Annotated in this window: 43 protein-coding genes and 1 pseudogene (1 of these 44 running past the window's edge); 19 read left to right on the top strand and 25 right to left on the bottom strand. The window is 64.8% G+C overall.

The window, feature by feature from the left end; all coding sequences use genetic code 11:
* Window positions 1-344, top strand: the 3' end of a protein-coding gene (locus tag J5M58_RS14360) for a response regulator (RefSeq protein ID WP_112252481.1). It extends 1,273 nt beyond the left edge of the window; only the last 344 of its 1,617 coding nucleotides appear in the window; its start codon lies beyond the left edge, outside the window; its stop codon occupies window positions 342-344.
* Window positions 345-350: 6 nt separating this feature from the next.
* On the opposite strand, the gene J5M58_RS14355 is transcribed toward J5M58_RS14360, so the two are convergent.
* Window positions 351-2,417 (bottom strand): PAS domain-containing sensor histidine kinase, encoded by a 2,067-nt coding sequence (locus J5M58_RS14355; RefSeq protein WP_252379180.1) that lies wholly within the window; start codon window positions 2,415-2,417, stop codon window positions 351-353.
* 174 nt (window positions 2,418-2,591) lie between these two features.
* On the opposite strand from J5M58_RS14355, the gene J5M58_RS14350 reads away from it, so the two are divergent.
* A complete protein-coding gene (locus tag J5M58_RS14350) occupies window positions 2,592-3,278 on the top strand; it encodes a type 1 glutamine amidotransferase domain-containing protein (protein WP_112252483.1) in 687 nt (228 codons plus the stop codon).
* A gap of 126 nt (window positions 3,279-3,404) precedes the next feature.
* On the top strand, window positions 3,405-4,190 hold the full coding sequence (locus J5M58_RS14345; protein ID WP_243432346.1) for a CSS-motif domain-containing protein: 786 nt from the start codon (window positions 3,405-3,407) through the stop codon (window positions 4,188-4,190).
* Window positions 4,191-4,227: 37 nt separating this feature from the next.
* Here the strand turns inward: J5M58_RS14345 and hppD are convergent, their stop codons facing one another.
* Window positions 4,228-5,304, bottom strand: a complete 1,077-nt coding sequence (hppD, locus tag J5M58_RS14340) for a 4-hydroxyphenylpyruvate dioxygenase (protein WP_112252484.1) — start codon at window positions 5,302-5,304, stop codon at window positions 4,228-4,230.
* A 298-nt stretch (window positions 5,305-5,602) separates the two neighbouring features.
* Here hppD and J5M58_RS14335 point away from each other — a divergent pair, with 298 nt between their 5' ends.
* On the top strand, window positions 5,603-7,189 hold the full coding sequence (locus J5M58_RS14335) for an EAL domain-containing protein (RefSeq protein WP_112252485.1): 1,587 nt from the start codon (window positions 5,603-5,605) through the stop codon (window positions 7,187-7,189).
* Between the two features lie 32 nt (window positions 7,190-7,221).
* The gene (gene rarD, locus J5M58_RS14330) at window positions 7,222-8,109 is read left to right on the top strand and encodes an EamA family transporter RarD (protein ID WP_207878524.1); all 888 of its coding nucleotides are present in this window, start codon (window positions 7,222-7,224) and stop codon (window positions 8,107-8,109) included.
* Here rarD and J5M58_RS14325 read toward each other — a convergent pair.
* Window positions 8,072-9,643: a TerC family protein gene (locus tag J5M58_RS14325; RefSeq protein ID WP_207878521.1), complete on the bottom strand. Its 1,572-nt coding sequence runs from the start codon at window positions 9,641-9,643 to the stop codon at window positions 8,072-8,074. The genes rarD and J5M58_RS14325 overlap by 38 nt on opposite strands.
* A 412-nt stretch (window positions 9,644-10,055) precedes the next feature.
* Between J5M58_RS14325 and J5M58_RS14320 the strand changes: the two genes are divergently transcribed.
* Entirely contained in the window at window positions 10,056-10,643 is a 588-nt protein-coding gene (locus J5M58_RS14320; RefSeq protein WP_207878518.1) for a LysE family translocator, read from the top strand.
* Window positions 10,644-10,759: 116 nt separating this feature from the next.
* Here the strand turns inward: J5M58_RS14320 and J5M58_RS14315 are convergent, their stop codons facing one another.
* Complete coding sequence (locus tag J5M58_RS14315) at window positions 10,760-11,542, bottom strand: AraC family transcriptional regulator (protein WP_207878515.1); 783 nt, start codon at window positions 11,540-11,542, stop codon at window positions 10,760-10,762.
* Window positions 11,543-11,693: 151 nt separating this feature from the next.
* On the opposite strand from J5M58_RS14315, the gene J5M58_RS14310 reads away from it, so the two are divergent.
* The 4 genes from J5M58_RS14310 (at window position 11,694) to J5M58_RS14295 (ending at window position 19,109) form a co-directional block, all read left to right on the top strand.
* Window positions 11,694-15,521 carry a leucine-rich repeat domain-containing protein gene (locus J5M58_RS14310; protein ID WP_207878512.1) on the top strand — a complete coding sequence of 1,276 codons (3,828 nt, stop codon included), beginning with the start codon at window positions 11,694-11,696 and terminating at the stop codon, window positions 15,519-15,521.
* Between the two features lie 147 nt (window positions 15,522-15,668).
* The gene (locus J5M58_RS14305) at window positions 15,669-17,288 is read left to right on the top strand and encodes an NADP-dependent glyceraldehyde-3-phosphate dehydrogenase (RefSeq protein ID WP_112252492.1); all 1,620 of its coding nucleotides are present in this window, start codon (window positions 15,669-15,671) and stop codon (window positions 17,286-17,288) included.
* Between the two features lie 109 nt (window positions 17,289-17,397).
* A complete protein-coding gene (locus J5M58_RS14300) occupies window positions 17,398-17,871 on the top strand; it encodes a VOC family protein (RefSeq protein ID WP_112252493.1) in 474 nt (157 codons plus the stop codon).
* A 56-nt stretch (window positions 17,872-17,927) separates the two neighbouring features.
* The gene (locus J5M58_RS14295) at window positions 17,928-19,109 is read left to right on the top strand and encodes a hypothetical protein (protein ID WP_112252494.1); all 1,182 of its coding nucleotides are present in this window, start codon (window positions 17,928-17,930) and stop codon (window positions 19,107-19,109) included.
* A gap of 179 nt (window positions 19,110-19,288) precedes the next feature.
* On the opposite strand, the gene ilvA is transcribed toward J5M58_RS14295, so the two are convergent.
* Window positions 19,289-20,848 (bottom strand): threonine ammonia-lyase, biosynthetic, encoded by a 1,560-nt coding sequence (ilvA, locus tag J5M58_RS14290; protein ID WP_112252495.1) that lies wholly within the window; start codon window positions 20,846-20,848, stop codon window positions 19,289-19,291.
* Window positions 20,849-21,028: 180 nt separating this feature from the next.
* Complete coding sequence (locus J5M58_RS14285) at window positions 21,029-21,460, bottom strand: PACE efflux transporter (protein WP_003259966.1); 432 nt, start codon at window positions 21,458-21,460, stop codon at window positions 21,029-21,031.
* Between the two features lie 193 nt (window positions 21,461-21,653).
* Between J5M58_RS14285 and nrfB the strand changes: the two genes are divergently transcribed.
* The 4 genes from nrfB (at window position 21,654) to J5M58_RS14265 (ending at window position 28,902) form a co-directional block, all read left to right on the top strand.
* Complete coding sequence (gene nrfB, locus J5M58_RS14280) at window positions 21,654-23,828, top strand: cyclic di-3',5'-guanylate-activated glycosyltransferase NrfB (RefSeq protein WP_207878509.1); 2,175 nt, start codon at window positions 21,654-21,656, stop codon at window positions 23,826-23,828.
* Entirely contained in the window at window positions 23,825-26,830 is a 3,006-nt protein-coding gene (locus tag J5M58_RS14275) for a phage receptor (RefSeq protein ID WP_207878506.1), read from the top strand. Before nrfB ends, J5M58_RS14275 begins: the two co-directional genes overlap by 4 nt.
* Window positions 26,830-27,669 carry a DUF4434 family protein gene (locus tag J5M58_RS14270; protein WP_207878503.1) on the top strand — a complete coding sequence of 280 codons (840 nt, stop codon included), beginning with the start codon at window positions 26,830-26,832 and terminating at the stop codon, window positions 27,667-27,669. Before J5M58_RS14275 ends, J5M58_RS14270 begins: the two co-directional genes overlap by 1 nt.
* Window positions 27,670-27,810: 141 nt before the next feature.
* Complete coding sequence (locus J5M58_RS14265) at window positions 27,811-28,902, top strand: diguanylate cyclase (protein WP_207878500.1); 1,092 nt, start codon at window positions 27,811-27,813, stop codon at window positions 28,900-28,902.
* A gap of 116 nt (window positions 28,903-29,018) precedes the next feature.
* Here the strand turns inward: J5M58_RS14265 and J5M58_RS14260 are convergent, their stop codons facing one another.
* Window positions 29,019-30,317, bottom strand: coding sequence for an ATP-binding protein (locus J5M58_RS14260; RefSeq protein ID WP_112252500.1), 1,299 nt, complete (start codon window positions 30,315-30,317; stop codon window positions 29,019-29,021).
* 6 nt (window positions 30,318-30,323) lie between these two features.
* Entirely contained in the window at window positions 30,324-31,025 is a 702-nt protein-coding gene (locus J5M58_RS14255) for a response regulator transcription factor (protein WP_112252501.1), read from the bottom strand.
* A 271-nt stretch (window positions 31,026-31,296) separates the two neighbouring features.
* On the opposite strand from J5M58_RS14255, the gene J5M58_RS14250 reads away from it, so the two are divergent.
* The 3 genes from J5M58_RS14250 (at window position 31,297) to mobA (ending at window position 36,249) form a co-directional block, all read left to right on the top strand.
* The gene (locus J5M58_RS14250; protein ID WP_112252502.1) at window positions 31,297-32,472 is read left to right on the top strand and encodes an efflux RND transporter periplasmic adaptor subunit; all 1,176 of its coding nucleotides are present in this window, start codon (window positions 31,297-31,299) and stop codon (window positions 32,470-32,472) included.
* A gap of 11 nt (window positions 32,473-32,483) precedes the next feature.
* Entirely contained in the window at window positions 32,484-35,612 is a 3,129-nt protein-coding gene (locus J5M58_RS14245; RefSeq protein WP_207878497.1) for an efflux RND transporter permease subunit, read from the top strand.
* 61 nt (window positions 35,613-35,673) lie between these two features.
* Window positions 35,674-36,249, top strand: coding sequence for a molybdenum cofactor guanylyltransferase MobA (gene mobA / locus J5M58_RS14240; RefSeq protein ID WP_112252504.1), 576 nt, complete (start codon window positions 35,674-35,676; stop codon window positions 36,247-36,249).
* Window positions 36,250-36,378: 129 nt separating this feature from the next.
* Here mobA and J5M58_RS14235 read toward each other — a convergent pair whose 3' ends face one another.
* The 5 genes from J5M58_RS14235 to peaA form a co-directional block, all read right to left on the bottom strand.
* Window positions 36,379-38,052: a fatty acid CoA ligase family protein gene (locus J5M58_RS14235; protein WP_112252505.1), complete on the bottom strand. Its 1,674-nt coding sequence runs from the start codon at window positions 38,050-38,052 to the stop codon at window positions 36,379-36,381.
* Window positions 38,053-38,191: 139 nt separating this feature from the next.
* Window positions 38,192-39,313: a quinohemoprotein amine dehydrogenase subunit beta gene (gene peaD, locus J5M58_RS14230; protein ID WP_207878494.1), complete on the bottom strand. Its 1,122-nt coding sequence runs from the start codon at window positions 39,311-39,313 to the stop codon at window positions 38,192-38,194.
* A 32-nt stretch (window positions 39,314-39,345) separates the two neighbouring features.
* Window positions 39,346-39,669, bottom strand: a complete 324-nt coding sequence (gene qhpC / locus J5M58_RS14225) for a quinohemoprotein amine dehydrogenase subunit gamma (RefSeq protein WP_004375838.1) — start codon at window positions 39,667-39,669, stop codon at window positions 39,346-39,348.
* A 1-nt stretch (window position 39,670) separates the two neighbouring features.
* Window positions 39,671-41,101, bottom strand: coding sequence for a quinohemoprotein amine dehydrogenase maturation protein (gene peaB / locus J5M58_RS14220; protein WP_112252507.1), 1,431 nt, complete (start codon window positions 41,099-41,101; stop codon window positions 39,671-39,673).
* 49 nt (window positions 41,102-41,150) lie between these two features.
* On the bottom strand, window positions 41,151-42,716 hold the full coding sequence (gene peaA / locus J5M58_RS14215; RefSeq protein ID WP_112252508.1) for a quinohemoprotein amine dehydrogenase subunit alpha: 1,566 nt from the start codon (window positions 42,714-42,716) through the stop codon (window positions 41,151-41,153).
* Between the two features lie 493 nt (window positions 42,717-43,209).
* On the opposite strand from peaA, the gene J5M58_RS14210 reads away from it, so the two are divergent.
* Both J5M58_RS14210 and J5M58_RS14205 read left to right on the top strand, forming a co-directional pair.
* Entirely contained in the window at window positions 43,210-44,703 is a 1,494-nt protein-coding gene (locus J5M58_RS14210; protein WP_112252509.1) for an aldehyde dehydrogenase, read from the top strand.
* Between the two features lie 152 nt (window positions 44,704-44,855).
* Window positions 44,856-46,169, top strand: a complete 1,314-nt coding sequence (locus tag J5M58_RS14205; RefSeq protein ID WP_112252511.1) for a hypothetical protein — start codon at window positions 44,856-44,858, stop codon at window positions 46,167-46,169.
* 137 nt (window positions 46,170-46,306) lie between these two features.
* Here J5M58_RS14205 and J5M58_RS14200 read toward each other — a convergent pair whose 3' ends face one another.
* The 12 genes and pseudogenes from J5M58_RS14200 to J5M58_RS14145 form a co-directional block, all read right to left on the bottom strand.
* Complete coding sequence (locus J5M58_RS14200) at window positions 46,307-47,599, bottom strand: NAD(P)/FAD-dependent oxidoreductase (RefSeq protein WP_112252512.1); 1,293 nt, start codon at window positions 47,597-47,599, stop codon at window positions 46,307-46,309.
* Window positions 47,592-48,269: a hypothetical protein gene (locus tag J5M58_RS14195; RefSeq protein ID WP_061552597.1), complete on the bottom strand. Its 678-nt coding sequence runs from the start codon at window positions 48,267-48,269 to the stop codon at window positions 47,592-47,594. The genes J5M58_RS14200 and J5M58_RS14195 overlap by 8 nt, the downstream gene beginning before the upstream one ends.
* A complete protein-coding gene (locus tag J5M58_RS14190) occupies window positions 48,259-49,992 on the bottom strand; it encodes an ABC transporter ATP-binding protein (protein ID WP_207878492.1) in 1,734 nt (577 codons plus the stop codon). Before J5M58_RS14190 ends, J5M58_RS14195 begins: the two co-directional genes overlap by 11 nt.
* A gap of 1 nt (window position 49,993) precedes the next feature.
* Entirely contained in the window at window positions 49,994-51,904 is a 1,911-nt protein-coding gene (locus J5M58_RS14185) for a sigma-54-dependent Fis family transcriptional regulator (protein WP_207878490.1), read from the bottom strand.
* Window positions 51,905-52,521: 617 nt separating this feature from the next.
* Window positions 52,522-53,370 (bottom strand): CsgG/HfaB family protein, encoded by an 849-nt coding sequence (locus tag J5M58_RS14180; RefSeq protein ID WP_133972124.1) that lies wholly within the window; start codon window positions 53,368-53,370, stop codon window positions 52,522-52,524.
* Window positions 53,371-53,403: 33 nt separating this feature from the next.
* Window positions 53,404-53,817, bottom strand: a complete 414-nt coding sequence (locus J5M58_RS14175) for a curli assembly protein CsgF (protein WP_038409720.1) — start codon at window positions 53,815-53,817, stop codon at window positions 53,404-53,406.
* Window positions 53,814-54,215 (bottom strand): curli production assembly/transport protein CsgE, encoded by a 402-nt coding sequence (gene csgE, locus J5M58_RS14170; RefSeq protein WP_013972855.1) that lies wholly within the window; start codon window positions 54,213-54,215, stop codon window positions 53,814-53,816. Before csgE ends, J5M58_RS14175 begins: the two co-directional genes overlap by 4 nt.
* Window positions 54,212-54,739: a type II secretion system protein gene (locus J5M58_RS14165; protein ID WP_013972856.1), complete on the bottom strand. Its 528-nt coding sequence runs from the start codon at window positions 54,737-54,739 to the stop codon at window positions 54,212-54,214. The genes csgE and J5M58_RS14165 overlap by 4 nt, the downstream gene beginning before the upstream one ends.
* On the bottom strand, window positions 54,714-55,088 hold the full coding sequence (locus J5M58_RS14160) for a type II secretion system protein (protein WP_013972857.1): 375 nt from the start codon (window positions 55,086-55,088) through the stop codon (window positions 54,714-54,716). The genes J5M58_RS14165 and J5M58_RS14160 overlap by 26 nt, the downstream gene beginning before the upstream one ends.
* A 5-nt stretch (window positions 55,089-55,093) precedes the next feature.
* Entirely contained in the window at window positions 55,094-55,573 is a 480-nt protein-coding gene (locus J5M58_RS14155; RefSeq protein WP_015270589.1) for a type II secretion system protein, read from the bottom strand.
* Window positions 55,570-57,435: a secretin N-terminal domain-containing protein gene (locus J5M58_RS14150; RefSeq protein WP_112254031.1), complete on the bottom strand. Its 1,866-nt coding sequence runs from the start codon at window positions 57,433-57,435 to the stop codon at window positions 55,570-55,572. The genes J5M58_RS14155 and J5M58_RS14150 overlap by 4 nt, the downstream gene beginning before the upstream one ends.
* Window positions 57,432-57,671 (bottom strand): annotated as a pseudogene (locus J5M58_RS14145) (hypothetical protein); the annotation flags it as partial. The gene J5M58_RS14150 and the pseudogene J5M58_RS14145, both read right to left, overlap by 4 nt.

Here is a 57,671-nt window from a genome sequence, read left to right as displayed (position 1 = left end):
AGGACGACCCGCATGTACGCCAATTGCTGTGCCAGGCTCTGCGCGAGGATGGCTTCGCCTGCCACAGTGCCGCCGATGCCAATGAGGGCCTGAAGGTACTGCGCTCGACCCAACCGGTGGATCTGTTGGTCAGCGATGTCGGTTTGCCCGGCATGAATGGCCGCCAGTTGGCCGAAATCGCACGCAGCCTGCGCCCACGCCTGCCGGTCTTGTTCATCACCGGCTATGCGGAAACGGCCATGGCCCGCGAGGGTTTCCTGGAGGCGGGGATGCATTTGATCTGCAAGCCCTTCGAGCTGAAGCAGCTGCAGGCCCAGGTGACCCAGATACTGGGCAAGCACTGAACCACATCACGCCTCGAGCAAACGTAGCGCCTCATCAAAAAGGTCCGCCAGCGGGAACGGCTTGTTCATCAATGCCGTGCCCGGCTGTTCGAGCAGCTGCGCATCGATCGGCTGGCCCGCGTAACCGGTGATGAACAGGATCTTCTGCAGCGGCGACTGCATGCGCATGGCCTTGGCCATCTGATGGCCACTGAAACCACCCGGCAAGCCGACATCGGTAACCACCAGGTCGTACCGGCCGTCATGGTGAAAGCGCTCCAGTGCACTATTGGCGTCGCCCACATCAATGACTTCGAAACCACGCTCGGTCAGGTATTCGCGCATTACCGCACGCAAACCGAGTTCGTCATCCACCAGCAACAGGCGCTGCCCGCCGGCCATGCGCTGCGAGCGCTGCACCACCGCGGGCGCCTCAGGTACCGAATCAAGGCACCTTGGAAAAAGCATGCAGACCTTGGTGCCCTGGTTCGGCGCCGACTCGATCCAGGCGTAGCCCCCCGACTGGCCGACAAAACCATACACCATCGACAAGCCAAGGCCTGAGCCATGCCCGATCGGCTTGGTGGTGAAGAACGGTTCGAAGGCCCTGGCAATGTCCACCGGCGACATGCCATGGCCATCATCCTCCACATGCAAGGCAACGTAGTCGCCTGGCGGCAGGCCACCCTCATCCGGGAACCACGTCGTCAGCCGCTGGTTGAAGCTGCGCAGCGTGACATTACCGCGTTCCAGGCACGCTTCGCGGGCATTGGCGCAAAGATTGATCAAGGCATTTTCAAGCTGGCAAACATCAAGGTTCACCGCCCACGGCGTGACATCCAGCTGCCAGTGCAAACGCATCTCCGCGCCCAGCGTGCTCCGCAGCAGTGGTTCGCTCAGGCGCAATTGCCGGTTGAAGTCCAACGGCCTGGGCGCCAAAGGTTGATGACGTGAAAACGCCAGCAAGCGATGGGTCAGCTCCATGGCACGCTGCACCGAATCATGCGCCACCTCGACATAGGCCTCTACCCGCTCCAGCCGGCCTTCCTGCAGGCGCAGTTGCAGCAACTCGAGGCTGCCGCCGATGCCGGACAACAAGTTGTTCAGCTCATGTCCCATGCCCCCGGCCAACTGGCCGACCAACTCCAGGCGTTCGTTGTTGCGCATCAGGGCTTCGGATTGACGAGCGGCCTCCTCACGTTCCTCGGTAATGTCCCGGCCTACGGCAGTCAGCAGGCTGCCATCGAACCGTGCACTCCAGCGAAAACAATGGTAATGGCCATCGAGGTGGCGCAGGCGCGTCTCTATCTGCTCGGCATTGCGGTATTGCAGGCACCCGGAAATCGCCACCTGAACCTCGGCGCGATCCGCCGGATGTACCAAGTCCAGCACCGGTATGCCCCGTATCTGCTCCTCGGCCCAGCCCAGAGTACGGTACAAGGCGGGGTTGGCGGCATGCACCTTAAGCTCGGGTGTAACCGTGATCATCGCATCACGCGACAACTGCCAGAACTGCTCGCGCTCTAGCTGGTGTCGCTCGACCTGCCGCTCGAAGCCTTGCGCCTGCTCCCGCCAGCGGCGGTGCGCCTCGACGCTGGCCGTGGTCTCGATCACCGCGTGCAGAAACCCTGCCACGTTGCCCAACTCATCGTGCAACGGTGTGAAGCCGAACGCACACCACAACGGCTCCCCGCCCTCGCCGCTGACAATACGCAGTGGTGGGTCCTCGACAAAGCTGGAGTGCCCATCGAGTGCCTTGAAAACCCAGGGGCCCATCGCCGGCCATACATCGCTCCACAGCGCATCGAAGGCCATGCCCAATGCGTCCGGGGCAACCGGCCGCAATGCCCGGTAGCCTTCATTGTGGACCACGCACAGGTCTGGCCCCCAGACCACGGCGCACGGTAACGGCGACAAGTGCATCACGTCGACGGCAATGCGCAGCGAGGCCGACCAGCGCGGCAGCGGCCCGAGCGATGTGCTGCCCCAATCGAACCGAACGATCCGTTCGCCCATGAGGTCGACGGGTGCCGGCACAGGCGGCTGCAGGATGACCTTCGACGCAGGCTCGGGCGGCGTACCATTTGCGACCACTATCGTGACTCCAGCATGGTTCAGGGAAAGTACGGGCGCCCCGTGGATGTGATTCACGTTAGCACAACACACGCCGCGCAATATGGCGTACTGGCACCTGAGAGCTATGCTCATTAGGTTTTCCCTCGGGCCACGGAGCAACGGCCCATTCAGGTTGCCGACGGGAGCATGGTCATGAGCAAGAAGATGCTGGTGGTGCTGACCAATACAGCCAAGTATCCGGCCCTCAAGCGGGCGACCGGGTTATGGCTGGGGGAAGCTGCGCATTTTGTCGAACAAGTCGAAAAAGCCGGTTACTCGGTCGATTACGTCAGCCCGCTGGGCGGCTACGTGCCTGTCGACCCGCATAGCCTGCAGATGGCCCCCGACCTGGATTGGCAGTGGTATGACGACAAGCGCTTCATGGCCCGTCTGGGCAACACCTCGAGCCCTGGCCAGGTGAAGGCCGAGGAGTACAGCGTCATCTACTACACCGGTGGGCACGGCGTAATGTATGACTTTCCCGACAACCAGCCGCTGCAAGAGCTGGCCCGTCGGGTCTACGAGCACAAGGGCATAGTCGCAGCGGTCTGCCATGGCGTTGTCGGCCTGCTGAACATCAAGCTCAGCGACAACAGCCTGTTGCTCAAGGGCCGTCAGGTGACCGGCTTCTCCAATACCGAGGAGAAATTGGCCGAGCTGGACAAGGTGGTCCCCTTCCTGACCGAAAACGAGCTGCGCGCCCGCGGCGGTACCTACAGCAAGCATGATGACCCCTGGCAGCCGTTCGTGGTGGCCGATGATCGGCTGATCACCGGGCAGAACCCGGCTTCCACGGCCCTGCTGGCGGAAAAAGTGCTCGATAGATTGAAGCGAGGCTGACAACCAGGTTCTGCTTTTCTGTAAAACCGCAACACTTTTGGCCTACAGCCGAAGCTTCATCAAGTACATAGGATCAGCGCTGACCTGTTCAACCCGAACAGCAAGGTTCAACGGAGCGGCGGTCCTATGGCAGCAATACCGAGTGTCGGCATCAACTGGCGAAAATTACTGTTGATATTGTCCATCGGCGCAATACCGGTGCTATCCGGGTTACTGGTAATGGACTATCAGCTGGACAAAAAACTTGAGGAAAATGCCAAGGTTTCCGTTCAAGAGGCTGTTTTCAGCATCGATCAGGCACTGGGCCGCATGGAAGCCGATCTGGACTCGATCCTGCCATTGGCAGGCAAGCCATGTGAGGAAGTGCTCGCCATCCTGGAGCAGAGAGTTGCCAACAACCCGCATCTTCGCTCATTGATACTCACCCGCGGCCAACAAGCGTATTGTGCGACGGACATGGACCCTTTGGCGCATATCTCGGCTTTTTCCCTGTCCGGACGGCAAACGCAACTGGCATTCGACGCACCATCATCGCCTAACGCGGCGATCATAAAGATCCAGAAACCAGACAGCGACCCCGGAATAATCGCAACAGCGTACGGTCGGCAGTTGCGTGACGAACTGCGTGCCTTCCAGGACGGCCTGACATTGCTGCTGGAATTCAACGACCTGTATATCTGGAGCGAGGGAGACAGCCGCGATGCACAACGCCCCTCCCAGGTCGAATTCACCGAGCAGACGGTATCCGAGAAATATGGCTACGTGGTGATCGGTGGCTACCCCAAAGGGTACGCCGCCCAGGAGTTTCGCGTCTCCCTGCATCAGGTACTGCCTTCGCTGGTACTGGTCGGGGTGGCCAGCATGTTCATCATGTACCTGGGCCTGACCAGTTCGCGCAAGAAGAAGGGTTGATACCGCCGCCATCGAGCGTGACGGCGGTACCCTTGGTTCAGTCGGTGCTCAGCACACCACGGCGTACCTGGTCGCGCTCGATGGACTCGAACAAGGCCTTGAAGTTGCCCTCGCCAAAGCCGTCATCACCCTTGCGCTGGATGAACTCGAAGAACACCGGGCCGAGCAGGGTCTCGGAGAAGATCTGCAGCAGCAGGCGCTTGTCGTCAGACTGGGAGGCGCCATCGAGGAGGATGCCACGTGCCTGCAACTGGTCTACCGGCTCGCCGTGACCCGGCAGGCGCTCTTCGAGCATCTCGTAGTAGGTTTGCGGCGGTGCAGTCATGAAGCGCATGCCGAAGCCCTTGAGGGCGTCCCAGGTCTTGAGCAGGTCATCGGTCAGGAAGGCGACATGCTGGATGCCTTCACCGTTGAACTGCATCAGGAACTCTTCGATCTGCCCGGAGCCCTTGGACGATTCTTCGTTCAGCGGAATGCGGATCATGCCATCCGGTGCGGTCATGGCACGCGAAGTCAGCCCGGTGTACTCACCTTTGATATCGAAATAGCGGATTTCACGGAAGTTGAACAGTTTCTCGTAGAAGCCGGCCCAGTACGACATGCGCCCGCGATAGACGTTGTGGGTGAGGTGGTCGATAATTTTCAGGCCGGCACCCACCGGGTTGCGGTCCACACCTTCGATGAACTTGAAGTCGATATCGTAGATCGAGCTGCCTTCCTCGAAACGGTCGATCAGGTACAGCGGCGCACCGCCGATGCCCTTGATCGCCGGCAGGCGCAGCTCCATCGGGCCGGTCTCGATTTCCACCGGCTGGGCGCCCAGTTCCAGGGCGCGGGCATAGGCCTCATGGGCGTTTCGCACACGGAACGCCATGCCGCATACCGACGGGCCGTGTTCGGCGGCGAAGTACGAGGCGATGCTCTTGGGTTCGTTGTTCAGGATCAGGTTGATGCCACCCTGCCGATACAGGTGCACATCCTTGGAACGGTGGGTTGCCACCTTGGTGAAGCCCAGCATCTGGAATACCGGCTCGAGTACGCCAGGGGTAGGCGAAGCCAGTTCGATGAACTCGAAGCCCATCAGGCCCATTGGATTGTCGAATATATCAGCCATGTTCGTGTCCTCATCTGCAGCGAAAAATTATTGATTGCGCGGGATGTGGCACGGAAACGGTGGTGAGCAAGGGATACCCCGCACGCTGCGGGCGAGGAAATCACCTATTAACAGCTTGAACCCATGGTATGTCATATGGACCCATTCTCGGCGGGCTTGATCCTCCGGTATCGAAGGACCTTATTGTTGTATTCGTAAATCGATTCTACATTGCGTAAAATGGTTTGTCGCGCTTTAGTTGCTCACGGGTTCCGACAAGCGGCTATCCTCTCGTAATCCTCCTACAGATCAGGTCAGCATGCCCCTTTCCGTAAAACGCCGCGCTCGCCTCAGCTGGCGCACCCTGTTGCCTTGGGTCGTCGGCGTGCTGCCGGTGGCGTGCGGCCTGGCCGTGATGAACTGGCAGATCGAGCGCGAAATGCAGGCCAGCAGCCAGGCCACCGCGCGCCAAGTGGTGGAGCATGTCGAGCGCATTCTCGACAACCTGTCCAGCGCTGCCAATGCCCTGCTGCCGCTTGCCGACAGCCCGTGCGACGAGGCCCAGCTCATGCTGCGCGCCCAGGTCACGCGCAACGCCTTCGTCCGCTCGACCAACCTGTTCCGGCACAACGCCCTTTATTGCACCTCGCTGTTCGGCGCGTTCGACGAGCCGGTCAACCCCGGCGACTATATTGACGGCAAGCTGTGGCTGATGGACGGCAACTCGGTCACCCCCGGCCACCCGCTGCTGGTGTATCGAGCCAGCGACGGCGACCGCGGCGCAATCAGTACGGTGGATGGCGACCACCTGCTGACGGCGCTGCGCCTGATCGGCCCCGATGAAGATCTGCACATCCGCGTGGGCGATGCCTGGCTGGGCAAGGATGGCATCGTGCACAAAGGCTTGCCGCCGGCCGCGGCCAGCGCAAATGTACTGCTGGGCTCGACCCGTTACCCGTTCAGCGTGCAGGGCGGCTATGGCGCCGACAGGCAGGGCCAGCTGTGGCGCAGCCACTACCCCGCCCTGTTCGCCTTGCTGCTGGTACTGGGCGCGGTAGCCGCCCTGGTGTGCCGCTGGCAGGTTCGCCGCGCCAACTCGCCGCGTGCCGAACTGCGCCGGGCGCTGGAGGCCGACGAGTTCCTGCCGTACTTCCAGCCGGTGGTGCGCAAGGGCGATTACCGCTGGGCCGGCGCCGAAGTGCTGATGCGCTGGAACCACCCGCGCGAAGGCCTGGTACGCCCCGACCTGTTCATCCCCTACGCCGAACACAGCGGGCAGATCGTTGCCATGACCCGTGCGCTGATGATGCACACTGCCCAGAACCTGGCACCCTATGCCGGGCTGCTGGAGGACGGTTTCCATATCGGCATCAACATCACTGCCGACCACTGTCGCGACTTCAGCCTGCTGGACGACTGCCGCACCTTTCTCCAGCACTTCCCGCCAGGCCGGGTGGTGCTGACCCTGGAGCTGACCGAGCGCAAGCTGATCGAGGCCACGCCGGTGACTCTGGAACTGTTCGAGAAGCTCGACGCCATGGGTGTGAAGATCGCCCTGGACGACTTCGGCACCGGCCAGTCAAGCCTCAACTACCTGCGCCAGTTCAAGGTCGACTACCTGAAGATCGACCAGAGCTTCGTCGCCATGATCGGTGGTGACGCGCTGTCGGTGCACATCCTCGAGACCATCATCGAGCTGTCCGCCAAGCTGGGCCTGGGCATCGTTGCCGAGGGCGTGGAAACAGAAGCCCAGCGCGACTACCTGGCCCGTCACGAGGTGGACTTCCAGCAGGGCTACCTGTTCGCCCGGCCAATGCCGGCTGCCCAGTTCCTCGAAGCACTGGCGGCACGCCCGGCTGCGTCGCGGTTGCCGCAAGCCGCGCCCCCTGAGATCATGCGCGGCTGATCCACCCGCTCAATTTCCTATTCGAGGCATTCGTGTCAAAAGGCATTCTTTCGTCGGTCATGGCGTCCTGTCTGTTCGCCGTGATGTACTTCTATACCTCTCTGCTCACGCCACTCGATGGCGAAGAGATCTTTGGCTGGCGCACCCTGTTGACGCTACCCTGCCTGACCCTGTTCATGCTTGTCTCGAAAGACTGGAAACGAGTGGGCGAACTGCTCACCCGGGTAAAACGCACGCCGCTGCTGTTGCTGGGCATGCTCGGCACATCGTGGCTGATGGGCGTGCAGCTGTGGCTGTTTCTCTGGGCGCCCCTGCACGGGCGCAGCCTGGAAGTGTCGATGGGTTACTTCCTGCTGCCGCTGGCCATGGTCCTGACCGGCCGGCTGGTGTATGGCGAGCGCCTGTCACGCCTGCAGAAGGTGGCCGTGGCCTGCGCCGCGCTGGGCGTGGGCCACGAGCTGTACCAGAATGGCAGTTTCGCCTGGGAAACCCTGTTGGTAACGATCGGCTACCCGATCTATTTCGTGTTGCGCAAGCGCTGCCGCACCGACCACCTGGGCGGCCTGTGGTGCGACATGTGCCTGCTGTTGCCCTGGGCGTTGTACTTCGTGATCCAGGGCCCACTCTCCCCTGCCGACCTACAGGCACACCCCGGGCTGTATGCGTTGATCCCGATCCTGGGGGCGATCAGCGCCTCGGCCTTGATCGCCTACGTGCTTGCCAGCCGCCTGCTGCCGTTCAGCCTGTTCGGCCTGCTCAGCTACGTCGAGCCGGTGCTGCTGGTAGGCGTGGCGCTGCTGCTTGGCGAAACCATCGGCCCGGATCAGTGGCTGACCTACCTGCCGATCTGGGCCGCGGTGCTGGTGCTGGTGATCGAGGGCTTCAAGCACCTGCTGCGTCAACGTCGCCGGTCGGTGTAAGCCGAACCTGGCGCACCCGCCGCTCCTCGACCGCCTCCACGGTCAGCGTCCAGCCATTCCAGGCCAGGCGGTCACCGACCATGGGCAAGCGGTCGAGCAGGCTCATCACCAGGCCCGCGAGGGTCTGGTAGTCCTCGGTGGCGCGGGCGCTGAAGCCGGTACGGGCCTGCACCTGGCTCAGGTTCAATGCACCGCTGACCACAAAACCTTCACCTTCCTGGACGATGCCCGGGCCTTCGACCTCGCTGGCATCCGGCAACTCGCCGGCAATCGACTCGAGGATATCGGTCATGGTCAGCAGGCCGGTGAAGTCACCGAATTCGTTGACCACGAAGGCAATGTGCGTCGACTGGCTTCGCATCTGCTCCAGGGCATTGAGGATGCTGAAGCTTTCCAGCAGGTTCAGCGGTACCCGGGCCATGCCTTCCAGGTCAGGCTGGCTGCCCGACAGCAGCTCCTTGAGCAGCTCCTTCTTGTGCACGAAGCCCAGTGGCTCGTCCACGCGCCCGTCGCGAATCACTGGCAAGCGCGAGTACGGCGAATTGGCCAGGGCCTGTGCAATGGCGTCGGCCGGCTGCGCCAGGTCGATCACATCGACCTCGGTGCGGGCAGTCATCACCGTGCGGATCGGCCGCTCGGCCAGGTTCAGCACGCCACTGATCATCACGCGTTCACGGCGGTCGAACAGCACCTGCTCCTCACCACCTTCGACCAGGTCGGCGATTTCCTCGCCCACCTCGTCGGCCTCGACCCGGCGGCCACCCAGCAGGCGCAGCACGGCATGCGCGGTGCGCTCACGCAGCGGCCGGTGCTGCTGCAGGCTGCGCTTGCGGCGGGCACGGGCCAACTGGTTGAACAGCTCGATCAGGATCGAGAAGCCGATGGCCGCGTACAGGTAACCTTTCGGGATATGGAAGCCCAGGCCTTCGGCGGTGAGGCTGAAGCCGATCATCATCAGGAAGCCCAGGCACAGCATGATCACCGTGGGGTGGGCGTTGACGAAGCGGGTCAGCGGCTTGCTGGCAACGATCATGATACCGATCGAGAAGATCACCGCGATCATCATCACCGACAAATGTTCGACCATGCCCACCGCGGTAATTACCGCGTCTAGCGAGAACACCGCATCGAGCACCACGATCTGCGCGACGATCGGCCAGAACGCAGCATGGCGCACTGCGCCGCTGGCCTGGGCCACGTGGCCTTCCAGCCGTTCGTGCAGCTCCATGGTGGCCTTGAACAGCAGGAACACGCCACCGAACAGCATGATCAGGTCGCGGCCCGAGAAGCTCTTGTCGAACACCTCGAACAACGGCGCGGTCAGGGTGACCATCCACGAGATACTGGCCAACAGGCCCAGGCGCATGATCAACGCCAGGCTCAGGCCAATGACCCGCGCGCGGTCGCGCTGATGCGGTGGCAGCTTGTCGGCGAGAATGGCGATGAACACCAGGTTGTCAATACCCAGCACCAGTTCGAGGACGATAAGCGTCAGCAGGCCCAGCCAGGCCGTGGGGTCGGCTAGCCATTCCATTAGCGGGTACTCACGAGGGCAGCGTCACGAGGACGGAAGAAGGAAGGCCTTGAAGGCTGGGGACTGGGGGGCTCCGCGAAGGTGCTCATATAGACCTTGATTGCAAATTGGGAAAATGATCCTACAAGCACAGCAGCTATTCGTAATAGTGCAAAACTATTACAAAACCTGTAACAACGCCTCTAAAGCCACGCCTCCACCTGTGGGAGCGGCCTTGCGTCGCGAAAGGGCTGCGCAGCAGCCCCTGGGATTGCAGCATCTCTGCAAATCGCTGGGGCCGCTCTGCGGCCCTTTCGCGACGCAAGGCCGCTCCCACAGAAAGGCATAAGGCCGATATGGGTACTTTCCTTCAATACCGCAGGCTGTCACTGGCCGAGCATTGAGGCCACCTTCAACCAAACGGATCATCCTCATGAGCCTGTCTCTATCCATGGCCGCTTTCGCACTGGCGGCTTCGATCTCCCCCGGCCCGGTCAACATCGTCGCGCTGGGCAGCGGTGCCCGCCATGGCTTGCGTGCGAGCCTTGCGCATGTGGCTGGCGCCACGCTGGGTTTCTGCCTGTTGCTGGTGCTGGTCGGGCTGGGCCTGCATCAGTTGTTGCTGCGCTGGCCTTTGCTTGGCCTGCTGTTGCACTGGGGCGGCGTGGCGTTCCTGCTGTACATGGCATGGAAGCTGGCCAGCGATGACGGTCAGCTGGTTGCTGCACATCACTCCCAGGCCCCCTCGGCCTGGCACGGCGCGGCGATGCAATGGCTCAACCCCAAGGCATGGCTGGCAGCGGTGGCCGGGGTGGGTGCCTACACCGGCGGTGAGCAGCAGTTGCTGTGGCTGTTTGCCTGGATCTACGGACCGATCTGCTTCATTTCGGTGGCCAGCTGGGCGTGGGCCGGAAGCGTGGTTCGCCAGTACCTGGGCAACCCACGGCACATGCGCCTGCTGAATCGGAGCTTGGCGCTGCTGCTCGTGGGCAGTGCGGTTTATCTGGTCATTCAAGGCTAGCTGCACCGACCCTGTCGCTGGCCTCAAGACCTGCGCAGTACCTGGGGGGAGCAACTGTCTTGCTCAAATTCTAAAAGTTGGCGCTCCCACAGGTACAGTGACGCCAACATGGCCACTCAGCCAAGTGCATTGCGGTAATGCCCCGGCGTCGTCGCCAGGTGCCGCTTGAAGGCCCGCTGCAGGTGCGCCTGGTCGGCAAACCCGGCCTCCTGCGCCACCTCGGCAATTGCCCGGCCCTGGCGCAGTTGCGCCCTGGCCAGCTGCACGCGCTGGTCGAGCAGGTAGCCATGTGGCGTCAGCCCGAAGCGTTGGCGGAACGCGCGAATCAGGTAGGAACGCGACAGCCCGCATGCCGCGCAGATGTCGTCCAGGCTCAGCGGGTCGCCACGATGGGCGCGTATGAACGCTGCCGCCGCATCCAGCCGCGGGTTGCGATCGTCGTTGACGCTGGCATTACCGCCAAGCAACCCCGGCAAGGCACCAAACAGCGCCGCCAGGCGCCCTTCCCGGTCTGGCACGCTGGCGTCGAACAGGTCGGCACAGGCCTGCAAAAGGCCCTGGTACAACACCGGCGAGCGGCTCCAGGCCTGGGCCGGCAAGGTAAACCCCAGCGCCTGCAACCAGGGCATATCGACGAACAACATCAGGTAAGACCAAGGCTCCCCGTCGATGGGATTGCAAGCATGCACCACACCCGGGTTCATCAGCACCGTGGAACCAGCCGCCACCTCGATGCACCGGTCACCGTACAGGTAGGAGCTGCGCCCACCCGTTATCACCCCGATGGAAAAGCTCTCGTGGGAATGCGCGGCGTAGCACACCTGGCGCCCGTCCCCTACCCGCCGGGCTTCGACGAAAGGCAACGCCGGGTCGCGCCAGAACCGTGATACCTCGATCATCCCTCACCCCGCTCGCCGCTGTCCTGCGCCTGGATAGTACACGTCCTATCGCCGTAACAGGTCCTCAATATCTGCAAGTCGCGTTATCCCATTACCACTTGGCTTCAAAGGAATAGCGTTTGATGCCTCCTTTTCATAAAGGAGCATCGTCATGCCGGCCAACAACCCCCATCAACCCTTGCTCGAGGCGCAGCTGCCATACTGGGCCCGCCAGGCAGCCCCCGACCAGTGGGCCGCGCTGAAGCAAACCCAGACCGCCCCATGGCAGACGCAGGACTGGTTTGCCAATGCAGCTCCCGACCTGCGCCAGGCGGTGCATGCCAGCCAGGCGCGCCTGATACATTCGCAAGCGGCCTTGGCCCGCGCGCTCAAAGGGCTGAAACAGATCGCCGAGTTCGCAGAACCATTGCTGCAGGGCAGTCTTGCCGCACTAGGCTTTCATGCGCCGTTGCGCTCCACCGAGCTGCTGCGGGTCGAACGCGACTGGCACTGGATTGGCCTGCGTTATCTGTACCGCCATCGTCGCGACAACCTGCTACAGGCCGCCCTGCAGAACTTCGCCGACGATGAGGTCTTCACTTCCGAAAGTGCCATTGCCCCAAGCCGCAGCATTCAGGTAACAGCGGTCCAAGTACAAGGCTCGGCCCCACTTGGCATGCAAGTACCGGTAGCGCACTTTGCGCTTACATCCGAGCGCTACCAGGTTGACCGCCTGCCACTTGCCCCGGCCACCTTTGCCACAATGTGCCGCGACCTGGACCTGGGTAGCGCTTACCAGGCCCACCTGGAGCAGCACTTCGCCCGACCCGCTACCCGAGCCTTGGCCATCAGGGTGCAGCAAGACCGCCTGCGCCTGGCGGCCGACCTTGCCTATCTGCGGCACCTGCTTGACGGCAGCACGCGCGATCAGGTCGAACAGTTGCTACAGGGTGGCGCGGTGAGATGCTGGCAACTGGCGCTGTTCGGCACCGAGCTGCAAGAAGTCATGCTGATCGATGCCGGCAGTGCGGGGCTGGCGCTGTACTTGCCCGGCCATGACCCGGCCCTGCGCCAATGCAACAACCTGGACGCGGTACACGACACACTGGCGACCTTGCTGCTGGAGCCCGATGCCCGCCAGGCCTTCATGCCCTACATCAGGCAGGACGAGCGGACGCATTTTCTCGACCTGCTGCGGCAAAACCTTGACGTCACAGGCAACACTGCCTACGACCGCCCTTGGCAGCGCGCAGCGCATGCCGACCTGCGCCCCACGCGCGTGGCCATCACGGCCGAGCCATTCGGCCACTACCAGGACCTGCACCTGGCCCGCCTCAAGCATGAAGCCAGCCTGCTGGCGGTGCCGACAGCGGCGGCCGATGCCAGTGCACGGGCCAGGCGCCTGGAGGAATGGGAAAGCCTTGGCCTGGATGCGCTCAATATCGCCGCGTTCTTCATTCCAGGTGCAGGCACCCTGATGCTGGCCGTCACCGCCTGCCAGCTGCTCGGCGAGGCCTTCGAAGGCTACGAGGCCTGGCATGAAGGCGACCGTCACCTGGCGCTACGCCACCTGGAGGCGGTAGGCCTGAACCTGGCCCTTGTCGGTGCCTTCGTGGCAGCGGGCAAGGTGGTACCCAAGCTGTTCAACAGCCCGTTGATGGAAAACCTTCAGCAAGTACGCCGCAACGACGGCCGCTACCGGCTCTGGAATGAAGACCTCACCCCCTACCGCAGTGCCGTCACACTGCCCGAAAACCTGCAGCCCAATGCACTTGGCCAGTACCTGTACGAGGGCCGGTACTTCATCCGCATGGACGGCCAACTCTTCGAGCAACGCTTCGACAGCCATTTGCAGCAATGGCGGACCATTCACCCCGAGGTGCCCGATGCCTGGCAGCCACCGCTGGCGCACAACAGCCAAGGCGCCTGGCGTGGTCAGCATGAACAGCCCGGCCAGTGGCCATTCGCGAAGCTGGTACGCCGTCTTGGCCAGCCATATGCGGCGTTCACCCCAGAACAGCTGACGCAGGCCGGCCGCCTCTGTGGCGTCGACGCCGCGCGCTTGCGCCGGGTGCACCTGGAAGGCCAGCCAACGCCGCCCCTGTTACTGGATGTTCTGCAACGCATGGCGGCACAGGCCGAGGTAGAGGCGTTGGCCGACGAGGCCTCGCCGGGCCTGTTCCAGCAGCTCTACGACGGCAGTGCGACCATCACCCCGTCATCGCAGAAACTGCTCGATACCTATCCGCGGCTATCCCCTGCCTTGGCCACGCGTTTGCTGGCACCACTGGGCGAGACTGAATCACTGGCATGGCAACAACAGGGTCAGCTGCCCATTCAGGTCCGCCAGACATTGGAGCAGGTGCACAGCGAGCTGCCCCTGGTACGCGCGCTGGAAGGCGTGCTTCAGCCTGCCCGGGCCAGCAGCGATAGCGAACGCCTGCTGTTCAGCGCACTGGATGCGATGCCCGACTGGCCTGGGGACGTACGCCTGGAGCTGCGCGGCGCCAGCCCTGAAGGCCCGCGGCTGGAGCAGGTCGGCAGCGACCAGGCCACCCACCTGCGTCGGGTGATCAAATCGGTCGAAGGCTATGAGGTCGACCTGGGCGAGCGCCCTGCACCTGCGCTGCGTGATCCGGACCTCTGCCGCGCCGTAGAGCAGGCACTGTCACGCTCGCACCGCGACATGCTGGGTATTCCGAGCGCCGATGGCAGTTCGCTACGCCAGCACGTACTGGATTGGGTCGACAAGCACAGGGAGACACTGGCCCAGCGCCTCTGGGGGCACCGAACGGCACTGCGCAAGCCCATGGGGGGCTTGCGCGGCGGGCGGCCGTTGGCCCCCGAACCGCCTCAGCCACGCCTGGCAGGCTCGCTGGCCGGGGCCTATCGCCGCTTGTTCCCGGACGCCACCGATCAGGAGTTCGAAAACTGGCTCGGCAACGATGAGGACAACCTCTACGCCGATGATATTCGCTCACCCACACAGCGGCTGCACGACCTGCAGCAGCGTCTGGATACTTTGCGCCGCGACCTGCATGAATGGGCCAGGCCCGATCCCCAGCATCCTCACCAGCGGCACCTGGCCATCCGCCCCATCATCAACGCCTGGCGGCGGCTGTCGACCATAGCGCTTGAAGGGGGTGGCCGCCTGCACAGCCTGGACCTGTCCGGCCTGGAACTGGACAACCAGGCCCTGGCCAGCCTGGCCTTGCCAGACGACTTCACCCATGTGCAACACCTGTCACTCAGCTACAACCGTTCGCTCAGCCAGTTGCCGGCCGAGTTCTACGAGCGCTTCCCCAACCTCAATCGCTTGCTGCTGGCCGACTGCCGGTTCGACAGCGTGCCTCGCCTTGGCAGACCTGAACACCTCGCCTGGCTGGACCTGGAAGGCAACCGCATTACCTGGAGTACCCAGGCCCAGCAGGCATTGAACCGCTGCTCCGGGCTTGTGGTGCTGGACCTTTCGGGCAATCCGCTGCTGCAGGCCCCGGACCTGCGCGAACTGGCCTACCTGAGGACGTTGTTCCTGAATGACTGTGCGCTAAGCGAATTGCCACAAGGCCTGAGCCAGATGATCGAGCCCAACATCGTGGATATTGGCGACAACCAGTTGCTGCGGCTGCCAGATGGTTTCAACGTACCACGGCCAGTCGCGAACGCCCTGCGCCTGGAAAGCGAGTGGCTGGGCGCACCTGTGCTTGCGCAGATCGAGGCCTACAATACCGTGCATCAGGTTGACCTGTTGGTGTGCGAAGGCGACTACCTGGAATTCTTTGAACAGACCGGCCCGGCCGAAATGGCCCTGTGGCAGCGATTACCGCTGCAGTACCGGCGCGACCTCAGGCCATTGCTGGATCTGGAACCGTTCTTGTCTCACCCGCGGTACGCGCGTGAAGAGTTCTGGCGGCGCCTGGCCCTGATCGATGCAAACCCCGCCCTGCGTCAGCAATGGCTGACGCACCCACCGTACGACCTGTTCAACCTCCCGCTTTGACAGTCCCCAGGTGCCTGCCTGCGCAACAGGCAGGCATTTACGGTCATGTTAAGCCAGACTGGTGTTTTTCCGGCAGCCGGTGCATGCTCCAAGCTGAAGCGATTCACCTGGCTCGAAATCAGCCCAGCAATGTGAGGTGCAGTACCCATGGACCGTCTGCTCGATTCACTCTTCCCCAGCGCCGAGAACATCCCGCAAGCCTGGCGCCTGGAAGCCCCCCTGGAACAACGCGACTATCTGGTGAACGGCGAGCTGAGGCGCTGGGACGGCCCCTTGGCCACGGTGCGCAGCCCGGTCTGGCTCAAGGAGGGTAACGATGAGCACCAGGTGGTACTGGGCAGCGCCCCGCTGCTCGATGCCGACACCGCGCTCACCGCCCTCGATGCCGCCGTGCAGGCCTACGACAAAGGCCGCGGTACCTGGCCGAACATGCGCGTGGCCGAGCGCATCCAGCACGTCGAGACCTTCCTGGCACGCATGCGTGAGCAGCGCCAGGCCGTGGTCAAGCTGCTGATGTGGGAAATCGGCAAGAACCTCAAGGATTCGGAAAAGGAATTCGACCGCACCTGCGACTACATCGTCGACACCATCAATGCCCTCAAGGACCTCGACCGCCGCTCCAGCCGCTTCGAGCTGGAACAGGGCACGCTGGGCCAGATCCGCCGTGCACCGCTGGGCGTGGCCCTGTGCATGGGGCCATACAACTACCCGCTGAACGAAACCTTCACCACGCTGATCCCGGCGCTGATCATGGGCAACACCGTGGTGTTCAAGCCGGCCAAGTTCGGTGTGCTGCTGATTCGGCCGTTGCTCGAAGCCTTCCGTGACAGCTTCCCGCCGGGGGTGATCAACGTCATCTACGGCCGCGGCCGAGAAACGGTGAGCGCGCTGATGGCCAGCGGCAAAATCGATGTGTTCGCCTTCATCGGCACGCACAAGGCCGCCAGCGACCTGAAAAAACTGCACCCGCGCCCGCACCGGCTGCGCGCCGCGCTGGGGCTGGATGCCAAGAACCCGGGAATCGTGCTGCCCCAGGTGGACCTCGACAACGCCGTCGAAGAGGCAGTCACCGGTGCGCTGTCGTTCAATGGCCAGCGCTGCACGGCGCTGAAGATCCTGTTCGTCCACGAGGACGTGGTCGATGCCTTCCTCGACAAGTTCCAGCGCAAGCTGGCCGCGCTCAAGCCTGGCATGCCCTGGGAGCCAGGCGTGGCGCTGACACCTTTGCCCGAACCCGGCAAGGTCGACTACCTCGACGGCCTGGTCGCCGATGCCACCGTCAAGGGCGCACGCGTGCTCAACGAAGGCGGTGGGCAAAGCCGTGGCTCGTTCTTCTACCCGGCCGTGCTGTACCCGGTGAAGAGTGACATGCGCGTCTACCACGAGGAACAGTTCGGCCCGCTGGTACCGGTTGTGCCCTACCGCGACCTGCAGACGGTGATCGACTATGTACTGGACTCCGACTACGGCCAGCAATTGAGCCTGTTCGGCAATGACCCGGCGACCATCGGCAGCCTGGTCGACATCTTTGCCAACCAGGTCGGGCGCATCAACATCAACGCGCAATGCCAGCGCGGCCCCGACACCTACCCGTTCAACGGCCGCAAGAACAGCGCCGAAGGCACCCTGTCGGTACACGACGCCCTGCGTGTGTTCTCGATCCGCACGCTGGTCGCCACGCGCTTCCAGGAAGCCAACAAGGAATTGATCAGCGAGATCATTCGCAACCGGCAGTCGAGTTTCCTGACCACCGACTACATCTTCTGACCACCACGCTTATAGAGAATCGATCTATCCCCCTGTCGATTTTCCATCCGCGCAAACGACTCTAAGCAACAGGGCGCCAACCGGCGCCCACTTCCAAGGAGAGTCGAACATGGCAGCCAAACCCATCCCCGAAGGCCAGCACAGCATCACGCCCTACCTGGCCATCAACGACGCCGCCAAGGCTATCGAGTTCTACAAGAAGGCCTTCTCCGCCGTCGAGATGTTCCGCCTCGATGCCCCGGGCGGCCGCGTCGGCCATGCCGAGCTGAAGATCGGCGACTCGTCGCTGATGCTTGGCGACCCTTGCGACATGGAGGGCGGCCTCACCGCCAGCCAGAAGCTCAACGGCGCAGGCGTAGGACTGCACCTGTATGTCGATGACTGCGACAAGGTCTATGCCCAGGCCCTGGCGGCCGGCGCCACCCAACTGCATGCGGTGACGGACCAGTTCTACGGCGACCGCAGCGGCACCCTGAAAGACCCGTTCGGCAACATCTGGTTCGTTTCCACCCACAAGGAGGACCTGAGCCCCGAGGAAATTCGCGCCCGCGCGGCGAAGATGTTCGGTGGCACTGCCCAGTAAGTTGAAAGCGGCGCGACTTTGCTTGAAGCTTGGGGCTCGTAGTTGGGAGCTGCTTCATGCGAATCATCGACAAAACCGCCGCACAGGTCCGTAGCCTGACCCCTGCAGAAGAGGAGCTGCTGGTCGGCTTTGCCACCGGCAGCCTCGCCGGCCAGCGCCTGCTGCAGGCCAACCAGTTACTGATGAAGGTGCGCAACGCCAACCAGTGGCTGGCCTGCGACTGCCGCAACGATGCCTTGCCGGTGCTCAATGTCACCCTCAACGGCAACACCGGCACGCTGTTTCTCAAGAACAACCCGGGTACCGCCGAACATGCGCTCGGCTGCCCGTTCACCAAGGACGAGCGGGAAGCGGCCGAGCGCGAGAACGACCCCGCGCCACCTGCTGCCTGGCTACCGCCCGACACACCGTTGCGCCTGATCGGCGATTTCCGCAGCGGCACCGCTGGTGCCGGTGGTGATGGCAGCGAGCGGCGCGACCAACAGCGCCTGCTGTCATTGTTGCTGACCTGGATCGAGACCAGCGGCCTGAACCTGTATGCCACGCACCTGAAAAAGGACCTGACCGGGCAGTTTGCCGAGTTGCGCAGCGTGGCCAGCCGCTATCCGCTGCTGGAACGGGTGCCCGCCAGCAACTACCTGGAAACCCGCCTGGACATGAAGCACATGATGATGCTCAAGTCCCGCCTGCGCGAAGCCACGGTGTTCGGCAACCACCGCCGGCACGGCCTGCTGCTGGACTGCGTAGACCAGATAAAAGGGCGCAAGCTGTTCAACAACCGCAGTGAAGACGGCTTCGACTTCCAGGGGCACCACCTGTATTGGGGTGGCAACCGCACCGCCGGGCCATTGCTGGCCTTGGCACTGTACTCGCCGACCAGTGCCGGCAGCCATTTCTACGAGTTGATCCATGTGGCCAGCGTTCCGGTGCTGTCCCGCGCTCATCTGTTCCCGGTGTATCGCGATGAAGAACGCGAACCGCTCAAGGCCCTGGTATCGCTGGTCGACTGGATGGCCGGCAAAGGCGTGAAAGTGCAGATGCGCCGCCCGGTGATTGGCGGCCAGGTGATGGATGAACTGGTAATGACCTCGGACCAGGACCGGGTGTTGTCGGTATCGTTGCTGGAACAGCCAATCGGGCCCGAACCGGATACCGAGAATTTCAAGCGCTACGCCGACTTCAAGAGCCTGGAAACCTTCCGCAAATTCGTTGCCGGCTTCTTCATGCGTGAGCGCTGAGCACCATCTACCGGCACACACAAAACCTTGTGGGAGCGGCTTTAGCCGCGAAGAAGCCAACGCGGTGCATGGCACCGGCTGCGCCGGTGTTCGCGGCTAAAGCCGCTCCCACAGGGTCCCTGCTAATTCAATGAGTTTGTGCAGTTCTGCGAGAGCGGCCTAATCATGAAGTTTGCGTATCAACCCAGGAACAGCTTGTACGCCGGGTTGTCGGTCTCATCCCAGTAACGGTACCCCATCTCCTCCAGCGCCAGCGGCAACCCCGCCAACTCATCCCCCGGTACTTCCAGCGCCGCAAATACCCGTGCCTCCGCCGCACCATGGTTGCGGTAATGGAACAGGCTGATATTCCAGCGCTTGCCCAGCCGCTCCAGAAAGCCCAGCAAAGCCCCCGGGCGCTCGGGGAATTCGAAGCGCAGCACCCGCTCGTCAGCCCCGGGCGCGGCATGGCCGCCAACGGTATGGCGCACATGCAGCTTGGCCAGTTCGTTGTCGGTCAGGTCCAGTACGCTGTAGCCCTGCTCGCGCAGGCTGGCCAACAACTGGTCGCGTGGGTCGTGCAGCGGGTGTGTCTGCACCCCAACGAACAGCCGCGCCTCCTTGCCAGGGTAATAGCGGTAGTTGAACTCGGTGATCTGCCGCTTGCCCAGGGCCTGGCAGAAGGCGCGGAAGCTGCCCGGTTGTTCCGGGATGGTGACTGCGATGATCGCCTCGCGCTGCTCGCCCAGTTCGGCACGCTCGGCCACATGGCGCAGGCGGTCGAAATTGACATTGGCCCCGGAGTCGATGGCCACCAGGGTCTGCCCCTGCACGCCGTCGCGCGCCACGTACTTCTTGATCCCCGCCACGGCCAGGGCGCCGGACGGCTCGGTGATCGAGCGGGTGTCGTCATAGATGTCCTTGATCGCCGCGCACAGCTCGTCGCTGCTCACGGTCACCACTTCGTCAACGAAGTGCCGGCACAGCTCGAAGCAATGGGCGCCGATCTGCGCCACCGCCACACCATCGGCGAAGGTGCCGACCTGCGGCAGGATCACCCGCTCACCGGCTACCATGGCAGCCTGCAGGCAGTTGGAGTCCTCTGGCTCGACACCGATCACCTTCACCTCAGGGCGCAGGTACTTCACATAGGCGGCAATGCCAGCGATCAACCCACCGCCACCCACCGGCACGAAGATGGCATCCAGCGCACCCGGGCGCTGGCGAAGGATCTCCATGGCCACGGTGCCCTGCCCGGCGATCACATCCGGGTCGTCGAACGGTGGCACGAAGGTCGCACCTTCGCTTTCGGCCAGTTTCAGCGCGTGGGCCAGGGCATGGGGGAAACTCTCGCCGTGCAGCACTACATGGCCACCGCGCGAACGTACTCCTTCCACCTTCAGCGACGGCGTGGTGGTAGGCATGACGATGGTGGCCTTCATGCCCAGGTGCGATGCCGCCAGGGCCACACCCTGGGCATGGTTGCCTGCGGAGGCGGTGATCACCCCGCGCTCGCGCTGCAGGTTGCTCAGGCGTGACAGGCGGGTGTACGCACCGCGGATCTTGAACGAGAAGGTAGGCTGCAGGTCTTCGCGCTTGAGCAGCACCTGGTTGCCCAGGCTGGCGGACAACGCAGGCGCAGCTTGCAAGGGCGTTTCGATGGCCAGGTCGTATACCGGGGCGGCAAGAATGCGACGCACCTGCTCCGACAGCAGTTGCTGGGGGGTGACGGTAGAACGAGGGCTGACGAAGCTGGTCATCGATGACTCCTTGGCTGTATTCACGTTGCCCAGGAGTCAGAGAGAAGAAACCCGCCTCCAGGGCGGGTTCGGTGCACGTACGCGCTAGCCCGCCAAGCTGATAATGGCGGTAATAATAATGGCGTTGACGTGCTGGAAAGTATTCATGGGTAGCAACTTAGCCGCTAGTGCGGCACAAAGTCAACACTTCGCCTGCTGCGCCGAAAGCGGCACATCGAACACCTTGTCGAAGCCCCACTGGAAGACGAACGCGTAAACGAAGAAGAACACGAACAACGCCAGGTTGGTCAGCAACGCCGCCCACAGGCTGACGTCCAGCCAGTACGCCACCAGCGGCAGCAGGATCAGCACCAGCCCGCCCTCGAAGCCCAGCGCATGCAGCAGGCGCCGCAGGAACGTGCGCTCACGCCGGTGCTGGCGCGCTTCCCAGCGTTCGAACACCCAGTTGTAGGCCATGTTCCAGCTCATCGCGATGCCCGACATCAGCACCGACAGCACGGTCGACTGCGCCATGCCGGCACCGAACGCCAGCTCCAGCGCGGGCGCCACGCAGGCGACAGCGATGGCTTCGTAAAGAATGGCCTGGACGATCTTGCGTGCCTTGCCTTGCATGTTCAGCTCCCTGGGTAAACGACCTGTAAAGCTACAAGAAGTGGCCCACAAGAAAAAGCCTGAAATTTGGACAACCCCGCGTTCGGCTGCTTGTATCTATCCAGTACAAACGGCGACAAGTCGTACAACTTCGTCCAGGGAATCGAACGAGGATATAGACGATGGCCCACCCCTTCCTGCCGGTGACCGCCACATGAGCCTGGCATTCATCGATTTTCTCACCTATGTGCTGTTCGGCCTGAAGATCCTGGCGATCGCGTTGGCCTCGCTGATGTTCCTGCTGGGCCTGGATGACCTGTTCATCGACCTGTGCTACTGGGGCCGCAAGCTGATCCGGCGCTTTCGCATCTACGACAAGTACGAAAAAGCCGACGAGAAACGCCTGTTCGAGGTACCGGAGAAACCCCTGGCGATCATGGTCCCGGCCTGGAACGAAGTGGGCGTGGTCGGTGAGATGGCCCGCCTGGCAGCTTCGACCATCGACTACGAGAACTACCAGATCTTCGTCGGCACCTACCCCAACGACCCACAAACCCAGGCCGACGTCGACGCGGTGTGCCTGCACTACCCCAACGTGCACAAGGTGGTCTGCGCGCGCCCCGGCCCCACCAGCAAGGCCGACTGCCTGAACAACATCATCGACGCGCTGCTGCGCTTCCAGCAGGACGCCGGCATCCAGTTCGCAGGCTTCATCCTGCACGATGCCGAAGACGTGATCTCGCCCATGGAATTGCGCCTGTTCAACTACCTGCTGCCGAACAAGGACATGATCCAGATCCCGGTGTACCCCTACGCACCGGAATGGAAAGGCTTCACGGCAGGCCACTATGTCGACGAATTCGCCGAAAACCACGGCAAGGACGTGATCGTGCGCGAGGCCCTGACCGGCCAGGTGCCCAGCGCCGGGGTCGGCACCTGCTTCAGCCGCCGCGCCATCAGCGCGCTGCTCGAGGACGGCGACGGCATCGCCTTCGACGTACAGAGCCTCACCGAAGACTACGACATCGGTTTCCGCCTGAAACAGAAGGGCATGAAGTGCATTTTCGCGCGCTACTCCATCACCGACCCGGCACTGACCCTGAAGCAGGAGTGGCGCCCAGGCATGAGCCGCGAATTTTCCCAGGTGATCTGCGTGCGCGAGCATTTCCCGCGCGACTGGCAGCATGCCATCCGGCAGAAATCGCGATGGATCGTGGGCATCGTGTTCCAGGGCACCAGCAACCTCGGCTGGAGCCGCAAGGGCGCACTCAACTACTTCCTCTGGCGTGACCGCCGCGGCCTGTTCGCCTACCTGCTGAGTTTCCTGGTCAACCTGTTGCTGCTGGTATTGCTGGCCATGTGGCTGGTCACGGTGATTGCGCCAGAGTCGTGGCGCTTCATGTCTATCCTCAGTGACAGCTGGTTGCTGACCACCTTGCTGTGGCTGAATGGGCTGATGCTGTTCAACCGCCTGTTCCAGCGCGCCTGGTTCGTCACCCGCTTCTATGGCATCGGCGAAGGGCTGCTGTCGGCACCGCGGATGATGTGGAGCAACTTCGTCAACTTCTTCGCCAACCTGCGTGCGCTGCGCCAGGTCATGGAAATGGGTGACTCGCGGCGCGTAGCCTGGGACAAGACCACGCACGAATTCCCCGCCATCGCCGCCCCCGCCCGCACACCGCTGGGCCAGCGTCTGGTGGCCAAGGGCCTGATCAGCGACGAACAGCTGCAACAGGCGATCACCAGCCCGGTACGCCGGCGCCTGGGCCGCGAGCTGCTGCTGCGCGGCTGGCTGAACAGCGAACAGCTGGTCGCCACCCTGGCCGAGCAACTGGACCTGCCCTGGGCACCATTGAACCCGTTCAAGCTCGACCCGCAGCTGATCGCCAAACTGCCGCGCAAGCTGGCGACGCACTATGGCGTACTGCCGGTGGGCGAAGACGGCGACACGCTGGTACTGGCCAGCGAAAGCCCGGTCAGCCAGGTGTCGCTGGGGGTAATCAGCCGCCACCTGAAGCGCCCGGTCAGCGCCCGCCTGGCGCCCCAGGGCCGGGTGACCCTGGGCCTGCGCTACCACTACCCAAGCCCCTGGCAGAAGCCGGAAACCCGCGAGATGCTGGCCATCCTCGAACGCCATCAGGACGACGAAGCGCTGCTGGAACGGGTCAGCCACCACCAGGTAATGCTCGGTGCCCTGCTGCAGGTGCGCGGCATGGTCCCGGTCACCCTGTTCAACCAGGCGCTGATCGATTTCGATCCGGAACACCAGAGCCTTGGCGAGCACCTGACTGCCCGCGGCATCATTACCGAGCAGGTGCTGCAGCAGGCCCTGATCGAACAGGCCAGCGAACAGCAGGCCGCCTTTGACCTGATCCGGGAGGTGGCATGAAGCCGCGCTTTTCCCTCACTTTCACTGGCCTGTTGTTGTGCTCCGCCGCCCTGCCCTGCGCCGCTTCGGCACCGATGACCGACTTTCAGCGGTTCACCAGCTACCCGTTCCTGGAACGCAGCTACCGCGAAGCGAAGAAGGACAACTGGGCCGAGGTCGAACGCCTGACCCGCCACGTGCTGGGCCGGGTGCCGAACAACGACGAAGCCCGTGCGCTGCTGGTGGAGGCACTGGCTCACCAGCGCCGCTATAAAGAAGCCGAAGCCGTTGCCGAACAGTTGGGCGACAGCCCCGAATACGCCAACGCCCTGCTTGAACTGCGCCTGGCCTGGATCGAACAGGACCCGCCGCCGGCCAGCCAGGTGGAACAATGGCTGGCCAGCAGCGACGGCACTCACCGGGTGCGCCTGTGGCAGGCCTACAGCCTGAGCCTGGCCAAGTTCGGCGGCGCCGCCAAGGCGCTGGACTGGCTCAACCAGCTGCCGCCAAAGGGCGATGGCCAAGTGCTGCGCCTGGCCCGGGCCAACTTCGCCGAACAGCTGCGCAACTGGAAGGAAACCATCGAACAGCTGCAGCCCCTGGCCGACCAAGGCCAACTGCCTGCGCAAGACTGGCAACGCCTGGCCAATGCCTACATCCAGCAGGTGGATGAACAAGGGCTGAACGCGCTGCTGCCCAGCGCCCCTTCCCCCGAAGCAGCCAACCAGGCCCGCCTGGCCATGGCCAACCGCGCCATCGCCGTCGGCCACAACCAACAGGCCAAGCGCTGGCTGCAAGCACTGCCGGATGAGCAGTTGAACCAGCCCGACCAGCGCCAGCAACTGTTGGAACTGGCCCGCCAAGGCGACGACGCGCCGCTGGTACAGCGCCTGAGCAACGAACTGCAACGGCCCTGCCTGGAAACCGTCGACTGGCTGTCGCGTCGCGACCCAGAGCTGGCGCGTGAGCAGTTCAAAGGCTGCACCGCCAGCAGCGACCCCAGGGCCTACGCCGTGCTCAAGCAACGTCTGTACGGCGACCCGCCCCAGCCGCCGCAACCACGCACCGCTGCCGAATGGGAGCAACGCTATCGGCAGAGCGGCGATATGGCCGCACTGGAGCAAGCCACCTTCCTGCTGGCCCAACAGGGCCATGGCGAACACGCCCGGCAACTGCTGGAGCAGGCCTACGACCGCCACCAGGGCCGCCTTGCACCGTCGCTGCTGCAGCGCCTTGGCAACCTCTATGCGCGTAACGACGGGCCGCTGGACAGCCGCCGCATGCTCGGCCTGATGCCCCGCGTCGATGCCGGTACTCGTGCCCAGCTGCTCGGCCGCCTGGCCGAGGCTGGCCAATGCGATGCCGTGCGCCAGGCCGTACCGGCCACCCCGAGCGAGCCTGGCCAGTACCGCGCCCTGGGCCGTTGCGCCATGCCCGACCAGCCAGGCGCAGCGGTGGTCTACTACCAGGCCGCCGAGCGCCTGGGCGACAGCGGCAGTCGCTTGCCCCTGGCCTATGCCCTGGAAGCCGCAGGCGACTCCGAAGCGGCCCTGCCCATCTGGCGCACCCAGCCGGACAGCGCCTGGACCGACAACGCCCGCCTCACCGCCGCCAGTGGCGCGCTGAACGCTGGCGACGCACAAGCAGCCCGGCGCTACTGGGACGCCGCCGCGCACGACAGCGCCGACGACTGGGCCCTCGGTGCTGCCATCGCCCAGCGCCAAGGCGATTACCAGGCGGCGCTGGGCTTCCAGCGCCAGGCCCTGGCGCACAACCCGCGGGCCGACCATTACTATGCCGCCTCCAGCACCGCGCAACTGGCTGGCGACAGCGCCCAGAGCAGCGCCTGGCTGGCCGAAGCCGTGCGCCTGGCCCCCGACCAGCCACGCTACCGCGCCGACTACGGCATGCGCCTGGCCGGCTCGACGGACAAGGCCCAGCGCCGCCAATCGATCCCCTACCTGGAGCGCGCCACCCGCGACTTCCCCGAGGACTACCGCCTCGGCGAAACCCTGGCCCTGCGCTACGACGAAGCTGAAGACAGCGCTTCGGCGCGCCGCGAACTGCGCCGCATTCTCGATGTGGAGCAGGACCTGGTCGACGGCGACGACGAATACGGCAGCCTGGAGGCTCGCAAGTACCGCCAGCGCCGCGCCCACGAAACACTGTCACGGCGCGACACCATCACCCTGGCCAGCACCTGGTCGCCGGCCGGCACCTCGACCAACGACAAGTTCCTCGACAATGGCCAGCGCACCGGCACTTCGCGCCGCGCGCAATCGCAGAACGTGCAACTGGCCATGTGGGACCATGCCCTGGGCGAAGAGCCCAGCCGCAACGGCAGCACCCTGTCGGTTTATGGCCGCGTGCTGTTCGGTGGCCAAAGCCGCACCGACTATGCGCAAAGCATGGGTACGGGCGTCGGCCTGCGCTACAAGCCATTCGGCCAGGCCAACCTCAACCTGTATGCCGAGCTGTACCACCAGCGCCAGATCGACGAGGAACACTACCGCGGGCTGAGCCTGGGCCAGCTGCTGAGCCCGGCCAAGGTCGGCGGCAACTGGGGCGACCTGCGTCACCACGCCGAATCGAGCAACGACCTGCTGTTGCGTGCCACCGCCTCGTTCCTCGACCAGGGCGACTGGCGCAACGACTGGCGGGTCGATGAAGACGATTGGAACGAGCGCTTCCTCTACCTCGACGCCGCCTGGTGGACCCGTGCCGGCGACCACGCCTGGCTGTCGCGCTACCAGCAGGGCCACGCCTGGAAACTGCCGGGCAGCTCGCCGCAAACCATCATGCCCTATGGCTTTGTCGAGTTTTCCAGCCAGGACCCGAGCAACGACTGGCGCCAGGACGCCCGGGCCGGGGTTGGTGTGCGCTGGCAATGGTGGTTCGATGACGACCGCTACAACGCCTACCGCGGTTCGCTGAAAGTGCGTGCCGAATACCAGCAGTCGCTGGGCGGCAATCTATACGAGCGCGCCAACGGCGTGCTGGTCGGTGCGGAGATGACCTTCTGATGCGTACGTTCCTGGCCCTCTGCCTGCTTGCCCTGTGCCTGCCAGCCAGCGCCGACCAGCGCCTGTTCTACCAACCCCTGAACCGCGACGCCAATGTCACCCCCGCCCAGTGGCAGCAACTGTGGCGCGCCACCGTGGCCCAGGGCGGCAAGACCCTGATCGTGCAGTGGAGCGCCTACGGCGACAGCGATTTCGGTGGTGCCCAGGGCTGGCTGGCCGACAGCCTGCGCAGCGCGCGTGCCCAGGGCCTGCAACTGGTGCTGGGGCTGTACATGGACCCGGCCTATTACCAACGTCTCGACGAACTGGATGGTGAAGGCCTGAACAGTTACTGGAAGGCGCAGTTGGGGCGCTCGCTCAGCCAGTACCGGCAACTGCGCCAGGCGTGGCAGTTGCCGGTGGACGGCTGGTACCTGCCCCTGGAACTGGACGATCATCATTTTCGCGAGACCGAGCGCCGTGATGCCCTGAACAGCCAGCTGCAGGCCTTCAACCGGCAACTGGACAAGCCTTTGCATATCAGCGCTTTCAGCGCCGGAAAACTTTCACCGCGGGCCAATGCCGCATGGCTGGATCAACTGGCCGGGTTGGGCTTGACTGTGTGGTGGCAGGATGGCACCGGGACCGGGCGCTTGCCCGCGCTGGTGCGCCAGGGCTACGAGCAGGCCTTGCCGTGCCGGGTGGGCGTGGTGCGCGAGGCGTTCCGCCAGGTGAGCGCGCCAGGGCAGGCGTTTCGGGCCGAGCCTGCCCAGCCGAAGCTGGGCGGCGGGTGCCATGCCGAGGCGGTGTTCGACCTGCGTTACCGGCCTTGGGCCCTGGGTGTTCTGCCCAAGAATTGAGTCTCCAGTACCGACCTCTTCGCGGGTAAACCCGCTCCCACAGGTCCCCCACAGGGTTGAAAATCTGTGCGGTCTCTGTGGGAGCGGGTTCACCCGCGAATGGGCCGGGCCTGGTCATGCTGTACTCCCAGGAGCCCCCCGATGTTCAAGACCATCGAAACCCACGTGCGCAAGCAGGTCGCCCCCGCCGCCCTGCGCGCCGAGTTTCGCCAGCACGAATTCGAGGCCATGCGCCCGTTCTGCCTGCTGGTGTTCTGCCTCAGCATCCTGATCTGGCTGGTCTTCGACCTGATCGTCAGCTTCCTCGGCGGCCAGGGTATCACCTGGCTGTCCGGCCTGTTCATCGCCCTGCTCGGCAGCCTCACCGTGGTGCTGCGGTTCACCCGGCGCAGCCATCACTTCGATGTGCTCAACCTGCTGTTCATCACCGCCATCACCTTGGGTATGCGACTGGTGATCGAAGGCATTCCGGTAGCCCTGCGCCCGGTGTGGCTGGTGCTCGGGGTCTCCACCGTGCTGTATGCCGTGTCGGTGCTACCGGTGCGGCGCTGGTCGTTCTTCTGCGCCATGGCCATCACCTGGGTGGTGCTCAATCCGTTCTACCACACCCGTATCGGGCCGGACGAACTCGAAGGCGCCATGCTGATCAGCTATGCGGTATTCCTCAGCGGCCTGGTCATCTACAGCTACCTGCAGATGCGCAAGGCCAAGCTGCATAACTTCTATCTTTCCAAGGTGCTGCTGGACCAGGCCTATGTCGATGCCCTGACCGAAATTCCCAACCGCCGTTCGTTCATGGCCCAGGCCGACCGCCAACTGCGCCTGGCCACCGCCGATCAGTACCTGGCGATGATCGACATCGACAACTTCAAACGGGTGAATGACCGTTTCGGCCATGACGTGGGCGATGAAGTGCTCAAGCGCGTGGCCCTGCATATCAAGGCGAGCATGGCCGATTACACGTTTGCCCGCCTGGGCGGTGAGGAATTCGCGATCTTTTTCCAGGGGCTGGACCAGCAAGGCGCCGAGCAACGGGTGGCGGCGCTGTGCCAACGGGTGCGCGAAGACGTTGGCGAGCACCCGGTGACTGTCAGCATCGGCCTGGCCCGGGTGGGCCAGGGCGACAGCCTGACCACGGCGCTGGTGCGTGCCGACCAGGCGTTGTACGCGGCCAAGCACAGTGGCAAGGACCGGTTTGTGCTGTGGTCTGCTCGGCTGGCAGAAAGTGATTAGCAGGCCCGGCCCTTTCGCGGGTAAACCCGCTCCCACAGGTTCTCTACAGTGTTTGAAATCTGTGCGGTCCTTGTGGGAGCGGGTTTACCCGCGAAGAGGCCGGCACAGGCAATCCATCAACCGGCAGGCAAACGAATGCGGAACTGCGCCCCACCCAGCGCTGACTGCGCCACGGTCAAGGTCCCACCTTGCCCCTCGATCGCCCGCCGACTGATCGCCAGGCCCAGGCCAAACCCGCCGGTATTGCGGTCACGGCTACGGTCCAGGCGGTAGAACGGCTGGAAAATCCGCTCGCGCTCCTCCACCGGAATACCGATCCCGTCATCCTCCACTGTCAACAGGCAGGCGCCATCGTCCTCCAGGCGCAAGCGCAGCAACAGGCTCTCGTCGCAGTAACGCATGGCATTGCGCACCAGGTTCTGCACCGCCCGTGCCGTCAGCCGTGGGTCCAGTACAAAACGCGGCAAGTCTCCCTCGGCGCGCACCTCCCACTGGATACCCCGGCCATCGAGTTCCTCGGCAAAGCCGCCGAGCACGCTATCGACCAGCTCCAGCAACGACACCTCGACCCGCTCGCGTGCCTGGTCGGCGTTGTACAACCGGCTGTAGGACAACAGCTCCAGCACCAGCTCATCCAGCTCACGCACATGCCCCACCAGCTCCAGCAAGCGCTTGCGGCTGGCCGGCGGTACCTCGTCGAACAGCAGCACCAGGCCGAAATCCAGACGGGTCAGCGGCGTGCGCAACTCGTGCGACACCGCATTGAGCAGCTCGCGCTGCTGGTTGACATGGCGCTCCAGGTCACTGGCCATGGTGTCGAACACCCCGGCCAGCTCACCGATGTTGGAGTGCGGCGAGATGTGCGTACGCTCAGACATCTGCCCCTGGCCAAGGCGCCGGGCGGTTTCCTTCAGGCGCTCCAGGTCGCGCCAGTGCGGCCAAACCCACAGCAGCAGGCAACCGAGCATGGCTGCACCGATCAGTACGGTCACGCCCCACGACAGCACGTTGATATCCAGCGGGTCTGGTGGTGAATGCAGGCGCACCAGCCATTCCCCGTCCAGCGGCGCCAGCACGGTCTCGTAGTAGCCCCATTCGGCGATGCGCACGGCGTACAGGCCATGCTCCAGGCGCGCCTGCTCGTCCTCGCTCAGGTCGGCCTGGTCCATGCGCAGCAGCTGCAGTTCCAGCGGCGCGAAATCACTGGCCAGCTCTTGCTCCACCGCCGGCCACTGCTCGCGCGGGGCCTGGCGGAACTGGCGCACGATCAGCGACTGCACGCCCTTGGCCTGGTCCAGGTTGTAGGCCATGAAGCGGTCCTGGAACAGGCCGACGATGGTGTCGGGGATGAACAACAGCGCACCGGCATAGGCAACGATGATCACCAGGTACAGCCGCACCAGAATCTTCAGCATGGCCGGTCAGCACTCCCACTCGACGCGGCTGAACAGGTAGCCCTTGCCCCACACGGTCTTGATCTTGCGCGCTTCGCCGGCGTTATCGTCGAACTTGCGCCGCAGCTTGGAGATGGCCACATCCACCGAGCGGTCGGTACCGTTGAATTCGATACCGCGCAGTTGCTGCAGGATGCGGTCGCGGTTCAGCACCTCGCCGGCATTGCGCGCCAGTACCACCAGCAGGTTGTACTCGCCGCTGGACAGCTCCACCTCATCGCCGCGCCAGCTCACGGTGCGCTCGGCCAGGTCGATGCGCAGGCCACCGATCAGGATCAGGTCGTTGTCCAGGCGCGGCTCGTTGACGCTGCTGCGGCGCAGCAAGGTGCGCACGCGGGCCAGCAGCACACGCGGCTCGCAGGGTTTGGTCACGTAGTCGTCGGCGCCCATTTCCAGGCCCAGGACCTGGTCGTGGCTGTCGTCGCGGGCAGTCAGCATCAGGATTGGCAGGCTCTGCGACTCCTGGCGCAGCAGGCGGCACAGCTGCAGGCCATCGATGCCCGGCAGCATCAGGTCAAGGATGACAAGGTCGGGCTTTTGCCGGCGGTACTCGTCCAGCACATGATCGCCACGGGCGATCACCTGGACATGGAAGTCGTTGCGTTGCAGGTAGCTGGCGATCAGCTCGGACAGGGCGCTGTCGTCTTCGACCAGGAAAATATTCGGCATAGGCGCTTGGAAGTCTGGGTTGTGGTAGGCCTTGCCGGCCTCTTCGCGGGTAAACCCGCTCCCACAGGGACTGCACAGGTTCCAGATGCTGTGCGGTCCCTGTGGGAGCGGGTTTACCCGCGAAGAGGTCGGTACAGGTATACGCAGAATATAGAACCCTACAGATCGAAAGGATTGTTCTTAACACTTTTTCACACTCGTCCTACAGGTATTAACAGCCACCCAAGGAACGCCTGCCGTAGCATACCGGGGTCATCATCGGAAGATCCGTATGCCTACTACCCTCCCCCCACGCCTGCGCCCATTGGCGCTTCTGGCGTTCCTGGGCCTATCCCTGGCCGGCTGCGACGACAGCGCCGAACAGGAAGAACAGGCCCCCACCCCGCAAGTGCGGGTGGAAACCCTGCAATTGCAGCCACTGGCCATCAGCAGTGAGCTCAGCGGCCGCATCCTGGCGCCGCGCACCGCCGAAGTGCGCGCGCGGGTCGCGGGCGTGGTGCTCAAGCGGGTGTATCGTGAAGGCAGCGACGTCAGGCAGGGCGATGTGCTGTTCCTGATCGACCCGGCACCGTTCAAGGCCGACCATGACAGCGCCCGCGCCACCTTGGCCAAGGCCGAGGCCACCTTGTACCAGGCGCGCCTGCAGGAACAGCGCTACCGCGAGCTGGTCGACGACAAGGCCGTCAGCCGCCAGGAATACGACAACGCCAAGGCCAGCTACCTGCAGGCCGATGCCGCAGTGGCCGAGGCCAGGGCCGCGCTGGAGCGCGCCCGGCTCAACCTCGGCTACGCCACCGTGACCGCGCCGATTTCCGGCCGTATCGGCCGCGCCCAAGTCACCGAAGGTGCGCTGGTCGGGCAGAACGAGACCACGCCACTGGCGACCATCCAGCAGCTGGACCCGATCCACGCCGATGTCACCCAGTCGACCCGCGAGCTCAACGCCCTGCGCCGCGCCCTGCGTGCCGGCGAGCTGCAGCAGGTCGGCGACGGCCAGGCCCGGGCCACGCTGATCCAGGACGATGGCAGCACCTACCCGCTGCCAGGCAAACTGCTGTTCTCCGACATCAGCGTCGACCCCAGCACCAACCAGATCACCCTGCGCAGCGAGTTCCCCAACCCGGACCTCGACCTGCTGCCCGGCAGCTACGTGCGCGTACGCCTGGAACAGGCCGTGCAACCCAAGGGCCTGAGCGTGCCGCAGCGTGCCATCCTGCGCGACAGCGCCGGCGTACCCAAGGTGCTGGTGGTCGATGCGCAGGCCCGGGTCAGCGACCGCCAGGTGGTCCTGGGCAGCGCCCAGGGCGACCGCTGGATCGTCAGCGAAGGCCTGGCCCCCGGCGAACGGGTGGTGGTCGAGGGCCTGCAACACGTCAAGGCCGGTGACCAGGTGCAGGTCGACAACGCACCAGGGGCATCGCCCATCGCACAGCACACTGGCCAGTGAGGGCCTGATTCATGCCGCAATTCTTCATCGACCGCCCGGTATTCGCCTGGGTGGTCGCCCTGTTCATCCTGCTGGCCGGTGCCCTGGCGATCCCGCAGCTGCCGGTGGCCCAGTACCCCAACGTGGCCCCGCCGCAGGTGGAAATCTACGCCGTGTACCCGGGCGCTTCGGCGGCGACCATGGACGAGAGCGTGGTCAGCCTGATCGAGCAGGAGCTCAACGGCGCCGACAACCTGCTGTACTTCGAATCGCAGAGCAGCCTGGGCAGCGCCACCATCACCGCCACCTTCGCCCCGGGTACCAACCCGGACCTGGCCCAGGTCGATGTGCAGAACCGCCTGAAGGTGGTCGAGTCGCGCCTGCCGCGCCCGGTGACCCAGCAAGGCCTGCAGGTGGAAAAGGTCTCCACCGGCTTCCTGCTGCTGGCCACCCTCACCTCCGAAGACGGCAAGCTCGACGAAACCGCCCTGTCGGACATCCTCGCCCGCAACGTGATGGACGAAATCCGCCGCCTCAAGGGCGTCGGCAAGGCCCAGCTGTACGGTTCGGAGCGCGCCATGCGCATCTGGATCGACCCGCGCAAGCTGATCGGCTTCAACCTAACGCCCAACGATGTGGCTGAGGCCATCGCCGCGCAGAACGCCCAGGTGGCGCCCGGCAGCATTGGTGACCTGCCCAGCCGTGGCACCCAGGAAATCACCGCCAACGTGGTGGTCAAGGGCCAACTGAGCACCCCCGAGGAGTTCGCCGGGATAGTCCTGCGCGCCAACCCGGACGGTTCCACGGTGACCATCGGCGATGTGGCACGGGTCGAGATCGGTGCCCAGGAATACCAATACGGCACGCGCCTGAACGGCAAGCCGGCCACCGCCTTCAGCGTGCAGCTGTCGCCGGGCGCCAACGCCATGGAAACCGCCACCCTGGTGCGGGCGAAGATGCAGGAGCTGGCGCGCTACTTCCCCGAAGGCGTCAAGTACGACATCCCCTACGACACCTCGCCATTCGTCAAGGTGTCGATCGAGCAGGTCATCAACACCCTGTTCGAAGCCATGCTGCTGGTGTTCGCGGTGATGTTCCTGTTCCTGCAGAACCTGCGCTACACCCTGATCCCGACCCTGGTGGTACCGGTGGCCCTGATGGGCACCTTCGCCGTGATGCTGGCCATGGGCTTCTCGGTCAATGTGCTGACCCTGTTCGGCATGGTGCTGGCCATCGGCATCCTGGTCGACGATGCCATCGTGGTGGTGGAAAACGTCGAGCGGATCATGGCCGAGGAAGGCCTGCCGCCCAAGGAGGCCACGCGCAAGGCCATGGGCCAGATCAGCGGCGCGATCGTCGGTATTACCCTGGTGCTGGTGGCGGTATTCTTGCCCATGGCCTTCATGCAAGGCTCGGTAGGGGTGATCTACCAGCAGTTCTCGCTGTCGATGGCAGTGTCGATCCTGTTCTCGGCGTTCCTGGCCCTCAGCCTGACCCCGGCGCTATGCGCCACCCTGCTCAAGCCGGTAGCCAAGGGCGAGCACCACGAACGCAAGGGCTTCTTCGGCTGGTTCAACCGCCGCTTCGAAGGCATGAGCAACAGCTACCAGCGCTGGGTCGTGCAGGCGCTCAAGCGCAGCGGCCGCTACCTGCTGGTATATGCGGTGCTGCTGGCGGTGCTGGGCTACGGCTTCAGCCAACTGCCCACCGCGTTCCTGCCCACCGAAGACCAGGGCTACACCATCACCGACATCCAGCTGCCGCCCGGGGCCAGCCGCATGCGCACCGAACAGGTGGCGGCACAGATCGAGGCGCAAAACGCCGAAGAGCCGGGCGTGGGTAACACCACCTTGATCCTGGGTTTCAGCTTCTCGGGCAGCGGGCAGAACGCGGCGCTGGCCTTTACCACGCTCAAGGACTGGTCCGAACGCGGCGCCGACGACAGCGCCCAGTCGATCGCCGACCGCGCGACCATGGCTTTCACCCAGCTCAAGGACGCCGTAGCCTACGCCGTGCTGCCACCGCCGATCGACGGCCTTGGCGAGTCGACCGGCTTCGAGTTCCGCCTGCAGGACCGCGGCGGCATGGGCCACGCCGAGCTTATGGCCGCGCGCGACGAACTGCTGGCCAACGCCGGCAAGAGCAAGGTGCTGACCAACGTGCGCGAAGCTTCGCTGGCGGAAAGCCCGCAGGTGCAGCTGGAAATCGACCGCCGCCAGGCCAATGCCCTGGGCGTATCGTTTGCCGATATCGGCTCTGTGCTGGACGTGGCCGTGGGCTCCAGCTACGTCAACGACTTCCCCAACCAGGGCCGCATGCAGCGGGTGGTGGTGCAGGCCGAAGGCGACCAGCGCAGCCAGGTCGAAGACCTGCTGAAGATCCACGTGCGCAACGACAGCGGCAAGATGGTGCCGCTGGGCGCCTTCGTCCAGGCCAGGTGGGTCAGCGGCCCGGTGCAGCTGACCCGCTACAACGGCTACCCGGCGGTGTCGATCTCGGGCGAGCCGGCGGCCGGCTACAGTTCGGGCGAAGCCATGGCCGAAATCGAACGCCTGGTGGCCCAGCTGCCGGCCGGCGCCGGCCTGGAATGGACTGGCCTGTCGCTGCAGGAGCGGCTGTCCGGCAGCCAGGCTCCGATGCTGATGGCGCTGTCATTGCTGGTGGTGTTCCTGTGCCTGGCAGCGCTGTACGAAAGCTGGTCGATCCCCACCGCAGTACTGCTGGTAGTACCGCTGGGCGTGCTCGGTGCGGTGCTGGCGGTGACCCTGCGCGGCATGCCCAACGACGTGTTCTTCAAGGTCGGCCTGATCACCCTGATCGGCCTGTCGGCGAAGAATGCCATTCTGATCATCGAGTTCGCCAAGAGCCTGGTCGACCAGGGCGTCGATGCCGCCGACGCTGCCGTGCAGGCCGCGCGCCTGCGCTTGCGGCCGATCGTGATGACCTCGCTGGCGTTCATCCTGGGCGTGGTACCGCTGGCCATTGCCAGCGGCGCCAGCTCGGCCAGCCAGCAGGCAATCGGCACCGGGGTGATCGGCGGCATGCTCAGCGCCACCCTGGCGGTGGTGTTCGTGCCGGTGTTCTTCGTGGTGGTGATGCGCCTTGCCGGGCGGCGCCAGGCGGGTAATGCCGACACGCAGGCCGTGACCAGCGACAGCTGACTGGACAAGCCCCGCGTGAAATGGGAGGGTTCCCGGCAATGACTGCCCGGAACCCTTTTTCATGCCTGACGCCCTTCCCTCGTGCTCCATCCTCATTCTGGCCGGTGGCCGCGGCCAGCGCATGGGCGGCCGTGACAAGGGCCTGATCGACTGGCAGGGCGAACCGCTGGTGGCGCATGTGCAGCGCGTGGTACGGCCGCTCAGCGATGATTTGGTAATTTCGTGCAACCGCAACCAGGATGCCTACCGGGCCTATGCCAACCAGTTGGTGGGCGATGCCGAGGCGGACTACCCCGGGCCGTTGGCAGGGGTGATAGCCGGGCTCAAGGTGGCGCGGCATGAATGGGTGTTGCTGCTGGCCTGTGATGCGCCGCTGGTTGACCGGGGGTTGATCGAGGACCTGCTGCGGCTGGCGGTGACCAGTGACAGTGCGGCCATGGTGCGCCAGGGTGGGTACTGGCAGCCGATGTTCAGCGTGCTGCCACGCCGGGTGTTGCCGGTGCTGGAACAAGCCTGGGCGGCGGGTGAGCGGAGTTTGCAGAAGGCCCTGCTGCGCGTGGCGGTGCAGGGGCTGGAATGTGCCGACGATGATCGCAGGTTGAGCAACTTCAACAGCCCGGAGTTGCTGCAAGGCTGAAATCATCTACTGCCTGTGCCGGCCTCTTCGCGGGTAAACCCGCTCCCACAGGTACTACACAGGTCTCAAGGGCAGTGAAGAACCTGTGGGAGCGGGTTTACCCGCGAAGAGGCCAGCACAGGCGACACATCACCCGGCAGACAGCTCCTCGACACTGATCTCGCGCATGCGGAACTTCTGCACCTTGCCGGTCACCGTCATCGGGAACTCATCGACAAAGCGGAAGTACCGGGGCACCTTGAAGTGTGCGATTCGCGCCTTCGCCCAATCGCGCAGTTCCTCCGCACTGGCCGTATGCCCCGGATGCAACCGCACCCAGGCCACGATCGCTTCGCCGTACTTGCTGCACGGCACGCCAATCACCTGCACATCGGCCACCGCCGGGTGGGTGAAGAAGAACTCCTCCAGCTCGCGCGGGTAGATGTTCTCGCCGCCACGAATGATCATGTCCTTGCTGCGCCCGACAATACGCACATAGCCCTGCTCGTCCATCACCGCCAGGTCGCCAGTGTGCATCCAGCCGTCCTCATCGATGCTCTCGGCCGTGGCCTTGGGGTTGTTCCAGTAGCCCAGCATCACGCTGTAACCCCGCGTGCACAGCTCGCCGATCTCGCCACGTGGCAGGGTGTTGCCGTCGGCATCGATCACCTTGTTCTCCAGCCGCGGCTGGGTGCGCCCGACGCTGGTCACGCGGCGCTCCAGGTCGTCGCTGGCACCGGTCTGCAGCGACACCGGGCTGGTTTCGGTCATGCCGTAGGCAATCTGCACCTCGGCCATGTGCATCTCGCCGATCACCCGGCGCATCACTTCGATCGGGCAGGTGGCGCCGGCCATGATCCCGGTGCGCAGGCTCGAGAGGTCGAACTCGCCACGCTGGGGGTGGTCCAGCTCGGCGATGAACATGGTTGGCACGCCATACAACGCAGTGGCCTTTTCTTCCGCCACGGCGCGCAGGGTGGCCAGCGGGTCGAAGGCGTCGTTGGGGTAGATCAGGGTGCTGCCGTGGGTCATGCAGCCGAGGTTGGCCATGACCATGCCAAAGCAGTGGTACAGCGGCACCGGCACCACCAGCCGGTCATGCTCGGTCAGGCCCAGGCTTTCACCGACCATGTAGCCGTTGTTGAGGATGTTGCTGTGGCTGAGGGTCGCGCCTTTCGGGAAACCGGTGGTGCCCGAGGTGTACTGGATATTGATCGGGTCGTCGCAGTGCAGCTGCGCCTGGCGCTCGGCCAGGGCCTCGCGGCTGATGGCCACGGCACGGGCCTGCAGGTCGTGCCAGGCGAGAAAGCCCGGCGGTGGCGCGGCGGCCAGGCTGACCACACCGCGCAGTTCGGGGAAGCGTTCGCAGATCAGGGCGCCCGGCTGGCCACCGGCCAGGCCCGGGACCAGGCCCAGCAGCATGCCGTGGTAGTCGGAGGTCTTGAACGCGTCGGCGCAGATCACCCAGCGGCAGCCGGACTGGCCGAGGGCGTAGTCCAGTTCGCTGGAGCGGTAGGCCGGGTTGATGTTGACCAGGATCGCGCCCACCTTGGCGCTGGCGAACTGGGTAATACACCATTCTGCGCAGTTGGGTGCCCAGATACCGAGGCGATCACCGGGCTGCACGCCCAGGGCCATCAGCGCACGGGCGTGCTGGTCGACGGCTTCGGCCAGTTGCTGCCAGGTGTAGCGCAGGGCCTGGTGGCGGACCACCAGGGCGTCACGGTCGGGGAAGCGGGCGACGGTGGTGTCGAAGGCGTCGCCAATGCACTGGGTAAGCAGGGGTTTGTCCTGGTTGCCCTGGGAGTAGCTTGGCTGGGGCATGGGCGGTCTCTTGTTGTTCTTGTGTTGATTGAGCGGGCCTCTTCGCGGGTAAACCCGCTCCCACAGGGACCGCACCACATTCAGCCCCTGTGGAGGTCCTTGTGGGAGCGGGTTTACCCGCGAAGAAAGCAACACCGGTTTAACGGATGAACACCTGCGGCGTAGTGGTGGACATGTCGCCACCCGGCAACTTGATGTTCTTCACCTTCTCCAGCGTATCCGGGTTGAACACCGCCAGGTCGTTGAAGGTGCCGCCCAGGTACAACTTGTCGCCCTTCTTGTCGAAGGCCACGCAGTAGTAAGTGTGGTCCAGATTCGCCGCCTTGATCAGCTTGCGCTGTTTCAGGTCGTACTTGGCCAGGCGGTTGAGCACGCCGTAGATCTGGTTGGGGTCTTTCGGCGAACGCAGCCCGGTGAAGTACAGCTCGGTCAGGTCGGCAAATTCCTGGGTGTGGGTCTTGCCGGTCTTAAGGTCGACGCTCAGGTAGCCATACAGCAGATCGGCGGTGGCCGGGTCCTGCTTGTCATCCTTGAACCTGGCAATGGTGTACAGCATCGAGAATTCATGGCGCGCGCTCTGGTGCGGCCAGAAGTACAGCACGTCCGGGGCGCTGTAGCCTTTGCGGTTCCAGTTGCGCAGCGGCAAGGCCACCGTGTACTTGCCGGTGTTCACATCCATCTTGTAGATGTCCGGCCCGGCGACGTACAGGCTGCCATCGTCCGCCGCACGCATCAGGTACACCTGGCGCGGCATCGGGAAGGTGCGCACCGGCTTGGCCTCAAGGCCATCGGCGGTGCTGAACACTTCCAGCCGCGGTGGCTTGACCACGTAGTGGTCGTTCAGGCGCTGGGTCGGGTTGACCGTGGCGTACACTTCCTTGCCGTCCGGGCTGATGGCGAACGAGTACATCGACCGGCCCACCTCACCCGGCACACTCGACAGGTTGGCGTGGAAGGTGTTCTTGCAGGTGTCCAGGTCGATGCCGTAGATATCACCGTAGTGGTTGTTGAGCACGTAGGCGGTGCGGTTGTCGGGCGCCATCATCGCGGTGCCTGGGCCGAACTTGTCGGGCATCACGCAGCTCTTGTACACCGTGTCACTGGCCACATCGACCACGTGCAGGTTGTTCGGGTAGTTGGTCACGATCATGTATTCGTGGCCAGCCTTCAGCGCCGGCCCGGTGGCGGCGGCCTGTACCAGCCCGGCACAGGCCGTGGCGGCGATGGTGAGCGCGAGTGACGCGCAGCGTCCAGCTTTCATGCGGTTTCCCCTTGTCATTCTTGTTGGGCCGGTCACTTGTCTTTCGGGAACACGGTGCCGAGGTTGCGCCAGTCTTCAGCAGAGTTGCTCGCCTGGGCGTTCCAGTCCTGGTAGGTGCTCATCATGTCCGGCACCTGGGCCGGCCACCAGCAAGGGTCGGAGCAGCCATACAGGTCGGCCTCCATCGGCTGGCACAGCGAGCTCACGCCACCAAAGGCGTCCACTTCCCAGCCCGGGTCGGTAGTGGCGGTGCAGCCCGCCACTGCGCTCATGGCCATGACTTCTTCGACGCGGTCTTCGGCGGCGGCCTGCTCGAGGATGCGCGCCTTGTTGTTCAGGGGCTTCAAGTGCTTCATGTCAGTGCGCCTTCCGCGGGGTGATGTAGCGATCGATGAAGGCCGGGTTGGCGGCCATGATGCGGCTGTAGACTTCGATGCCGAAGTCGACCCAGTCGCGCATCAGTTCGCAATAGTGGTAGGTCGGGTGCTGCGGGTCGCCATAGCGGGCATAGCTTTCGTGGTAGCAGCCGCCGGAGCACAGGTTGCGGATGCGGCAGCTCTCGCAGCCGGTGTTGCTGCGGTCCAGGCGCTGCGACAGGAAGTCGTTGAGCTGTGCCTGCTTCACGCCCTGGTGCACATTGCCGAAGGTCGGCAGGCTGGAGCCGGTGAAGCGGTGGCACAGGTTCAGCTCGCCCTCGTGGTCCACTGCCAGCATTTTCAGCCCGGCGCCGCACGGCAGGGCCTTCTTGTGGCCTTCGTGGATGTCGGTGATCAGCTGGTGCAGGTTGGAGAAGCCAATGTTGCGGTGCTCCAGCGCCGCCTCCAGGTACTTGCGACCCAGCGCCTTCATGTTGGCGAACACCTGCACCAGTTCTTCGCCGGTGAGGTTGAAGTTGGCCATGTCACCGGAGGTGACCGGGGCAAAGCCGACTTCAGCGAAGCCCAGTTCATTGAACAGGTGGTTCCAGATGGTCTCGACGTCGGTGATGCCACGGGTCAGCGTGACCCGCGCGCCCACCGGGCGGCTGTGGTAGCGCGACAGCAGCATGTCGACCTTGCGCCGCACCACGTCATAGGTGCCCTGCCCGCCCACGGTGATGCGGTTGCGGTCGTGCACGGTCTTGGGGCCGTCGATGCTGATCGACAGGCCGAAGCGGTGGGCATTGAGCCAGTCGATGATCTCTTCGGTGAGCAAGGTGGCATTGGTGGTCATGATGAACTCCACCTGCTTGCCCGCCTCGGCGAAGCGCCGCTCGCAGTAGGCGACCATGTGCTCGATCAATGGGCGATTGGACAGCGGCTCGCCACCGAAGAACACCACGCTGTAACGCTGCTCGTCGGGCGACTCCTTGAGCAGCATCTCCACCGAAGCCTCGGCAGTGGCGGTACTCATCTTCTTGCCCGCGGACGGTTTGTCCAGGTCTTCCTTGTAGCAGTAGGTGCAGCTGAGGTTGCAGCCGGTGTTGACGTTGAGCACCACGGTGTTCAGCGCCGTGCGCTCAACCTGCTTGAGGGCGATTTCCGGGGTCAGCGGCGAGCCGTCGCTGACCAGCTCCAGCGCGATCAGCTCGCGCAGGGTGTCCTGGATATCGCTGCCGGCAAACTGCTGGCCAAGGCGCTGCATCAGCTCCTCGGCCGAGCAGCCTTGCTGGCGCAGGGTGTCGATGATGCCGCCGGTCACCGCGTCGGCGGTGAACAGCGAACTGCTGGGGATATGGAACAGCATGCGGTCGGCGTCGACCTGCACTTCATGCAGGTTGCGTTCGACCAGGTTCAGTAGCGCGCCCATGGCGACCTCCCGATAATCGATGCGTTGGAAAACCGTAAGCCACCTGCCGTTACGGCAGCGGCGGGTTGTTCCAGCGCTGTACGGTGACGATCATGTGCCCTTCGCCAGTCTGGCCACCGTCGGCCAGCGTGGCGACGACCTTCAGGTTGCCGGCGTTGTTGGTCATCATCTTGCGCTCGGGGTTGGGGCCAGCACCGCCTGGCACGAACACGCCATCGGCCTGCATTTTCCCGGCGAACTTGACGTCTTCGTCCTCGACCGCACGCTCGTTGAACGGCTCGACCTTCCAGCTGGCCGGCAGGTAGCCGATGCGCAGCGGCTGGCCATTGGCGTCCTTGCCCCAGGCTTCGGCCTCGAAGCGGCCCTGCACCTTGGGCACCGAGGCGCCGTTTTCGCCGATGCGGGCGATGGAGAACGCCGGCACCACTTTCACTTCCTCGACCTTGTCGTACACCGCCAGGTTGACGCCCTTGAGCGTCCCTACGGCGACTTCGCGCTGGCCAGGCTTGGCATCGGCCGCGGCGCGGGCCTTCACCCGTACCAGGGTCGGGGTCTGCTCCAGCACCTCGGTCACTTCCACGCCAGCGCCCAGGTCCGGTTTGCCGGCCAGGCCGCTGCCGACCAGGGTGATCTCGCTTTCGCCACCGGCCTTGATGAATGCCGGCTGTACCGCCAGCAGGCGCGCCTTGCCCTCCTTCACCGCGGTGAAGTCCAGGCCACGCTCGTCGTGCTCGGCCTCGAACATGCGGCCCTTCATTTCGCCATCCAGCGCGGCGAACACCTGGCGCAGGTTGGCGTCGCCGACCTTGACGTTGCCACGCCATTCATAGCCGTTGTAAAGGATCGCCGAACCGCTGCCATTGAACGGTGTGCCGTCGGCATAAGCGCCCTTGACCTCGACCTTGAAGGTGTCGCCCTGGTCAGGCGTGACGCTCATCACCCCGCGCACATCGCCCTTGGCCAGCATGTGGCCGCTGAATGCCCACTGACCCGGCAGCGCATCGGCCTTGGGCCTGGCCTTCTGCCATTCGGCCCACGCCGCGCTTTCCAGCGGGTAGCGCTTGGCCAGGTCCGGCACCACTTGTTGCAGGGCGATCGGCAGCCAGTCGCGGTCACGCGCCTGGGCCTGGTATTCGAGGGACGGCCACTGGCCGAGATGGAAGTTGACCAGGTGCTCCCATTCCTTGGCCGGGCGCCGCTGCAAGGCGACGCGAGCACCGGAGTGGCAGCGGCCACAGGTTTCGCTGAGCTGGGTGTCGAACTGCTCGACGGTGTTCAGCCGGCGCTCCATGGCATAACGCACACCATCGGTTTCGCTGGGCGCCAGGCCCTGCCTGTCGGCCAGGTACTTGACCAAGGTGCGGCGATCGTCGTCGCTGATCTGCAGGCCGTGCATCACCTGCATGCGGGCGATGCTCATCAGCCAGCCTTCCGGCGTCTTGCGCTGGTGGCTGATACGGCTGTAGGTGTCGTTGCCTTCGGGGATATGGCACCCCATGCACTTGTTCTGCAACAGGCTCGGGCCCTGCTCGGCCGCCATGGCCTGGGTGCTCAGCAGCGCGGCGGCGACCAGCGCCAGTTTGCCCGCATGCCGCCGGAGTCGAGTCGTCTTCAAGGTCAGACCTCCACGGTTGTTGTTCTTATCGTTTTCGCACGCTTTGGTACAGCAGGTGTGCATGTGACGGTTGCGATACAGGAACTGTGCCAGGTGCTGTAAAAGCGTTTTCTGTCAACCTTTTAGCCGGTTTTCGGGCTTTGGGCAGCAGCAGGTATGGCCAATTGCAGCGTGCCATTTCGCGACAGGGTGTTTCATCCTGAGACAGCGCCTGCCATGCAGGCCATTCGCGGGTAAACCCGCTCCCACAAGGACGGTGCCAGCTCACAGGCAAGACTATATCTGTGGGAGCGGGTTTACCCGCGAAGAGGCCCTTGAACCCACTGTTTCACCAACGTCTCACACCGTCTCAATGTGCAACAGCGCAACCCTGCAAGCTCAACCTTGCAGCAGGACAAAACCCAACCCGTTCAACGGCTTGCGGCCATCTACCGACCTTGGCACGCCCATTGCGCCTCTACCCGTCACATCCAATGACAAGAGGCACCGTCCCATGCTTTCCGAACTGCCCATCCTGCCCGCCACCCGCGCCTTTCTCGAACGCAAGCTGAAGATGCGCATCGGCGCCGACTGGCAGGACGCCGCCAGCGGTCGCACCCTGTCGTTCCGCAACCCGGCCACTGGCGAGGTACTGGGTGAAGTGCCCGCCGCCGAGGCCGAAGATGTCGACCGCGCGGTGCGCGCCGCTCGCCAGGCCTTCGATGATTCGCCGTGGAGCCGTCTGCGCCCGCGCGAACGGCAGAACCTGCTGTGGCGCCTGGCCGACCTGATGGAGCGCGATGCCCGACAGCTGGCCGAACTGGAATGCCTGAACAACGGCAAGAGTGCCGCCGTTGCCCAGGTAATGGACGTGCAACTGGCCATCGACTTCCTGCGCTACATGGCCGGCTGGGCCACCAAGATCGAGGGTAGCACCGTCGAAGCCTCGATGCCGTTGATGCCCAACGACCAGTTCCATGGTTTCGTGCGGCGCGAGGCAGTGGGCGTGGTCGGCGCCATCGTCGCCTGGAACTTCCCGTTGCTGCTGGCCTGCTGGAAGCTCGGCCCGGCCCTGGCTACCGGTTGCACCGTCGTGCTCAAGCCCGCAGACGAAACACCGCTGAGCGTGCTCAGGCTGGCTGAACTGGTGGACGAAGCCGGCTACCCGGCGGGCGTGTTCAACGTGGTCACCGGCACCGGCCTGAACGCCGGCGCCGCACTCAGCCGCCACCCCGGCGTGGACAAGCTGACCTTCACCGGCTCCACCGAGGTTGGCAAGCTGATCGGCAAGGCGGCCATGGACAACATGACCCGCGTCACCTTGGAACTCGGCGGCAAGTCGCCGACCATCGTCATGCCCGACGCCAACCTGCAGGAAGCCGCCGCCGGCGCCGCCACGGCGATCTTCTTCAACCAGGGCCAGGTGTGCTGCGCCGGGTCCCGCCTGTACGTGCACCGCAAGCACTTCGACAACGTGGTGGCCGACATCGCCGGCATCGCCAACGGCATGAAGCTGGGCAGCGGCCTGGACCCTGCGGTGCAGATGGGCCCGCTGATCTCGGCCAAGCAGCAGGACCGCGTCACCGGCTACATCGAGCTTGGCCGCGAGCTGGGCGCGACCATCGCCTGTGGTGGCGAAGGCTTCGGGCCTGGCTACTTCGTCAAGCCGACGGTGATCGTCGATGTCGACCAGCGCCACCGCCTGGTACAGGAAGAGATCTTCGGGCCGGTGCTGGTGGCGATGCCATTCGATGACATCGACGAAGTGGTCGGCATGGCCAACGACAACCCCTATGGCCTGGGTGCGAGCATCTGGTCCAACGACCTGGCCGCCGTGCACCGGATGATCCCGCGCATCAAGTCGGGGTCGGTGTGGGTCAACTGCCACAGCGCCCTCGACCCTGCCTTGCCGTTTGGCGGCTACAAGATGTCCGGCGTCGGCCGTGAGATGGGGGCGGCTGCCATTGAGCACTACACCGAGCTGAAATCGGTGTTGATCAAGCTCTGATCATTTTCCTGTACCGGCCCTTTCGCGGGTAAACCCGCTCCTACAGGATCATCACAGGCCTGAACACTGTGGGGTCCTTGTGGGAGCGGGTTCACCCGCGAAGAGGCCGGCACAGGCAACCCGAGAACAACAACAAAAACATGGAGCACACCATGAGGCACAAACTCGCCTGCACATTGGCCCTGCTGTTCGCCGCCCCCATCACCCAGGCCTACGAGCTGTACAACCACGACGGCACCACCCTCAACGCCGACCTCGAAGCCCTGTTCGGCGCCTTCCACAGCGACGAAAGCTTCAACCTGGCCGGCAACCGCAAGCCCGGCAGTACCGCCTGGCAGGAAGGCTACGTCAAGTATGGCCTCAGCGGCAGCCAGGCCCTGGCCGACAGCGGTGCGCTCTACGGCGCCTTCAACCTGCTCAGTTCCGCCACCTGGGGCGACGGCGATGCCGCCGGCCTGACCCTGGGTGACGAGCGCCGCACCGCCATCGAAGACCTGTACCTGGGCTGGCGCTCGGCCAACCTGTTCCCGGCGCTGGGCGAAGACGGCGTGGACATTTCCGGCGGCCGCCAGGTGGTGACCCTGGGCGACGGCTTCCTGATCCAGGGCGACCCGGTGAACCTGGGCAAGGTCGACCTGGGCGCCAACTTCGACCGCGGCGGCGCCTACTACCTGGCCGCACGCAAGGCCTTCGACCGCACCGCCGTGCTGCGCCTTGGCGGCAAGCAAGGCTGGCGCAGCGACCTGATGTGGCTGAAGTCCGACAACCACTACCAGGCCGACACCTCACTGGCGGTGGCCAACCTGGAGCACGTCGCCGACGCCGGCACCGTCGGCCTGAGCTGGATCCGCGGCCTCGACGTGGACCACCGCTACGCGCAGATCATGGGCCTGGAACATCGCGACGGCATGGACACCGCCAGCCTGCGCGGGCGTGGCAACCTGGGGGTGAAAGACCTGGAGCTGGCCGCCGAGTACGTGACCCAGGACAAAACCGGCGGGCGGGAGAACGCCTGGTACCTGGAAGGCAACTGGACCTTCTCCGAACTGCCCTGGTCACCCACCGCTACCTACCGCTACAGCCGCTTTTCCGAAGACTTCGACCCGCTGTTCTATGGCCTGAGCCGTGGCTATGGCACCTGGTTCCAGGGTGAAGTGGCAGCCAACTATGCCGGGCCGTTCAACAGCAACAGCCAGGTGCACCACGTGGCACTGAAGGGCAAGCCACGGGACAACCTGACCGTCGGCGCGCTGTACTTCGACTTCGATACGCTGGACACCGACCAGGGCAACCTGGGCGGGCGGGAGCTGGACCTGTATGTGGAATGGATGGTCAACGACCACCTGCTGATCAGCCCGCTGGTAGGGTTCTACAAACCGGAACGCAGCGCAGCCAATGGTGGGACGCAGCTGGGTGGGCGGGATACCGGCACCTATATGCAGCTGATCGTCGGGACTTTCTTCTGATTCGAAATCCTGGGGCTGCTGCGCAGCCCATCGCGACACAAGGCCGCTCCCACAGGTACAGCGCTCCCATCAAGGTTTGTGCAGACCTGTGGGAGCGGCCTTGTGTCGCGAAAGGCCGCAAAGCGGCCCCGGCAATCTCAAACCAAGCCCTGCTCCAACAACCACCGCCGCACCATCATCTGCTGCTCCCCTGGCAGGCCTGACAACACTGCCTCGAGAGGTCGGCCGCTACGCAGCGCCCGCACCACCGGCGCCAGCTCCACCCCCTGCAAATGCCACACCCCCAACGGCTGATCCGCCGTCACCACCACCTCGGCCTCATCCACCAGCCCGTCACGCAACACCGGTCGCCGCTCGACCTTCACCGCGCTCCAGTCCGCCGCCACGTGCAATGCCTGCATGTCCGGCCAACCCTGCCGCCGCGCCCAGAACGGCTGCCCCACCCGCCCCTGTTCTTGCCCATAAAAATCCCGCCCGATCCGGGCAAAACGCAAAAACAGCTGTTCGATCCGCTGCTGGTGAAACTGCCGCGCCAACCCGGCCCGCTCGGGCCTGCGCAGCAAGGTATTGATCACCACCGGTGCCTGCAGCGCCGAAGACAACGACTGGAAGATCCCGTTACCCGATAGTGGGTCAACGGCCATCGCAGCATCGCCCACGCGTATCCAGTCCTGCCCGACGCACTCACCGGCCAGAATCGCGGTGCTGCTGCGCGCATGCACCTCTGCCGGCGCCAAGGCCCTGGCATCGAACAGCTCGGCCACCAGCACGCTGCCGGCTCGCCGCGCCGCACAGTAATCCGCCAAGCCGGCCTTGCCCGGCAGCCCGGCCGCGTCCAAGGTGACTTGCCAGTAGCAGCGGCCGTCTTCCAGGCGCGCCATCCACGCCCAGCCATCCGCCAGGCTCTCCACCGCCGACGCGGGCCCCCCGGGGGCGGCCTGCCAGGCATTCAGCAAGCTGACCGTCTCCGGCCCGCGCAGGCGGTCGGCGGCCAACGGGGCTTGGCGGCCTCGGGCTTCGACCAGGAAATCGGCCTGCAGTATCTGCCCGTCGTCCAGGCGAATACCATGACCGACTTCGCGAACCACCTCACGCACCCGTCCCTCGACCACGCTCACACCCGCGCACTGAAGGTCGTCGCGCAGCGCCCGGTCAAACCTTTGCCGATCCAGCAGAAACTCTTGGTTCAGGTGCAGTTGCTGGCCGTTCCAGTGCACTTGCCGAGTCGCCGGCATCGCCGCCTGGCGCAACGCCCCGCCAAGGCCGGCATGGCGCAGCCCGTCCAGCACCCGCTGCGAAACCCCTTCGACCGCCGCGAACCGGCGCCACTCGGACACCACCGTCACCGCATAACCCAGCCGCCGCAGGCCAATGGCCGTGGCCGCACCCGCAGGGCCTGCCCCCAACACCACAATGCGCGGTTCAGCCATGGCCGACACCTCGTCGCTCGGGGCCGGTAAACGCCGCGTGGTGGCGCAACCAGTCATGAACCTGCTGCTGGCCCATGCCCGGCTCGTCACGCAGCAACGCAGCGATCCTGCCACTCAGGGCCGCACAGCCCAGGCTCGCGCCCGCCCTGCCGCCCGCCCCCACATAACCACCAAAGTCCGCCTGCCGGGTACCCAGCCAGGACCACTGGCCAGGCGCACAGCGGGCGTCGCCTGTGACCCGTATCACCCCGGGGTAGCTGGCCGGATACACTGGCCCGCCCTGGGCCGGGCTGGAGGCGCACAACAGCACACCCGCAGCCAAAGCCTCGGCACAGGCCTGGTGCAGCACAGGCCGGTCCTGCTGCAGGCCAAGGCTGAGGTTGACCAGCGTGACCCCCGCCTCCACCAGCCACAGCAGCGCGGCCGCCACCTGCAAGGCACTGGTGCTGGCCTGGGCGCCGAAAACCTGGGCCAGCAGCACGGGCACCGGCCCGGCCTCCCGCTGCAAGCCGGCGAGCACCGCGCTACCGTGCCCAAGCTGGTCGGGCAGCATGTCACCTTCGCGCAATTGGCCGTCCTCCAGCCAGAAACGGCGCGCGCCCAGCAAGGCGCTGGCCTGCTCCGGCGTGCAACCACTGTCGATCACGCCAACACGCACGTCAGTGCCCATGCCTGATCACCTCCTCGGGCAGCACCTGCAACTGGCCAGCGTGCAACTGCAGGTGCAGGTCGGCATCGGCCAGGGTCGAAGCGCGATGGCTGATCAGGATGCGCGTGCGGCCGGCGAACAGCTGGTCGATGGCCGCGATCACTTCGCGCTCGGTGGCTTCGTCCACCGCCGAGGTGGCCTCGTCCAGCACCAGGATCGCCGGCGCCTGCAGCACCGCGCGGGCGATGGCAATGCGTTGTTTCTGCCCACCGGACAACTGCTGGCCACGCTCACCCAGCAGGCCGTCCAGGCCCAGCGGCAGGCTGTCGACCAGGCTGTCCAGCCGCGCCAGGCGCACCACCCGTTCCAGCTCCTCACGGCTGGCCTCGGGCACGCCGTAGGCCAGGTTCTGTGCCAGGGTGCCGCGGAACAGCACGATATCCTGGCTGACCACCGCAATGCGCCGGCGCAGCGCGGCCAGGTCCAGTTCGCGCAGGTCGATGCCGTCCAGCAGGATGCGCCCAGCGTCCGGGTCGTAGAAGCGCTGCAGCAGATCGATCAGGGTCGACTTGCCCACTCCCGAGGCACCGCTGATGGCCACCTTCAGGCCACCCGGCACGCACACCTGCACGTCGTTCAGCACCGCGCCCTGGCGCCCTTCATGGGCAAAACTCACCCCCTCGAGACGCAATTCGCCCGGGCCGTCGGGCACCGGCTGCGGGTTGGCTGCCGGGCGCACGGCCACGGCCTCCTGCTTCAGTTCCATCACCCGCCCCAGGCTCACCGCCATGCGCTGTACCGCCACGTACAAGCCCAGCAGGCTCTGCACCGGCCCTACTGCCATGCCCATGTAGGTGGAAAAGGCGATCAGCGCACCTAGTTGCCAAGTGCCCTGGATTACCCACCAACCGCCGACCAGGAACGCGCAAGCGCGGCACCAGGAGGTCAGCGTGCCGGGGATGGCCTGGGTGAAGAATTCGGTCACCTGCACCTTGAGCAGCTGGCGCATGTAGCCCTGGCCCAGCTGGTCCAGGCGCCCCGCCTCGCGGCCTTGCTGGCCGGCGGCCTGGATGAACTTCATCGCCGGCAGGGTTTCGACCAGGAATGACGACACATCTGCCGAGCGTTCGCGCAGGTTGCGTACTTCCCGCTCCACCTTGCGCCGCATCCAGCGCAGCCACAGCACTTCGATCGGTACCAACAGCGCCAGCAGCAGCGACAGTTGCCACGACAGCATCAGCATCAACACCACCGCGCCCACCAGGCCGATCACTGCCGACACCGCCGAAAACAGCGAATCCACGGCAAAGCGCTGGATTTCCGCCACATCGCCATCCAGCCGCGAAAGAATGTCGCCGATGCGCCGCCGCCCGTAGAACGTTGGCGACAATTGTTGCAGGTGGCGGTAAAGGTCATCGCGCAGGGCGAACAGGATGCGCCCCGACAGGCGCGTGTGCAGGTAGCGGTTGACCCCGGCCAGCACCGTGCCCAGCAGGCCTGCGCCGATCATGATCGCCGCCATGTGCCAGAGGGTCTGGTAATCCTTGGCCAGCAGCCCCTCGTCGATCAGCGTCTTGACCAGCCAGGGTTGCGCCAGCACCAGCAACGAGGCGCCCAGCGACAAGCCGAGCAACAGGCCGATGGCGCGTCGATGGGGGCGCACGAAACCATACAGCCAGGCCAACGCCTGGCGCATGAGTACAGGGTCGCTGGACTCCACCAGCCGGGCGAACAGGCCGCCCACGTCAGCCGCGCAACTGTTTGAGCTTGCGGTACAGCGTGGCCCGGCTGATACCCAGCGCCTCGGCTGCCGCGGACACGTTGCCCTGATGGCGCGCCAAGGCGCCACGGATCAGCTCCAGCTCGTTGTCCTTGAGGCTGCCGGAAGGCGCGGTGCCGCTGGCCAGTTCGTCCAGCAGGCAGTCGGTGAGGTGGTCGAGGGTCAGCACCTGCTCGCCATCCTCGCGCATGGCCAGCGCAGTGCGTACCACCATTTCCAGCTGGCGGATGTTGCCCGGCCAGTCGAAGCCTTCGAGCAACGCGGTCAGGGCCGGGTCCAAGGTCACGCCCCGGGCATCGGACTTGTCCAGCAGGCCCTGGATGATCGCCGCCAGGTCATCGCGCTCGCGCAGCGCCGGCAGACGCAGCGACACGCCGTTGACTCGGTAGTACAGGTCTTCACGGAAATGCTGTTCGTGTACCAGGCGCTTGAGGTCGCGGTGCGTGGCACAGATCAATGCCACGTCGATCTCCTGCTCTTCGCCTGCGCCCAATGGCGCTACGCGGCGCTCCTGCAATACCCGCAACAGGCGCGCCTGCAAGGCCAGCGGCATGTCGCCGATTTCATCGAGGAACAGCGTGCCGCCGTGGGCCTGCATCAGCCGGCCGACCATGCCGCCCCGGCGTGAACCGGTGAAAGCGCCCTCGCGGTAGCCGAACAGCTCGGACTCGATCAGCCCTTCAGGGATGGCCGCGCAGTTGACCGCCACAAACGGTTTTTCAGCACGCGGGCTGGCCTGGTGCAGGGCCCGGGCGACCACTTCCTTGCCGGTACCGGTCTCACCCAGCAGCAATACCGGCAAGCCATTACCCAGCCCCTGGCGGGCCATACGCAGATTGCGCGCCAGGCGCGGGTCGCCCCCGGCCAGCGCATCGAGTGCAGGCGACTGCTTGCTCAGCGTCGGCTTACTGACCGGCGTGCTGCCATTGACCCGGCCATGGCGTGGCAGCTGCAAGGCGCGGAAGTAGAACTCGCCCTTGGCGGTCTGCACACTGCTCACCCCGCCCTGCCACAGGCGGGCTATGAAGGCCGGCGAACGTTCGCCCAGCAAGTCGCTGCTGCGCCGGCCCAACAGTTCATGGCGGGGGACCTGCAACAGCTGGCAGGCACTGTCGTTGGCAGCCAGCACTTCACCGTCCAGGCTCAGCGCCAGCAGGCCATGCCAGGCGCTGTTTAGGTATTGCGGGCGGCTGTGGAAAGCCAGCACCAATTGCTCCGGGTGGCACAGGCCGAACATGCGGCTTTCGATGTTGCCGGCCGCCAGCATCAGCGTCGACAGGCTGTCCTGTGGTTGCGCCATCACCCCTTCACGGGTGATGTCGAGCACGCCGATCACCTCGCCGCGCGGGTCGCGCAGGGGTACCGAAGTGCAGGAGAACGGGCTGAGGCGGTCGAGGTAATGTTCGCCGCAGTTGATCAAGGTCGGCCGGCCATCCACCACTGCCGTTCCGATGGCGTTGGTGCCACGCAATGACTCGCTCCAGCAACTGCCTGGGTGCAGGTCGCGCAGGCCTTCGCGTTGCAGCACGTGCTTCTGCCCTTCGATGGCCAGCACGTTGGCCTGGGCATCGCCGAGGATGACGATGCCGGCCTTGCCCTGGCGCGCGACCAGGTAGTCCAGTTCCGGGGTAACGGCGTCGACCAAGAGCCGGTTGCGCTCCAGCAGCATGCGCAGGTCGTGGCCCTGTTCCAGGCCCAGGCCGACTTGTTCGCCCTGCAGGCAGTCCAGGCCATGGCCCAGGCTGCGGCGCCAGGAGGCGTCGATCTCGTCGCGCAGCATGCCCAGCGGCAGCTCGCCTTCACTGGCCAGCTTGAGGCGGGCCTGGCGGGATTCGTGCAGCGGGTCGTGGGCGTTTGTTATTAGTTGTCGCGCCATTTTCTACTCCGGCTGTGCCCCGCAAGATGGCGGGGAACGGGCTTGGGAATTTTCCGCAGTGTGCGGGAGAAATCCCTGGCCGTCATCAGGCTGCGGTAGAAGGTGGCATATGGTGACGTTTACGTAAAGGGACACGCAGGAGCACCGCCTTGCCCAAGGTTTGAAAGCTTGCGCGAGCTTTGTGGGAGCGGGCATGCCCGCGAACACCGGCAAAGCCGGTGCCATCCACCGCGTCGTCTGCTTCGCGGGCGCGCCCGCTCCCACAGGGACGGCGCGGGCTTTGAGTTGGCGCTGAACCTGTGGGAGCGGGTTCACCCGCGAAGAGGCCCTCAAGGTCAATCACGGCTGCAGCTTGATTTCAACAAAGCCCAGGCGCCCGCCAGACACTCGGCTCCGGCCCATTCGCGGGTAAACCCGCTCCCACAGGGACGGCATCGCACTTGAGATCACGCGGTACCTGTGGGAGCGGGCATGCCCGCGAACACCGGCAAAGCCGGTGCCATCCACCGCGTCGTCTGTTTCGCGGGCGCGCCCGCTCCCACAGGGACGGCGCGGGCTTCGAGTTGACGCCGAACCTGTGGGAGCGGGTTCACCCGCGAAGAGGCCATCGAAGCCAATCACTGCTGCTCATTCTGGCTCAGGTACTTGTCCACCGTAGCCTGCCCCTCCCCCGCATCCCCCGCCACCTGCCACAGCCGCCGTTCAATCCCCTGCGCCAGCAAATGTCCCACCGCCGCTTCTATCGCCGACAGCACGCACAGCTGCGCCGGCTCATTGGTGGTGTACCCCACCTCAGCCTCGAGCAGCTTCTTGAACTCGATGAACTTGAACACCCCGGCGCTGCGGCCGACCGAGTAGATGGTCTTGCTGGTCATCACGTTGGCCAGCACCTGCCCGGTACGCACGTCCACCGCGCGCAGGTTCACGGTCACCTGGTCGACCCGGTACTCGCGGGAGATGTCGATACCCAGGTACCGGGCGCCTTCCCCACCGCTGCGCACGTTGGTGTCGTAGGCGATGATGCCGCCCTCCAGCATCAGGTTGGCGGCCTGCAGCGGCGGCAGCTCGCCCATGATGTTTTCCGGTACATCAGGCTTTTTCTGCGAAGCACGGATGATCTTGCGCTCGGTCAGCAGGTTCTGCAGGCCTTCACGCTCCAGTACCACGAACCAGCCACTGGCGTTCAGGGCGTCCATCAGCATGCTGGCCGCGCCCTGGGTGACGCTGGTGGAGAACGAGCTGGCCGGGGTCGGCTTGTACTGCCCGGTCTGGTCGCGGAAGCCGTACACCACCGCCATCAACCGGCCCTTGGGCCGTGGCATGTTGATCAGGTCGTAGTAGGTCGAGGCCCGGGGGGTCAGGGTCGGGGTTTCCGAGTCCTGTTCGGCGGGCATCGGTTCGCGCAGGCCACAACCGTGCAGACCCAGGGCGGTGAGGATCAGCAGCGTGCTCAGCAGACGTTTCATGGTGTTCTCTCCCCAACAAATAGCCTTGCCCCCTCAAGGGTTCAGGCCGCTGACCTCAATGATCGAAATTTCTCCTGTGGCGCGATCGGTGACCTTGATACTCAAGGCCCCGGAATCGTCGATGACGTCGATGAGAAACGCATCGGTCGCCATGCTGCCGGTGTTGCCGTTGCTGATGTTGTCCAGCAACTGCGACAACATCCGCGACTCCAGCTGGTTGCTGAAGCGCTCCAGGGCCGTGGTGCCGGCAAAGGCCGAGGAGCGGTCCTTGAGGTCGGGGTCGTCGTGATCGTTCTGCGCCTGCGCGTTGTTCAGCAACCAGGTGCCATTGAGCGGGTTGCCGCCAAAGGCCGGGTTGACCGGGGTGTACACCAGCTCGGTGGCCTGGGCGGCACACGCGCTGGCCAACAGGCAGGCGGCGATGCAACGGGGTATGTGGTGCTTCATAGCTCGTCCCTCTCCAGATCGGTGGTGTCCTGCAGCAGGCGTTGCAACTTGCGCTGGATGATTTGCTGCTTGACCAGGTCGGCTGCTGCAACGGCCTCGTCCTTGAGCTCGGTGGTGTTCGGCGGCAGGAAGCGGCGGTACACCACCTCACGCTCGAACTCCACGGTGACCAGGCTGCCCCAGCGGGCATCCGGGCGTTCGCGCACCACCAGGTTGAAATCCAGCCGGCTGGTGGCGCGCAGGCGGTCGGCGAAGTAGTAGTAAAAGTCGTGGCCGATGTGCGAGATGGTGTTGTCGACGATGAAGCCTTGCATCTCGTCCTCGTCCCCGGCCCTGGCCGAGGTGGCCAGCACTGCCACCAGCAGCAGGCCCAGGCACAACGCGGCCAGGCGGCTCATGGCGTGTCCCCCGGGCCGGCATGGGTCTGCACGCCACCGGCACTTTCGGTAAAGGCCTGCTCGGCGACGAACTGCCAGTCGCTGTAGTGTTCCAGCCCGTCGAAACCGCTCCATTCGGCGCTGAAACCACTGCGCTTGAACGGGGTGGCGTCCGAGCGGCTGTGCACGCCGGTGATGCGGCCATCGATCGAGCGCAGCAGGCCCCAATCGTCGCTGTTGGTGATGGGGTCGGGGTACAGCCGGCGAATGTGCCGCCTGGCCTGCGGGAAGCGGTTGTCCTGCAGCAGGTCGGCCAGTTCCTGCGGGTACTGGGCCAACCCCGGCGAGGCGCGGTAGTAGCTGCGCAGGGCCTGGGCATACTGGCTGCCTACCCACAACAGCTGGCGTTCGCGGTCACGCTGGGCAGCACTGGCCCAGAGCGTGCCGGTGGCGGCCAGGGCCACGCTGCTGACCGCAATCAGCAGCAGTACGCCCAGGTAGGTGAAGCCGGCGTCGGCCTTACCATTCCGCGAACAGGCTGCCATCGCGCGCCCTCCCTGTGGCACCGCTCTTGATATCGGCCACGCCGCCGGCCACGCCTTCGGGCGGTGGCACCAGCTGCCAGGCATCGCTGCGCTCGGTGATCGGGTCCACCGGGGTGTTGCGCAGGTAACGCTGTTCCACCAGTTGCTCCAGCGAGTCCGGGTAGTGACCGGTGTCGCCGTAGTAGTGGTCCAGCGCCTCGCGCAGCACCGCCAGGCTCTGGCGCAGGGTGGCTTCGCGGGAGCTTTCCAGGCTGTTGAAGTAGCGCGGCATGGCTATGGTCATCAGCGTGGCGATGATCGCCAGCACCACCAGCAGTTCGATCAGGGTGAAGCCTTTGCTGCGTTTCATGGCTGTCACCATTGCCCGTAGGGGATGTTGTTCAGGCCTTTGCCGCGGGCCTTGGAATACACGTCGAACACGTCTTCGCCTTCGCGCGGGTTGTCGGGGCTGCTGTCATAGGCGCGCAGCCCCCACCCGCCTTCGTCCTCCCCCTTGGCGGCCACCAGCGGGTCGTGCGGGATGCGCCGCAGGAAGTAGAACTTGGCGCCCTTGGCGCTGCGCACATCGCGCACCCCGTCGACCAGCACCTGCAGGTTCGGCGGGTAGCCACTGGCGTCCAGGCGCTTCTCGATGTAGCCGGCATCAAACGCCCGCTTGTAGGCGTCGATGGCGTCGCGGATCTGGTACAGCGCCTCGCGCAGTTGCTGTTCCTTGCCGCGGCGCACCACGGTTTCGGTCAGCGGCGCGGCCATGCTGGCAAGCAGCCCGAGCAGTGCCAGGGTCAGCACCACCTCGATCAGGCTGAAGCCCTGCATGCGGCGCTGCGCGATCATGGCCGCGGGCTCCCTTTGGCCGGGGCGATCGCCATCTGGCTTTCCACCACCGGGGCATCGGTGGCCGGGGCATTGCCAGGCACATCCGCCGGCGGCAACGGCGCCATCTGCCGCACCTGCATGGCCGACTCGGTGCCGGTGGCGAACTCCATGTCCGACGGGCTCTGGTACGGCAGGTTGCGCACGATGCGCGGGGTGATCGCCAGCACCAGCTCCGACTTGCTCATGTCGTCCTTGTTGCTGCCGAACAGCCGGCCCAGGCCAGGGATGTCGCCAAGGCCAGGGATCTTGTTGCCGCTGGCGTTATGGTCGTTGCGCACCAGGCCGGCCAGCACCTGGGTTTCGCCATCGTGCAGGCGCAGGGTGGTCTGGGCGTTGCGGGTGTCGACCTGGACCGGAATGGTGCCCTGGCGGGTGGCTTCCAGCGGGGTGGCGTTGCTCACCTCCAGGGCTACCTTGATCGCCACTTCGTTGTTCAGGTGCACGGTGGGCTGCACCTCAAGCTTCAGGCCCACGTCCAGGTAGGTGACGCTTTCGGTGATCACCGGGCCCTGGGTGGACGGCACCGAAGTGGCGCTGATGATCGGTACCCGCTGGCCGATGTGGATGCGCGCCTGCTCGCGGTTGCTGACGCGGATCACCGGGCTGGCCAGGGTATTGATGTCCTTGTCCTGGGCGTTGATCTTGGCCTGCGGTGCCGGCGCGATGCTGATGCGGCTGGAGTCGATGCCCTTGAGCTGGTCGAGCACGCTTACCGGCTGGCCGTCGGAGCTCAGCACGCCGAAGGTGTTGGGCCATTGCAGGCCGAGGTCGAGGATGCGCGAAGTGGCCACTTCCATCACCTCCACTTCCAGCACCACCTCGGGGTTGGACTGGTCCTGCGACTGCAGCAGCTTCTCGGCCATGCGCACGGCATCGGGGGTGTCGCGCATGGTCAGGGTGTTGAGGCGTTCGTCGACGAACACGTCGCGGGTCTTGAGCATGGTCTTGACCATGTTCAGCGCGGTGTTGGAGTCGATGCTGGTCAGGTAGAAGGTACGCATGACCAGTTCCTGGTAGTCCTTGGTCTTCTGCGGCGAGTCGGGGTAGATCATCAGGGTGTTTTCATTGACGATCTTCTGCCGCAGCTGGTTCTGTTCCAGCAGCAGCGCCACGGCGTCCTCGATACGCAACTCGCGCACGAAGATGGTGGCCTTCATGTCCGGGCGCATGTCCTTGTCGAAGATGAAGTTGATGCCGGCGACCTGGGACAGCACCTCGAAGATGGTCTTGAGGTTGGCATCGCGAAACTCCAGGGTCACCGGTCGCTCCAGTTTGCTGCGCAGCTGCGGGAACGGTTGCGCGGTGCGCGCCTGGACGTTCTCGATGTCGCTGCGCAGGGCAATGCCCTTCTGGTTCTGCGGGTCCAGGCGCAGCACTTCGCGCATGTAGCGCTCGGCACCGAACAAATCACCCTGGCGCAGCGCTGCCTGGCCCAGTGCCACGCGCTCGTCGAGGGTGCGGATCAGCTCCAGCTGGCGAATGCCTTCCTGGGCGCGGCGGTTGTTCGGCTCCAGGGTCAGCACCCGGCCATAGCCCATGCGGGCGCCGGCGAAGTCATGGCGTATGCGGTCGGCGTCGGCCTGGGTCAGCAGCGCCTCGACCGCGGCCTGGCGGCTGTGGGCCAGGGCGATGTTCAGCTCGGTGTCACGCGGGTCCTCGCGCAGGGCTTCCTCCAGGCTGGCAATGCCGGCTTCGTACTGGCCCTCCTTCATCAACTGTTCGCTGTCCTTGCGTACCGCGCTGGAGCCGCATCCGGCAATGGCCACGCACAGCGCCACAAGCAGGAACGGAGCCGGTTTGCACAGCTTTGACGACTTCATGGTGCGCTCCCTACAGACAAAGTCTGCGACTGATGCAAAGGCAGGTAGACCAGGTGCAGTTCGCTGGCCGATACCCGCTCGAGGCGGTAGGTGTCTTCGATCACGTCGCCCTGGCGCACGACGTAGAGTTTTTCGCCGCTCTGCAGGAAGATCTGCAGGTCGTCGCGCTCGCCCATGCGGCCAATGAACTGGAATGGCAGGGCCGGGGCGGTCGGGGCTGAGGGGGCGACCGGGGC

This window comes from Pseudomonas sp. 32_A, from assembly GCF_017490905.1.
In the GTDB taxonomy this organism is placed as follows: domain Bacteria; phylum Pseudomonadota; class Gammaproteobacteria; order Pseudomonadales; family Pseudomonadaceae; genus Aquipseudomonas; species Aquipseudomonas inefficax.
This window is presented reverse-complemented; position numbering and strand designations above follow the sequence as displayed.

Coding starts and splice junctions, on each gene's coding strand:
- J5M58_RS14180 (WP_133972124.1), bottom strand. CDS start 53,370: ATGAAACGTCTGCTGAGCACGCTGCTGATCCTCACCGCCCTGGGTCTG.
- J5M58_RS14245 (WP_207878497.1), top strand. CDS start 32,484: ATGCCGCAATTCTTCATCGACCGCCCGGTATTCGCCTGGGTGGTCGCC.
- J5M58_RS14150 (WP_112254031.1), bottom strand. CDS start 57,435: ATGAAGTCGTCAAAGCTGTGCAAACCGGCTCCGTTCCTGCTTGTGGCG.
- nrfB (WP_207878509.1), top strand. CDS start 21,654: ATGAGCCTGGCATTCATCGATTTTCTCACCTATGTGCTGTTCGGCCTG.
- J5M58_RS14255 (WP_112252501.1), bottom strand. CDS start 31,025: ATGCCGAATATTTTCCTGGTCGAAGACGACAGCGCCCTGTCCGAGCTG.
- J5M58_RS14185 (WP_207878490.1), bottom strand. CDS start 51,904: ATGGCGCGACAACTAATAACAAACGCCCACGACCCGCTGCACGAATCC.
- J5M58_RS14335 (WP_112252485.1), top strand. CDS start 5,603: ATGCCCCTTTCCGTAAAACGCCGCGCTCGCCTCAGCTGGCGCACCCTG.
- qhpC (WP_004375838.1), bottom strand. CDS start 39,669: ATGAAGCACTTGAAGCCCCTGAACAACAAGGCGCGCATCCTCGAGCAG.
- J5M58_RS14270 (WP_207878503.1), top strand. CDS start 26,830: ATGCGTACGTTCCTGGCCCTCTGCCTGCTTGCCCTGTGCCTGCCAGCC.
- J5M58_RS14275 (WP_207878506.1), top strand. CDS start 23,825: ATGAAGCCGCGCTTTTCCCTCACTTTCACTGGCCTGTTGTTGTGCTCC.
- J5M58_RS14345 (WP_243432346.1), top strand. CDS start 3,405: ATGGCAGCAATACCGAGTGTCGGCATCAACTGGCGAAAATTACTGTTG.
- J5M58_RS14325 (WP_207878521.1), bottom strand. CDS start 9,643: ATGGAATGGCTAGCCGACCCCACGGCCTGGCTGGGCCTGCTGACGCTT.
- J5M58_RS14350 (WP_112252483.1), top strand. CDS start 2,592: ATGAGCAAGAAGATGCTGGTGGTGCTGACCAATACAGCCAAGTATCCG.
- J5M58_RS14160 (WP_013972857.1), bottom strand. CDS start 55,088: ATGAAACGCAGCAAAGGCTTCACCCTGATCGAACTGCTGGTGGTGCTG.
- peaB (WP_112252507.1), bottom strand. CDS start 41,101: ATGGGCGCGCTACTGAACCTGGTCGAACGCAACCTGCATGAAGTGCAG.
- J5M58_RS14285 (WP_003259966.1), bottom strand. CDS start 21,460: ATGCAAGGCAAGGCACGCAAGATCGTCCAGGCCATTCTTTACGAAGCC.
- J5M58_RS14300 (WP_112252493.1), top strand. CDS start 17,398: ATGGCAGCCAAACCCATCCCCGAAGGCCAGCACAGCATCACGCCCTAC.
- J5M58_RS14260 (WP_112252500.1), bottom strand. CDS start 30,317: ATGCTGAAGATTCTGGTGCGGCTGTACCTGGTGATCATCGTTGCCTAT.
- J5M58_RS14250 (WP_112252502.1), top strand. CDS start 31,297: ATGCCTACTACCCTCCCCCCACGCCTGCGCCCATTGGCGCTTCTGGCG.
- J5M58_RS14305 (WP_112252492.1), top strand. CDS start 15,669: ATGGACCGTCTGCTCGATTCACTCTTCCCCAGCGCCGAGAACATCCCG.
- hppD (WP_112252484.1), bottom strand. CDS start 5,304: ATGGCTGATATATTCGACAATCCAATGGGCCTGATGGGCTTCGAGTTC.
- peaD (WP_207878494.1), bottom strand. CDS start 39,313: ATGAAAGCTGGACGCTGCGCGTCACTCGCGCTCACCATCGCCGCCACG.
- J5M58_RS14320 (WP_207878518.1), top strand. CDS start 10,056: ATGAGCCTGTCTCTATCCATGGCCGCTTTCGCACTGGCGGCTTCGATC.
- J5M58_RS14205 (WP_112252511.1), top strand. CDS start 44,856: ATGAGGCACAAACTCGCCTGCACATTGGCCCTGCTGTTCGCCGCCCCC.
- J5M58_RS14200 (WP_112252512.1), bottom strand. CDS start 47,599: ATGGCTGAACCGCGCATTGTGGTGTTGGGGGCAGGCCCTGCGGGTGCG.
- J5M58_RS14175 (WP_038409720.1), bottom strand. CDS start 53,817: ATGAAGCACCACATACCCCGTTGCATCGCCGCCTGCCTGTTGGCCAGC.
- J5M58_RS14265 (WP_207878500.1), top strand. CDS start 27,811: ATGTTCAAGACCATCGAAACCCACGTGCGCAAGCAGGTCGCCCCCGCC.
- J5M58_RS14235 (WP_112252505.1), bottom strand. CDS start 38,052: ATGCCCCAGCCAAGCTACTCCCAGGGCAACCAGGACAAACCCCTGCTT.
- J5M58_RS14155 (WP_015270589.1), bottom strand. CDS start 55,573: ATGATCGCGCAGCGCCGCATGCAGGGCTTCAGCCTGATCGAGGTGGTG.
- ilvA (WP_112252495.1), bottom strand. CDS start 20,848: ATGACCAGCTTCGTCAGCCCTCGTTCTACCGTCACCCCCCAGCAACTG.
- J5M58_RS14210 (WP_112252509.1), top strand. CDS start 43,210: ATGCTTTCCGAACTGCCCATCCTGCCCGCCACCCGCGCCTTTCTCGAA.
- J5M58_RS14295 (WP_112252494.1), top strand. CDS start 17,928: ATGCGAATCATCGACAAAACCGCCGCACAGGTCCGTAGCCTGACCCCT.
- mobA (WP_112252504.1), top strand. CDS start 35,674: ATGCCTGACGCCCTTCCCTCGTGCTCCATCCTCATTCTGGCCGGTGGC.
- J5M58_RS14310 (WP_207878512.1), top strand. CDS start 11,694: ATGCCGGCCAACAACCCCCATCAACCCTTGCTCGAGGCGCAGCTGCCA.
- J5M58_RS14315 (WP_207878515.1), bottom strand. CDS start 11,542: ATGATCGAGGTATCACGGTTCTGGCGCGACCCGGCGTTGCCTTTCGTC.
- csgE (WP_013972855.1), bottom strand. CDS start 54,215: ATGAGCCGCCTGGCCGCGTTGTGCCTGGGCCTGCTGCTGGTGGCAGTG.
- J5M58_RS14165 (WP_013972856.1), bottom strand. CDS start 54,739: ATGGCAGCCTGTTCGCGGAATGGTAAGGCCGACGCCGGCTTCACCTAC.
- J5M58_RS14195 (WP_061552597.1), bottom strand. CDS start 48,269: ATGGGCACTGACGTGCGTGTTGGCGTGATCGACAGTGGTTGCACGCCG.